Annotated in this window: 64 protein-coding genes (2 of these 64 running past the window's edge); 38 read left to right on the forward strand and 26 right to left on the reverse strand. The window is 31.3% G+C overall.

Annotation, left to right across the window (positions count from 1 at the left end):
• On the reverse strand, positions 1–109 hold the start of the coding sequence (gene fahA / locus Q0663_RS09755; protein WP_299010195.1) for a fumarylacetoacetase. Its footprint begins 1,169 nt before the window's first position; the window shows 109 of its 1,278 coding nt (coding positions 1–109); its start codon is at positions 107–109; its stop codon lies off the left edge, out of view.
• 168 nt (positions 110–277) lie between these two features.
• Here fahA and glyA point away from each other — a divergent pair, with 168 nt between their 5' ends.
• The gene (gene glyA / locus Q0663_RS09760; RefSeq protein WP_299010198.1) at positions 278–1,552 is read left to right on the forward strand and encodes a serine hydroxymethyltransferase; all 1,275 of its coding nucleotides are present in this window, start codon (positions 278–280) and stop codon (positions 1,550–1,552) included.
• A 65-nt stretch (positions 1,553–1,617) separates the two neighbouring features.
• On the opposite strand, the gene rmuC is transcribed toward glyA, so the two are convergent.
• Complete coding sequence (rmuC, locus tag Q0663_RS09765; RefSeq protein WP_299010200.1) at positions 1,618–2,997, reverse strand: DNA recombination protein RmuC; 1,380 nt, start codon at positions 2,995–2,997, stop codon at positions 1,618–1,620.
• A 105-nt stretch (positions 2,998–3,102) separates the two neighbouring features.
• Here rmuC and Q0663_RS09770 point away from each other — a divergent pair, with 105 nt between their 5' ends.
• The 7 genes from Q0663_RS09770 to Q0663_RS09800 all read left to right on the forward strand — a co-directional run bounded on the left by Q0663_RS09770 (position 3,103) and on the right by Q0663_RS09800 (position 7,596).
• The gene (locus Q0663_RS09770) at positions 3,103–3,654 is read left to right on the forward strand and encodes a 1-acyl-sn-glycerol-3-phosphate acyltransferase (RefSeq protein ID WP_299010203.1); all 552 of its coding nucleotides are present in this window, start codon (positions 3,103–3,105) and stop codon (positions 3,652–3,654) included.
• Positions 3,655–3,735: 81 nt separating this feature from the next.
• Positions 3,736–4,290, forward strand: coding sequence for a DUF4251 domain-containing protein (locus Q0663_RS09775; RefSeq protein WP_299010206.1), 555 nt, complete (start codon positions 3,736–3,738; stop codon positions 4,288–4,290).
• 47 nt (positions 4,291–4,337) lie between these two features.
• A complete protein-coding gene (locus Q0663_RS09780; RefSeq protein WP_299010208.1) occupies positions 4,338–4,937 on the forward strand; it encodes a Crp/Fnr family transcriptional regulator in 600 nt (199 codons plus the stop codon).
• A gap of 152 nt (positions 4,938–5,089) precedes the next feature.
• On the forward strand, positions 5,090–5,431 hold the full coding sequence (locus tag Q0663_RS09785; protein WP_299010210.1) for a hypothetical protein: 342 nt from the start codon (positions 5,090–5,092) through the stop codon (positions 5,429–5,431).
• Between the two features lie 23 nt (positions 5,432–5,454).
• On the forward strand, positions 5,455–6,327 hold the full coding sequence (locus tag Q0663_RS09790) for a pirin family protein (protein ID WP_299010213.1): 873 nt from the start codon (positions 5,455–5,457) through the stop codon (positions 6,325–6,327).
• Positions 6,328–6,397: 70 nt separating this feature from the next.
• Positions 6,398–7,285 (forward strand): pirin family protein, encoded by an 888-nt coding sequence (locus Q0663_RS09795; protein ID WP_299010216.1) that lies wholly within the window; start codon positions 6,398–6,400, stop codon positions 7,283–7,285.
• A gap of 122 nt (positions 7,286–7,407) precedes the next feature.
• Complete coding sequence (locus tag Q0663_RS09800) at positions 7,408–7,596, forward strand: hypothetical protein (protein ID WP_299010219.1); 189 nt, start codon at positions 7,408–7,410, stop codon at positions 7,594–7,596.
• Positions 7,597–7,657: 61 nt separating this feature from the next.
• Here Q0663_RS09800 and Q0663_RS09805 read toward each other — a convergent pair whose 3' ends face one another.
• A complete protein-coding gene (locus Q0663_RS09805; protein ID WP_299010222.1) occupies positions 7,658–8,077 on the reverse strand; it encodes an SPFH domain-containing protein in 420 nt (139 codons plus the stop codon).
• Entirely contained in the window at positions 8,077–8,361 is a 285-nt protein-coding gene (locus Q0663_RS12700; protein ID WP_367171452.1) for a WYL domain-containing protein, read from the reverse strand. The genes Q0663_RS09805 and Q0663_RS12700 overlap by 1 nt, the downstream gene beginning before the upstream one ends.
• Positions 8,362–9,612: 1,251 nt before the next feature.
• Here Q0663_RS12700 and Q0663_RS09810 point away from each other — a divergent pair.
• Together Q0663_RS09810 and Q0663_RS09815 are read left to right on the forward strand one after the other, a co-directional pair.
• Positions 9,613–10,815 (forward strand): multidrug effflux MFS transporter, encoded by a 1,203-nt coding sequence (locus Q0663_RS09810; RefSeq protein WP_299010224.1) that lies wholly within the window; start codon positions 9,613–9,615, stop codon positions 10,813–10,815.
• Positions 10,808–11,509, forward strand: coding sequence for a pseudouridine synthase (locus Q0663_RS09815; RefSeq protein WP_366140440.1), 702 nt, complete (start codon positions 10,808–10,810; stop codon positions 11,507–11,509). Before Q0663_RS09810 ends, Q0663_RS09815 begins: the two co-directional genes overlap by 8 nt.
• A 65-nt stretch (positions 11,510–11,574) precedes the next feature.
• On the opposite strand, the gene Q0663_RS09820 is transcribed toward Q0663_RS09815, so the two are convergent.
• The 11 genes from Q0663_RS09820 to Q0663_RS09870 all read right to left on the reverse strand — a co-directional run bounded on the left by Q0663_RS09820 (position 11,575) and on the right by Q0663_RS09870 (position 23,216).
• Positions 11,575–12,054, reverse strand: a complete 480-nt coding sequence (locus tag Q0663_RS09820) for a winged helix-turn-helix transcriptional regulator (RefSeq protein WP_299010226.1) — start codon at positions 12,052–12,054, stop codon at positions 11,575–11,577.
• 81 nt (positions 12,055–12,135) lie between these two features.
• Positions 12,136–13,191: a M14 family zinc carboxypeptidase gene (locus Q0663_RS09825; protein ID WP_299010229.1), complete on the reverse strand. Its 1,056-nt coding sequence runs from the start codon at positions 13,189–13,191 to the stop codon at positions 12,136–12,138.
• A 1-nt stretch (position 13,192) separates the two neighbouring features.
• Positions 13,193–14,659, reverse strand: coding sequence for an aminotransferase class V-fold PLP-dependent enzyme (locus tag Q0663_RS09830; protein WP_299010232.1), 1,467 nt, complete (start codon positions 14,657–14,659; stop codon positions 13,193–13,195).
• A gap of 123 nt (positions 14,660–14,782) precedes the next feature.
• Entirely contained in the window at positions 14,783–16,177 is a 1,395-nt protein-coding gene (glmM, locus tag Q0663_RS09835; RefSeq protein ID WP_299010235.1) for a phosphoglucosamine mutase, read from the reverse strand.
• Between the two features lie 135 nt (positions 16,178–16,312).
• Entirely contained in the window at positions 16,313–18,064 is a 1,752-nt protein-coding gene (rpsA, locus tag Q0663_RS09840; RefSeq protein ID WP_299010238.1) for a 30S ribosomal protein S1, read from the reverse strand.
• A gap of 182 nt (positions 18,065–18,246) precedes the next feature.
• Positions 18,247–19,587 (reverse strand): hypothetical protein, encoded by a 1,341-nt coding sequence (locus Q0663_RS09845; RefSeq protein ID WP_299010240.1) that lies wholly within the window; start codon positions 19,585–19,587, stop codon positions 18,247–18,249.
• Positions 19,588–19,619: 32 nt separating this feature from the next.
• Complete coding sequence (locus tag Q0663_RS09850) at positions 19,620–20,234, reverse strand: YigZ family protein (RefSeq protein ID WP_299010241.1); 615 nt, start codon at positions 20,232–20,234, stop codon at positions 19,620–19,622.
• The gene (locus Q0663_RS09855; RefSeq protein WP_366140441.1) at positions 20,234–21,040 is read right to left on the reverse strand and encodes an EamA family transporter; all 807 of its coding nucleotides are present in this window, start codon (positions 21,038–21,040) and stop codon (positions 20,234–20,236) included. The genes Q0663_RS09850 and Q0663_RS09855 overlap by 1 nt, the downstream gene beginning before the upstream one ends.
• A gap of 53 nt (positions 21,041–21,093) precedes the next feature.
• Complete coding sequence (locus tag Q0663_RS09860) at positions 21,094–21,705, reverse strand: HAD-IA family hydrolase (RefSeq protein WP_299010246.1); 612 nt, start codon at positions 21,703–21,705, stop codon at positions 21,094–21,096.
• Positions 21,698–22,747 carry a bifunctional diaminohydroxyphosphoribosylaminopyrimidine deaminase/5-amino-6-(5-phosphoribosylamino)uracil reductase RibD gene (ribD, locus tag Q0663_RS09865; protein ID WP_299010249.1) on the reverse strand — a complete coding sequence of 350 codons (1,050 nt, stop codon included), beginning with the start codon at positions 22,745–22,747 and terminating at the stop codon, positions 21,698–21,700. Before ribD ends, Q0663_RS09860 begins: the two co-directional genes overlap by 8 nt.
• Positions 22,748–22,751: 4 nt before the next feature.
• A complete protein-coding gene (locus Q0663_RS09870; protein ID WP_299010252.1) occupies positions 22,752–23,216 on the reverse strand; it encodes an LEA type 2 family protein in 465 nt (154 codons plus the stop codon).
• 52 nt (positions 23,217–23,268) lie between these two features.
• Here Q0663_RS09870 and Q0663_RS09875 point away from each other — a divergent pair, with 52 nt between their 5' ends.
• Positions 23,269–23,760 (forward strand): GNAT family N-acetyltransferase, encoded by a 492-nt coding sequence (locus tag Q0663_RS09875; RefSeq protein WP_299010255.1) that lies wholly within the window; start codon positions 23,269–23,271, stop codon positions 23,758–23,760.
• Positions 23,761–23,776: 16 nt separating this feature from the next.
• Positions 23,777–24,625, forward strand: a complete 849-nt coding sequence (gene prmC / locus Q0663_RS09880) for a peptide chain release factor N(5)-glutamine methyltransferase (protein WP_299010258.1) — start codon at positions 23,777–23,779, stop codon at positions 24,623–24,625.
• 36 nt (positions 24,626–24,661) lie between these two features.
• On the opposite strand, the gene Q0663_RS09885 is transcribed toward prmC, so the two are convergent.
• Positions 24,662–25,306, reverse strand: a complete 645-nt coding sequence (locus Q0663_RS09885; RefSeq protein WP_299010260.1) for a PAS domain-containing protein — start codon at positions 25,304–25,306, stop codon at positions 24,662–24,664.
• Between the two features lie 374 nt (positions 25,307–25,680).
• Between Q0663_RS09885 and Q0663_RS09890 the strand changes: the two genes are divergently transcribed.
• The 7 genes from Q0663_RS09890 to Q0663_RS09920 all read left to right on the forward strand — a co-directional run bounded on the left by Q0663_RS09890 (position 25,681) and on the right by Q0663_RS09920 (position 29,158).
• Positions 25,681–25,908 carry a hypothetical protein gene (locus tag Q0663_RS09890; protein WP_299010263.1) on the forward strand — a complete coding sequence of 76 codons (228 nt, stop codon included), beginning with the start codon at positions 25,681–25,683 and terminating at the stop codon, positions 25,906–25,908.
• On the forward strand, positions 25,895–26,155 hold the full coding sequence (locus Q0663_RS09895) for a hypothetical protein (RefSeq protein ID WP_299010265.1): 261 nt from the start codon (positions 25,895–25,897) through the stop codon (positions 26,153–26,155). Before Q0663_RS09890 ends, Q0663_RS09895 begins: the two co-directional genes overlap by 14 nt.
• A gap of 333 nt (positions 26,156–26,488) precedes the next feature.
• On the forward strand, positions 26,489–26,815 hold the full coding sequence (locus Q0663_RS09900) for a hypothetical protein (protein WP_299010269.1): 327 nt from the start codon (positions 26,489–26,491) through the stop codon (positions 26,813–26,815).
• Positions 26,816–26,857: 42 nt separating this feature from the next.
• Positions 26,858–27,232 (forward strand): hypothetical protein, encoded by a 375-nt coding sequence (locus Q0663_RS09905; RefSeq protein WP_299010271.1) that lies wholly within the window; start codon positions 26,858–26,860, stop codon positions 27,230–27,232.
• Between the two features lie 10 nt (positions 27,233–27,242).
• Entirely contained in the window at positions 27,243–27,434 is a 192-nt protein-coding gene (locus tag Q0663_RS09910; protein ID WP_299010274.1) for a hypothetical protein, read from the forward strand.
• A 136-nt stretch (positions 27,435–27,570) separates the two neighbouring features.
• Positions 27,571–28,488 carry a hypothetical protein gene (locus Q0663_RS09915; RefSeq protein ID WP_299010277.1) on the forward strand — a complete coding sequence of 306 codons (918 nt, stop codon included), beginning with the start codon at positions 27,571–27,573 and terminating at the stop codon, positions 28,486–28,488.
• Entirely contained in the window at positions 28,472–29,158 is a 687-nt protein-coding gene (locus Q0663_RS09920) for a hypothetical protein (protein ID WP_299010280.1), read from the forward strand. Before Q0663_RS09915 ends, Q0663_RS09920 begins: the two co-directional genes overlap by 17 nt.
• Positions 29,159–29,233: 75 nt before the next feature.
• Here the strand turns inward: Q0663_RS09920 and Q0663_RS09925 are convergent, their stop codons facing one another.
• Entirely contained in the window at positions 29,234–30,097 is an 864-nt protein-coding gene (locus tag Q0663_RS09925; RefSeq protein ID WP_299010286.1) for an outer membrane beta-barrel protein, read from the reverse strand.
• Between the two features lie 134 nt (positions 30,098–30,231).
• On the opposite strand from Q0663_RS09925, the gene Q0663_RS09930 reads away from it, so the two are divergent.
• The 5 genes from Q0663_RS09930 to nhaA all read left to right on the forward strand — a co-directional run bounded on the left by Q0663_RS09930 (position 30,232) and on the right by nhaA (position 36,101).
• On the forward strand, positions 30,232–31,419 hold the full coding sequence (locus Q0663_RS09930; RefSeq protein WP_299010288.1) for a class I SAM-dependent methyltransferase: 1,188 nt from the start codon (positions 30,232–30,234) through the stop codon (positions 31,417–31,419).
• Between the two features lie 149 nt (positions 31,420–31,568).
• Positions 31,569–32,378 (forward strand): formate dehydrogenase accessory sulfurtransferase FdhD, encoded by an 810-nt coding sequence (gene fdhD, locus Q0663_RS09935; protein WP_299010290.1) that lies wholly within the window; start codon positions 31,569–31,571, stop codon positions 32,376–32,378.
• Positions 32,379–32,478: 100 nt separating this feature from the next.
• Positions 32,479–33,120: a hypothetical protein gene (locus Q0663_RS09940; RefSeq protein ID WP_299010292.1), complete on the forward strand. Its 642-nt coding sequence runs from the start codon at positions 32,479–32,481 to the stop codon at positions 33,118–33,120.
• Between the two features lie 55 nt (positions 33,121–33,175).
• Entirely contained in the window at positions 33,176–34,648 is a 1,473-nt protein-coding gene (locus tag Q0663_RS09945; RefSeq protein ID WP_299010294.1) for a hypothetical protein, read from the forward strand.
• 115 nt (positions 34,649–34,763) lie between these two features.
• Positions 34,764–36,101, forward strand: coding sequence for a Na+/H+ antiporter NhaA (gene nhaA, locus Q0663_RS09950; RefSeq protein WP_299010296.1), 1,338 nt, complete (start codon positions 34,764–34,766; stop codon positions 36,099–36,101).
• Positions 36,102–36,110: 9 nt separating this feature from the next.
• On the opposite strand, the gene Q0663_RS09955 is transcribed toward nhaA, so the two are convergent.
• Positions 36,111–38,642, reverse strand: coding sequence for a DUF559 domain-containing protein (locus Q0663_RS09955; RefSeq protein WP_299010298.1), 2,532 nt, complete (start codon positions 38,640–38,642; stop codon positions 36,111–36,113).
• A 61-nt stretch (positions 38,643–38,703) separates the two neighbouring features.
• Between Q0663_RS09955 and Q0663_RS09960 the strand changes: the two genes are divergently transcribed.
• A complete protein-coding gene (locus tag Q0663_RS09960; RefSeq protein WP_047788847.1) occupies positions 38,704–39,915 on the forward strand; it encodes a methyltransferase domain-containing protein in 1,212 nt (403 codons plus the stop codon).
• 308 nt (positions 39,916–40,223) lie between these two features.
• Positions 40,224–40,655, forward strand: coding sequence for a hypothetical protein (locus Q0663_RS09965; protein WP_299010305.1), 432 nt, complete (start codon positions 40,224–40,226; stop codon positions 40,653–40,655).
• Between the two features lie 50 nt (positions 40,656–40,705).
• On the opposite strand, the gene Q0663_RS09970 is transcribed toward Q0663_RS09965, so the two are convergent.
• Genes Q0663_RS09970 through Q0663_RS09985 form a run of 4 tightly spaced genes read right to left on the reverse strand, consistent with a single transcriptional unit; the run spans position 40,706 to position 43,333 of the window.
• Positions 40,706–41,182 (reverse strand): MaoC family dehydratase, encoded by a 477-nt coding sequence (locus tag Q0663_RS09970; protein ID WP_299010308.1) that lies wholly within the window; start codon positions 41,180–41,182, stop codon positions 40,706–40,708.
• Positions 41,172–41,792: a trimeric intracellular cation channel family protein gene (locus Q0663_RS09975; RefSeq protein WP_299010310.1), complete on the reverse strand. Its 621-nt coding sequence runs from the start codon at positions 41,790–41,792 to the stop codon at positions 41,172–41,174. The genes Q0663_RS09970 and Q0663_RS09975 overlap by 11 nt, the downstream gene beginning before the upstream one ends.
• Positions 41,793–42,911 (reverse strand): DEAD/DEAH box helicase, encoded by a 1,119-nt coding sequence (locus Q0663_RS09980; protein WP_299010313.1) that lies wholly within the window; start codon positions 42,909–42,911, stop codon positions 41,793–41,795. It lies immediately after the preceding gene.
• A 35-nt stretch (positions 42,912–42,946) separates the two neighbouring features.
• The gene (locus tag Q0663_RS09985; RefSeq protein WP_299010316.1) at positions 42,947–43,333 is read right to left on the reverse strand and encodes a thioesterase family protein; all 387 of its coding nucleotides are present in this window, start codon (positions 43,331–43,333) and stop codon (positions 42,947–42,949) included.
• An 89-nt stretch (positions 43,334–43,422) separates the two neighbouring features.
• Here Q0663_RS09985 and Q0663_RS09990 point away from each other — a divergent pair, with 89 nt between their 5' ends.
• Entirely contained in the window at positions 43,423–44,760 is a 1,338-nt protein-coding gene (locus Q0663_RS09990; RefSeq protein WP_299010319.1) for an MATE family efflux transporter, read from the forward strand.
• Here Q0663_RS09990 and Q0663_RS09995 read toward each other — a convergent pair.
• From Q0663_RS09995 to Q0663_RS10005, 3 genes are all read right to left on the reverse strand, one after another.
• Positions 44,757–45,431, reverse strand: a complete 675-nt coding sequence (locus tag Q0663_RS09995) for a DUF2461 domain-containing protein (RefSeq protein ID WP_047788854.1) — start codon at positions 45,429–45,431, stop codon at positions 44,757–44,759. The genes Q0663_RS09990 and Q0663_RS09995 overlap by 4 nt on opposite strands.
• A gap of 84 nt (positions 45,432–45,515) precedes the next feature.
• Entirely contained in the window at positions 45,516–46,607 is a 1,092-nt protein-coding gene (ychF, locus tag Q0663_RS10000) for a redox-regulated ATPase YchF (protein WP_073184091.1), read from the reverse strand.
• Positions 46,608–46,710: 103 nt separating this feature from the next.
• Positions 46,711–47,061: a 4Fe-4S dicluster domain-containing protein gene (locus tag Q0663_RS10005; RefSeq protein WP_047788857.1), complete on the reverse strand. Its 351-nt coding sequence runs from the start codon at positions 47,059–47,061 to the stop codon at positions 46,711–46,713.
• A gap of 71 nt (positions 47,062–47,132) precedes the next feature.
• Between Q0663_RS10005 and Q0663_RS10010 the strand changes: the two genes are divergently transcribed.
• Genes Q0663_RS10010 through Q0663_RS10060 form a run of 11 tightly spaced genes read left to right on the forward strand, consistent with a single transcriptional unit; the run spans position 47,133 to position 56,973 of the window.
• Complete coding sequence (locus Q0663_RS10010) at positions 47,133–48,194, forward strand: acyl-CoA reductase (RefSeq protein WP_299010334.1); 1,062 nt, start codon at positions 47,133–47,135, stop codon at positions 48,192–48,194.
• Between the two features lie 52 nt (positions 48,195–48,246).
• Positions 48,247–49,311 carry a 3-phosphoserine/phosphohydroxythreonine transaminase gene (serC, locus tag Q0663_RS10015; protein WP_299010337.1) on the forward strand — a complete coding sequence of 355 codons (1,065 nt, stop codon included), beginning with the start codon at positions 48,247–48,249 and terminating at the stop codon, positions 49,309–49,311.
• Positions 49,312–49,354: 43 nt separating this feature from the next.
• Complete coding sequence (locus Q0663_RS10020; protein ID WP_299010340.1) at positions 49,355–50,308, forward strand: D-2-hydroxyacid dehydrogenase; 954 nt, start codon at positions 49,355–49,357, stop codon at positions 50,306–50,308.
• Positions 50,309–50,311: 3 nt separating this feature from the next.
• Positions 50,312–51,550, forward strand: coding sequence for a DUF1015 domain-containing protein (locus Q0663_RS10025; protein ID WP_299010343.1), 1,239 nt, complete (start codon positions 50,312–50,314; stop codon positions 51,548–51,550).
• Positions 51,551–51,574: 24 nt separating this feature from the next.
• The gene (locus tag Q0663_RS10030) at positions 51,575–52,243 is read left to right on the forward strand and encodes a YggS family pyridoxal phosphate-dependent enzyme (protein ID WP_299010346.1); all 669 of its coding nucleotides are present in this window, start codon (positions 51,575–51,577) and stop codon (positions 52,241–52,243) included.
• Between the two features lie 34 nt (positions 52,244–52,277).
• Entirely contained in the window at positions 52,278–53,375 is a 1,098-nt protein-coding gene (locus tag Q0663_RS10035) for an exonuclease domain-containing protein (RefSeq protein WP_299010349.1), read from the forward strand.
• 32 nt (positions 53,376–53,407) lie between these two features.
• Complete coding sequence (locus Q0663_RS10040) at positions 53,408–54,223, forward strand: ion transporter (protein ID WP_299010352.1); 816 nt, start codon at positions 53,408–53,410, stop codon at positions 54,221–54,223.
• A complete protein-coding gene (gene miaA / locus Q0663_RS10045; RefSeq protein ID WP_299010355.1) occupies positions 54,224–55,150 on the forward strand; it encodes a tRNA (adenosine(37)-N6)-dimethylallyltransferase MiaA in 927 nt (308 codons plus the stop codon).
• 50 nt (positions 55,151–55,200) lie between these two features.
• Positions 55,201–55,704 (forward strand): OmpH family outer membrane protein, encoded by a 504-nt coding sequence (locus Q0663_RS10050; RefSeq protein ID WP_299010358.1) that lies wholly within the window; start codon positions 55,201–55,203, stop codon positions 55,702–55,704.
• A gap of 6 nt (positions 55,705–55,710) precedes the next feature.
• Positions 55,711–56,532, forward strand: coding sequence for a DUF1853 family protein (locus Q0663_RS10055; RefSeq protein ID WP_299010361.1), 822 nt, complete (start codon positions 55,711–55,713; stop codon positions 56,530–56,532).
• Positions 56,533–56,574: 42 nt separating this feature from the next.
• The gene (locus tag Q0663_RS10060; RefSeq protein ID WP_299010364.1) at positions 56,575–56,973 is read left to right on the forward strand and encodes a hypothetical protein; all 399 of its coding nucleotides are present in this window, start codon (positions 56,575–56,577) and stop codon (positions 56,971–56,973) included.
• Positions 56,974–57,029: 56 nt separating this feature from the next.
• Here Q0663_RS10060 and Q0663_RS10065 read toward each other — a convergent pair whose 3' ends face one another.
• Positions 57,030–57,671 carry the 3' portion of a type 1 glutamine amidotransferase domain-containing protein gene (locus Q0663_RS10065; RefSeq protein WP_299010367.1) on the reverse strand. The gene runs 33 nt beyond the window's last position, so only the last 642 of its 675 coding nucleotides appear in the window; the start codon falls outside the window, past its right edge; it ends in the stop codon at positions 57,030–57,032.

Consider the following 57,671-nt stretch of genomic DNA (forward strand, 5'->3'; position numbering starts at 1 on the left):
CATCTTTTGTAAGAAAAACCCCAAAAGGTATGTTTTGAATAGGAAAATCTGAGTTTTCAGCTACAGTTAACCAAGACTTTCTATTCGGGTTATTAGCAGTTATTTCCATTTATCGTTTTTGTTATATTTTCATCAAACCTACATATTTTTTTCAATTTACCCCAAAAAGATGAGTAAAAAAAATGCTAAAGTATTTTTGTAGATACTTCTTGTAAAATCCATATAATTTGAACAATAAAATTAGTACTTTTGGCTACTTTATGTAACAACACACAACATGCAAAAAGATCATCAAATATTTGATTTAATTCAAGAAGAAAAAGAGCGTCAACTAAACGGTTTAGAGTTGATTGCTTCTGAAAATTTTGTAAGCGACCAAGTAATGGAAGCTCAAGGATCAGTTTTAACAAATAAATATGCTGAAGGATACCCAGGTAAACGTTATTACGGAGGGTGTGAAGTAGTAGATATCGTTGAGCAAATTGCGATTGATAGAGCTAAAGAATTATTTGGAGCTGAGTATGTAAACGTACAACCACACTCTGGAAGTCAGGCAAACACAGCAGTTTTTGCTGCTTGTTTACAACCAGGTGATACTATTTTAGGATTCGATTTATCTCACGGAGGTCATTTAACTCATGGTTCACCAGTAAACTTTTCAGGAAAACTATACAATCCTGTATTTTATGGTGTAGTTAAAGAAACTGGATATATTGATTATGACCATTTAGAAAAACAGGCTAAAGAACATAAACCTAAATTAATTATTGCGGGTGCTTCTGCGTATTCTCGTGATATTGACTTTAAGAAATTTAGAGAGGTTGCAGATAGCGTTGGCGCTATTTTAATGGCCGATATTTCACATCCAGCAGGATTAATTGCAAAAGGAATTTTATCTGATCCGCTACCTCATTGTCATATTGTTACTACAACAACTCACAAAACCTTACGTGGGCCTCGTGGTGGAATGATTATGATAGGAAAAGATTTTGAAAATCCATTCGGATTAAAATTAAAATCAGGAAAATTAAAAAAAATGTCTACGTTGATTAACTCTGCAGTATTCCCAGGAAATCAAGGTGGACCATTAGAGCACGTTATTGCAGCTAAAGCAGTTGCTTTTGGAGAGGCGTTAACAGATGAGTTCTTAGAATACCAAATTCAGGTTAAAGAAAATGCCCAAGCAATGGCAAAAGCTTTTGTAGCAAAAGGATATGAAATTATTTCTGGAGGTACAGATAACCATTGTATGTTAATTGATTTACGTAACAAAAAGATTACAGGTAAAGCTGCTGAAGATGCTTTAGGAAAAGCAGAAATTACAGTAAACAAAAACATGGTTCCTTTTGATACTGAATCACCATTTGTTACTTCTGGTATTCGTGTTGGTACTGCTGCAGTTACTACACGTGGTTTGAAAGAAGAAGATATGGAAGTAATTGTTGATTTAATTGATGAAGCATTAATGAATGCTGATAACGAAGAAGTATTAGAGACAATAGGAGAGAAGATATATGACTTAATGCATAACAGACGTTTGTTTATTATGTAGAAGAAGTCTCTTCAAATAAGTATAAATAAAAAGATCGCTCTAAAATGTTTTAGAGCGACCTTTTTTTATTCGTCATTATCTTGAGCTCGTTCGAGAATTTTTTCAGGTAGCGCTTTTTTAGCTTTAGCCCCCATTTTCTTTAATTTTTCTACACTCGTAATTAAGTTTCCACGACCTTCAACTAGCTTATTCATAGCCGCAGCATAATCAGCTTTAGTACCATCTATTTTCTTACCTATATTAACTAAATCAGCTAATAATCCGTTAAACTTATCGTATAAAGCACCTGCTTGTCGTGCTATTTCTAAAGCATTACGTTGCTGTTTTTCGTTATTCCACATGGTATCAATAGTACGTAATGTAGCTAATAAAGTAGTGGGGGTGACAATCACAATATTTCTTTCAAAAGCCTTGTTATAAAGGGTGTTATCTTCGTTTAAAGCAACTGCAAAAGCAGGTTCAATAGGTACAAATAATAGTACGAAATCTGGAGATTCTATCTTATAAATATCTTCATATTTTTTTTCTGAAAGCTGCTCAACATGTCGCTTTAATGAGTTTACATGTTCTTTTGCAAAACGTTCTTTTACAATATCGTCTTCACTATTTACATATTGTTCATAAGCAGTTAAAGACACTTTAGAATCGACTACCATTTTTTTGTTGTCAGGTAAGTGAATTACGACATCGGGCATAATTCGTTTACCCTCATCATTGGTAAAAGATTGTTGAACAAAGTACTCTCTGTCTTTTTCTAATCCAGATTTCTCTAAAACACGTTCTAATACTAATTCTCCCCAATTTCCTTGGGTTTTGCTATCACCTTTCAAAGCTTTGGTTAGATTTAATGTTTCCTTACTCATTTGAGCATTTAATTCTTTTAACCCTAACAATTGCTCTTTTAAAGCAGAATGCATTGAAATACTTTCTTTTTGAGTGTCTTCAACCTTCTTTTCAAAAGTTTGAATTTTTTCTTGAAGCGGATTTAAAATATCTTTAATGTTTTTCTTATTTTGCTCAGTAAACTTATTCGATTTTTCATCTAGAATTTTGTTCGCTAAATTTTCAAACTCTTTGGTAAACTTATCTTGTAGTTTTTCTACTTCTTCTTTATTTTCTTGAAGTTTTAACTGAACGTTTTTTAATTCTTCATTTTTTCTAGCTAATTCAAGAGCAGTAAACTCTTTTTCACGACGTAATTCACTATTTTCTTTGGTTCTTTCGTCTAATCTATTTAAAAAGTCTTCCTTTTGCTGAGAAAATGACTCTTCCTTTTCTTTTTTCTGAATTTCAAAATTAGCTTGATGGTTTTGTAGGGTTACAATCTCTTTTTCTAAATCAGAAGTTTGTTGCTTAAACTTCAATTTAGAGAGTAAGTTTCCAATAACAAACCCAATTAGTAAGGTACTAACAGCAATTAAAATAAGTAAAAGAGTGGTATTCATTAGAATAAATAAAAGTTAATTAAGTGAACAAATATAGGACAAGATAGGTTAAAATTATTTGATTTTTGTAAGGAAAACCGTATCATTGACCTTTATACCTAGTAAATGATATCTAAATTTATATTTCACAAAGTTTTAGGCTGGAAGGTAGTTGGAGATTTTCCAAGAAACTTAAAAAAATATGTTGTTATTGGAGCCCCACATACCAGTTGGAAAGACTTTCCAATTGCTATTTTGGCTAGAAACACTATAGGCGTAAAAATTAACTTTATAGGTAAGGCCTCGTTATTTAAACCCCCTTTTGGTTTTATTTTTAGAGCATTAGGGGGCGCTCCTGTTGATAGAAGTAAAAGTACGAATAAGGTGGATGCAATAGTATCGGTTTTTGATCAGCATGATGAATTCCGGTTGGCGCTGTCTCCAGAAGGGACTCGTGCTAAAGTAGCTTCATGGAAAACCGGATTTTATTACATTGCAAAAGGGGCCAATGTACCTTTGGTAATGTTTGCTTTCGATTTTAAAAATAAACAAATTATAATAGCACCTCCTTATTACTTAACAGATGACATGAATGCTGATATGAATCATTTTTATGATTTTTATAGAGGTATTAAAGGAGCAAAACCAGAAATGTTCTCTTTACCTGATAAAGAGTAAAACAAACGTTGAATACTCTTATTTACTTGAATTTTTTACGATATTTAAGTATCTTGTAGAGGGTTTTAAAAACAGTAAGATATGAAAAGGTTTGTTTTTTTTATTAGTATAGTTTTTGTACTGCTTAGTTGTGCCTCTTCCAAAAACGTAACTCAGGCAGAAATAGATAATTTAAAAGCTCTTATTGAAAGTAAAACTTTCGAGATAGAATCTGAATGGGCAGAACCTCAAGCTACGTTTGCGATGACACAAATAGCCAACGCAGGCATGCTACCTAGCGGAAGTAGTGCAGGAAATATAAATTTAATAGGAAACGCTAATTTCTTTAAAATGAAAAATGATACTGTTGCTGCCTATTTACCATATTTTGGTGAGCGACAAGCAGGTGGTTCTTATGGAGGTACAGATATTGGTATTGAGTTTGAAGGAGTTCCTAAAGATTTAGTTGTATCTGAGGATAAAGAGAATAGCTACAAAATAAGTTTTAAGATAAAAGACAAAAATACAACAACCGAAAGTTATAATGTTATAGTTAGAGTATATCCTAGCTTATCGAGTACCATTTATGTAAATAGTACGCAGAAAAATTCAATTAGATATAGAGGTAAACTACTTAAAAATTCAGAAGAAAAGTAAATTACTGTATATAAAAATGTATTTTTAGTAACTCATTACAACAATGTATGGAGCTACCTAACTTTAAAAAGTATCTTATTGAAAAAGGAGGATTATCAGAAGATGATTATCTTCAAATACAACCATTTATTACTATAAAAAACGTTTCTAAAAGTGGTTTTTTATTAAAAGAAGGAGATGTGTGTTCACATTTCTTTTTTGTAGAAAAAGGTTTGTTACGCTTATATGCCTTAAATGAAGAGGGAAAAGAAAATATTTTACAGTTTGCTACTGAAAATTGGATTGTAAGTGATAGAGGTAGTGTATATTTTCAAGAACCGTCTACTTATTATATTGATGCTGTTGAAAATACACACGTTGTAATGTTAGATGAAGGCTTTATTAATAAAGTATCAGAAATAAATACTGATTTTAGAAGAAAAAATGAGCATTTGTTACAAAAACATATTCGTCAATTATACAAACGTATTAGTCAACTACTTGGAGCTTCAGCAAAAAGACGTTATTTAGATTTTGTAAAGATGTATCCAGATATTATGTTACGAGTTCCGCAATGGATGATTGCTTCTTACTTAGGAATAACTCCAGAAAGCTTGAGTCGCGTTCGCAAAGCACTAGCTGAAGAAAACTTCAAACCAAATAATTGATTTTTGAATTAAGAATTATAAAGTATTTTTTTCAGACTTTAAAATTCAAAAAATGAAATATCAATTATCAATCGTGAATGGTTCTTACCATAGGTCAATGCATACCTTTTTTTGTTACCGTAATTTTACAGTGAAATAAAAAAGGATTTATTATGAGACATTTAAATGCATTAGTTGTAACCCAAAATACAACAATGGCCAAAATTTTGAATTGGCAAGTTTCAACTGTTACAAATGTCGAAACAGCCATTGAAAAATTACATCAACAAGCATACAAGGTTTTAGCTGTTTCAAAAGATACCAATGAAATAGATAAAAATAAATTACAAAAGATTATAACTGTGTTATTTCCTAGTACAATTTTAGTTGAGTTTAGCAATGAGTCTACACTTTCAGAAAGTGTTAAGAATGGATATTGGTCTAAAAACAAACCTCAATTACAACGTAGTTATTTAGACAACTCATTTGATATTGAATTAGCCTGTAGTTTATAGTCATTAAAAGAAAGGAGTTTAAAATGAAAACAAGAAGTATAGAAAAAATAGTAAAACCAGGAACTCCTCATTTTGTAGGTGATGGATTTAGAGTGCATAATTTTATTCCAGGAAGCTCAAGTATGCAGCGTATGGATCCGTTTATTATGTTAGATTATAATTCAAAATATAATTTTCCTCCAACAGATAAACCTAAAGGCGTAGGAGTACATCCGCACAGAGGTTTTGAAACCGTAACGATTGCTTATAAAGGACGTGTAGAGCATGGAGACAGTGCAGGAGGAGGTGGAATTATTGGTGAAGGTGATGTACAATGGATGACAGCAGCTTCTGGAGTTTTACACAAAGAGTTTCATGAAACTGAATGGAGCAAAACAGGAGGAGAGTTCCAAATGGTGCAACTATGGGTAAACCTTCCTGCTAAAGATAAAATGAGTTCGCCAAAATATCAAGCAATAACAAATGCCGAAATGGCTAAGATTCAATTACCAGATGGAGTAGGAGAAGTAGAGGTTATTGCGGGAGAATATAAAGGAAACAAAGGACCAGCATCTACTTTTTCACCCGTAAATATGTTTAATGTAAAGTTGAAAAAAGGAGCGAAAACACAGTTGACCTTTCCTGCACATTACACTACTGCTATTTTAGCAGTTGAAGGTAGTGTTAAAGTGAATGAATCAAATAATGTTTTAGAAAATCACTTTGCATTGTTCAAAAATGATGGAGATACAATTACTTTAGAAGCCTTAGAAGATGCGGTAATTTTAGTATTAAGTGGAGAGCCTTTAAACGAACCTATTGCAGCACATGGTCCTTTTGTAATGAATACTAAACAAGAGTTGATAGAAGCGTTTCAAGATTTCAACACTGGAAAGTTTGGATATTTAGAAGATTAACAATAACTTTAAAAGGAAACTCTTTGGTTTTAGAGTTGCTTTTTTTATTAAATCTTTAATAGCTATAAAAATGTCTAACACGAAACTAATAATTGAAGAGCGAGCAGCAAATATTGGGAATTTTCTAGTAGGTCGTTTGTTACCATTTCGACAAAAACGAATGGTAGGTCCTTTTATTTTTATTGATCATATGGGACCAGTAAATCTTACCGAAAATGATAACTTAGATGTTGCAATGCATCCTCATATAGGTATATCAACACTTACCTTTTTGTTTGAAGGTGCTATAGTACACCGAGATAGTATAGGAACCGAAATAGAAATAACTCCAGGAGCTGTAAATTGGATGACAGCAGGAAAAGGCGTAGTACATACAGAAAGAACTCCTGAACGATTAAGAAATTCAACTAAAAAACTTCATGGTTTACAAATATGGGGTGCTTTACCTTTAAGTGAAGAGCAATGTCAACCTTCTTTTGCACACGTTTCTGCAGATGAGATTCCTAGTTGGGAAGACGATGGAGTAAAGTTTAAGCTCATTGCAGGAAAAGCTTTCGGAAAAGAATCTCCTGTACCAGTTTATAGTCCGTTATTTTTTATTGAAATTACATCAAAAGAAACTAAAACAGTAAATATTGGTGAATATTTATTCGGAGAAAGTGCTTTGTATGTTTTAGAAGGAAGTATAACTAACGACGGACATACCTATGGAACAAAACAGCTATTAGTGGCGAAAGATAGTACCTTATGTTCTTTTGAAATTACTGCAAATTCTACCGTGTTTATTTTTGGAGGAGAACCTTTTAATGAAGAACGTTTAATTGAGTGGAATTTTGTAGCTTCTAATAAAGAATTGATAGAACAAGCGAAGGAAGACTGGAAGAATAATAAATTTCCTTCTGTGCCAAACGAGACAGAGCGAATTCCTTTACCAGAACAGCGACGTTATGGAGGGTAATAACGAATAATTAAAAGTAAGGTTTTACTATACTAAAATTATGGTTTTTCAACTGTTGAACTTTTTATGAAAAGTTAATTTAGGGACGTGAAATAAATATTTAACCCCCAAAAAACTTTATAATGAAAAAAGTAATTTCAAACGTAAAAGGATCACAAGAGTTAACAAAAACAACCTTAAAGAACATTAAAGGAGGAAATGCAGTACCTTTTCCTTTTCCTAAAGAATGTGGAGGAGATGGTTCTTTTATTTATCAAGATGGAGTAAAGGTATGTTGTTACAGACCTGCAACTAATGATAATATTTGTTAGAATATAAGTTTATAAAGCAGACACTTTAATGTCTGCTTTTTTTTATCAGAACATAGTAAATCTATTTAGACTTCTTTTTATTAGTTGGCAATACTTCCTCAGGAAAAGTGAATAGTATTATTGAGTTTTTCTCCGCTGCTATATTCGATAGTGTTTGATATAAACGTAGTTTAATGGCAGAAGGAGATTGATCTATTAGTTTACCCGCTTCTAAAAGTTTAGAAGCAGCCTGTTCTTCCGCTAAGGCAAGAATAATACGCGCTCTTCTAGAGCGTTCAGCTTCAGCTTGATTAGCCATCATACGACGCATATTTTCAGGTAGTTGAATATCCTTTATTTTAACATCGTTTATTTCAATACCCCATTCTTTAGTTTCCAACTCTACAATCTCTTTGATATTTTTTCCCATTTCTTCTCGTTTAGAAAGTATGGTATCCAGTTCCACTTTACCACAAACATCTCTAAGTGCTGCCTGTGCCATTATGTCTGCTTTTTAATAGCGTATCTGTTTAGAGAATTTTCTAGTTTCTGAATCATTCTTTTTCTAAGTTTTTCAGGTTTCAAAACTTCTATACTATTACCAAACCCCAAAATTAAACGCTCCAATTCATAATTAGGAATAACTAAAACATTAAAGATAGCCCCGTCATCTGTATATTTTATCAATCGTTGAGATTTATGAAAAGGTTTCGTGAGTACATAAGGAGTATTTGTTTTATCTACCCAAAAGCAATACGTTGTGGTCTCGTATTTGAAACTGTTTATTAAGCTCTTTTAATAATTGTGGATGTAATGTTATTGTACTGGCTTTTTCTGCTTTAAACGACTAATAATTTATCTTTAGTACCTTTTTTTGCTGTATAGCATTGTATAAAGGATCTATAAATGACAAACCTTTAAGTTGCTCATTTTTATCTAGATGAATGATTGCTCTATTATTTTTTTGAGAAGAAAATAGTTTTTAGACGGAGATATAAGAATTATATTTAACATAATATTTAAAAATATAATTCAAAAAGTTTAGACAAAATAAGCTATAGATTTCAACAAGTTTATAGTCGTAACAAATATTTTCTTAATTTTACGTATCTCATACAAACGAAATGTTTATATGTTTCAGAAACTTCAACGAATATTAAATATTTATAAAAAAGATTGTTACAGGTTATCTACATGTGGATATGAATAAAATTACAATGTCGTAAAAAGACTGTAGCAAATTTTTTGATACTATAAAACATATCTACAAATAAATAAAAAACACTTCGTCATTCTACTTACATAATTCAAAATGTACTATAATTAATATTATGTAAAATAGATGCTGAATTATTTAACCATTAATACCCTGAGAAATTTCTTCTTACAATAAATTGTTTTAACCAAAATGTGTATGTCTGATACCAAAATGTATAAGTATTGTAGGATAATACGGCTATAAATTTACATTGTAATTAATTCTATAGCTGTACAGTTGCTATAAGCATAATCAAGAGCAAAAAAGTATAACAAATAACACAATATCGACTAAAAAAGAAAAACGATGAACAATTTAAAAGCAGGATAAAATAGTGTGACATTCGCGTCATTTTGAGTAGAATTAGCAGGAGATCTTTACCTACCTAGGAGATTCTCCGGCATTACAAGGAGAACATAAAAAATCTAGATCTTAGTTTTTTTATAAACAAGGGTAAATATAATTCACCCTTGTTTACTCTTTATTTTTTTATTTAATTATTAATAATATCTATAATATTTTTTTAACAAAAAGTAGGGTTATTTTAATTATAACTGTTTCATATATTGTAAGATGTATATAGTATATGACGCTGTTCTGAATAAAAAGCCCCTTCACTTTATTACATTTTTTTGTTTCACTACATTTTATTCTTGGCAGCGTCTTTTTTATTAGACATATATAGTTTATAGTATTGTTTGTTTAAGGCTGTTAAAAAAGCAGCCTTTTTTAACTTTTATCCATACTTCTAACTAAAATAAAGGCAGTATTTTTGCCTAATGCAAAAAAATAATCAATCGAAATTAGAATTCATTGCTTTAATGGCTTCTCTAATGTCATTAGTAGCTTTATCAATAGATGCATTACTCCCAGCTTTAGAACAAATAGGTATTAGTATTCGAGTTCAACAAGGGTCGCACGATAGTCAATTATTAGTAACAATGATTTTTTTAGGACTAGGCTTTGGGCAATTAATTTCTGGGCCAATTTCTGATAGTTTAGGAAGAAAGCCTGTTATTTATGGTGGTTTTATACTTTTTGTTATTGCTAGCTTTATTTGTGTTAGTGCTACAAACATAGAAATGATGGTTTTAGGAAGAGTCTTACAAGGAATAGGACTCTCTGCTCCTAGAACAATTAGTATTGCCATGGTTAGAGATAGTTTTAGTGGAAACTACATGGCTAAAATTATGTCGTTTATTGTGGTGATTTTTATTTTAGTTCCTGTTGTAGCTCCTGCTATTGGTAAGTTAATGTTGGATGCTTATGGATGGAAATCTATATTTTATAGTCAATTAATATTTGGTGTCGTAGTTATGTTTTGGCTATGGAAGCGTCAGCCAGAAACTCTTCAAGAAGAAAACAGAATTAAGTTTGCATTTCGTTTATTTTTAGATGGTTTTAAAGAATTTATAAAATATAAACAAGCTGTAATTTTCACACTTATATCTGGTTTTATTACAGGGTCGTTTATGGTATATTTAAGTGCTTCACAGCAAATTTTTCAAGAGCAATATTTATTGGTAGACGAATTTCCATATATTTTTGCTGGTTTAGCCATTTCTGTTGGTTTTGCTACCTTTTTAAACGGTTCATTTGTTATGAAGTTTGGAATGCATAAACTCGTTTCATTCTTTTTAATTATGTTTTCAATTGTTCCCATCATTTATATAACATTATTTTATCAAAAGGAAAATCCAAGTATTGCAGTATTATTAATCTTCTTTGCACTACAGTTTTTCTCTATCGGATTTTTATTTGGAAATCTTCGAGCATTAGCAATGCAACCTGTTGGACATATTGCTGGAATTGGAGCTGCAATTAACGGATTTGTATCTACCATTATGGCAGTACCAATTGCTACATTTATAGGAAAATATGTTGAAACCACTACTCTCCCACTTTTTATAGGTTTTTTTATATGTGGTGCGTTATCTTTACTCCTTTTAAACTTCACCAAATTAAAACCAGTAAATGAATAGTATAATGAAGCTAGATGTTATTTATGAAGATGAATATGTGTTGTGCGTATCAAAACCTAATAATGTAGTTGTACATCATGCGCATCATTCTAGAAATGTTGCTGATGAAGATTCTTTGTTACAAATAATTCAACAGCAATTCAATCAAAAAATGTATCCAATTCATCGTCTTGATAGAAAAACATCTGGAATTATATTACTTTCTAAGGAAACAAAGTTTGTAGCTAAGTTTCAAGAACTGTTTACTAATAATGAAATACAAAAAACGTATTATGGAGTTGTTAGAGGTCATGCTCCTGAAACTAAAATTATAGACTCTCCAGTAAAAGGAAGAGACGCCAACGTGCATAAAGATGCAGAAACACATTTAAGTACTATAAAAACGGTTACAGTAAATATTCCTGTAAAACCTTATGATACTTCAAGATATAGTTTGGTGAAATTAATGCCTAAAACAGGTAGATTACATCAGTTGCGTATTCACATGAATAAAATTAGTCACCCTTTGATTGGTGATCCTAAATACGGAGATAAGAATCATAATATGATGTTTCTTGAAAATTTCAATTGTGAAAACCTCTTTTTACATGCTCGATCTTTAGAGTTTATTCATCCTTACTCGAATAAAAAACTGGAAATTATAGCTGAATTTCCTAAAGACTGGAATACTGTTTTTGAAAAATTTGATTGGTAATAGATAAAATAAAAAAGGGTAACGAATTTCGTTACCCTTTGCTTCAGTAAAAACTGTTGATAAAATTAAATATCTTGGAAAATAGCGTGCATTAAACGCTTTTTATCGTTAATACTTTCCTCAAGAGCAATCATAGTTTCAGTTCTATTAACTCCATGAATTTCATCTATTTTATAAATAATATCTTTTGCATCTGCAGTATTTTTGGCACGAACTTTACAGAAAATATTGTACTTTCCTGCTGTTACATAAGCAACTGTAACATTTGGTATTAAACGTAAATTGTCTAGTACATGTTGGGTCATAGATGTTTTATCTAAAAATATTCCTACATGAGCAATGAACGAATATCCCATTTTTTCATAGTTCAAGGTTAATGTTGATCCTTGAATAATACCTTCGTCTTCCATTTTTTTAACACGGACGTGGATAGTACCAGCAGATACTAATAGCTTTTTTGCAATGTCTGTAAAAGGTGTACGGGCGTTTTCAATTAAAATGTCTAAAATTTGATGATCTATTTCATCTAGTATGAACTTCTTCATTTTTGTTTTCTTCAAGTAATATTGCTAAAATATAGTTTTTTTATAAAAAAATATAATTTTTCCTTAAGGAAATGTAAATTTTTAACTCTTTTTTATGAATTCTTTATGGGCTAAATATGAAGATAAATTTCCTTCTTTTTCTTTTGTTAAAACTAGTGCAAATTTACCATTTTCTATAGTTTCTACATACTGAAAAGCAACATCTTTTTCATTATTTTTTGAGCGATAAATAACGTCATAGAAATTCTTGATATTGTTAGGAATAGCTAAATATTCTTGATAAGAAGTAAAGTCAATATTTATTGAAATATGATAAATTCCTTGTAATAATGCATAGAAATTATACTTTCTTACCTCTTCCCTATCATAATCATCAGGAAAATGTCCTGCTTCAATTAGTATTGTATTGTGTCCTAACTTTTGAAAATTGTCTCCTGTAGCGGTTGGATAAAATTCGTCCGTATAACGACCAATATGATTAGGTATGATTTCCTGTAACAATTTATTCATTGCTACAATGACATTCATAGTTTCTTTTCTTCCTTCTGTAATTTTACGTGTTTCTTCTTCTGATGGAGCCAAAAACGATATTGTTGCTGGGTTTTTAGTTCCTTCAACACCAAAAATGGTTCTTTGATCGTGTAAGTTGAAGCAAAACTGCGGATTAACTTCTTCTAAAATTTTACGTAATAACTTACTTTCTTTCGCTTGTAACTCAACAGCGTCTCTATTTAAATCAACATTATTAGCATTGACACGTGTATAGGCTTGTGCTCCATCAGGATTTAGCATAGGAACGATAGTAATACTACAATTGTTTACAATTGCCTGCGTAATTTCATGGTCTGGAAAACGTTGAATAAAGTTTAAAAAATCGAAAACAGCTTTGGTTCCAGTACTTTCATTACCGTGCATCTGGCTCCAAACAAGAATTTTCTTTTCTCCTGTTCCAAATTTCAACTGATAAATAGCTCTCTGCTGCTCTGATTCACCAATTATTTTCGTTTCAATTTTAGAATTTTGTAAGTCAAAATACAAAGGCTCTATATCTGTTAGGGTAATCCACCTTCCAGATATAGAGTCTTCTTTAATTTTTAAATAGTTTTCTTCTAAAAAAGAGCTACTAATGTGTGACATATTATAATGAAAACCAATCAGCTACTAGCTGTTTTTCAATAGGTTCAACAGTTTTATGTACATAATCGTTTTTACCCATATCGTACTCATAGTCTTTTGACCATTCTTCAATATTTTCAGCTAACGATTTTAACGAATCACAAACAAATTGTACTTCTTCGTTTGTAATAGTTGGGTGTACAGATAAACGTACCCAACCTGGTTTTTCAGTATTACAACCTTCTAAAATTTGTCCTTTAATTTCATTAGATTTAGTTTGATCTACATTTAATAAAAAGTGTCCGTAGGTTCCAGCACATGAGCAACCTCCTCTGGTTTGAATACCGAAACGATCGTTTAATAATTTAACGACTAAGTTAAAATGGTATTTTTCAAAGTAAAAAGAAAAAATACTTAAGCGATCTTTATGGTTTGGAGCCAAAATTTGAACTCCCTCTAGATTTTCTAAACAATTAAAAATGATCGGATTTATTTCATCTTCACGTTCTTTAATTTTGTCGGTACCCATTTGGTCTTTTACTTGAATACACAATGCTATTTTTATCGTTTGTAAAAAAGCAGGTGTACCTCCATCCTCACGAGTTTCAACATCATCAAAATAATCATGTTGCCCCCAAGGGTTTGTATAACTAACAGTTCCTCCACCTGGATTATCAGGTACCATATTTTTGTATAGCTTCTTGTTAAAAATTAACACACCTGAAGTACCTGGTCCTCCTAAAAATTTGTGTGGAGAAAAGAAAATAGCATCTAAGTATTCATCTTCTTTTTCTGGATGCATGTCAATATCAACATACGGTGCAGAGCAAGCAAAGTCTACAAAGCATAAACCTCCATACTTATGAATTAAAGAAGCTACTTTATGATAATCGGTTTTAATACCTGTAACGTTAGAACCTGCTACAATCGAAGCTATTTTAATAGGTCTATCTAAGTACTTTTTTATAGTTTCTTCAAACTTATCTAAACACACTAAACCTTCATTATTACATGGTACAACTTCTACATCGGCAATAGTTTCAATCCAAGAAGTTTGGTTTGAGTGATGTTCCATATGACTAACAAAAACAATAGGTCTTTTTTCATCAGGAACTTGGGTGTTTTCTTTAAGGTTTTCAGATACTTTAAGTCCTAAAATACGTTGAAATTTATTTACAACCCCCGTCATACCAGAGCCTTCAGTTATCAAAACATCATCAGCAGAAGCATTTACATGGCGTTTTATAATATTACGGGCTTCATGATATGCAAGTGTCATAGCAGCTCCTGAAGTAGAAGTTTCTGTATGTGTGTTTGCTACAAAAGGGCCGAATTTATGTAAAAGTTGCTCTTCGATAGGCCTGTATAACCTTCCACTAGCAGTCCAATCGGTATATACCATTTTTTTTTCACCATAAGGTGTTTGAAAATTTTGGTCTATTCCTACAATATTTTTTCTGAACTTATCAAAATACTGTTCTAAATCCATAGTTTAAAATCTGAGTTGTTTGTTTGGTGATAAAATTACTAGTATGCTATTAGGTAGTCTAAAATAATTATAATATTAACGTATTTATAACATTTTGTTAGAAGCTCACAATTTTTAAGTTCTTTACGCTATTATTTCTTTTATTTCAGAAATAACTCTTTCAGCTAAAGCATCTGCATTTTCCTGACTAGTACTTTCTGTATAAATTCTGATGATAGGCTCAGTGTTTGACTTACGTAGGTGCACCCACTCTTCAGCAAAATCAATTTTTACACCATCAATCGTGTTTACGTCTTCGTTTTTATAGTTGGTAGCCATAGTTTCTAAAATCTTATCAACATCAATTTGTGGTGTTAACTGGATTTTATTTTTACTCATAAAATAACTAGGATATGAATCTCTTAGCTCTTTACAAGACATTTTTTTATGTGCTAAGTGTGATAAAAATAACGCTACACCAACTAATGAATCACGTCCGTAGTGAGATGCTGGATAAATAATACCTCCATTTCCTTCTCCTCCAATAACGGTGTTGGTGTCTTTCATCATTTGTACTACGTTTACCTCTCCTACTGCACTTGCAGTGTAAGTTCCTCCATGTTTTTCGGTAACATCACGTAATGCTCTTGAAGATGATAAATTAGAAACGGTATTTCCACCATTTAATTGACCTAAAACATAATCGGCACAAGCAACTAAGGTATATTCTTCACCGAACATAGAACCATCCTCAGAAATTAAGGCTAAACGATCTACATCAGGATCAACCACAATACCAAAATCGGCTTTTTTCTTTACAACCAATTCAGAAATATCTGTTAAATGTTCTTTTAAAGGCTCTGGATTGTGTGGAAAGTGTCCGTTAGGCTCACAGTACAACTCGATACACTTTACACCTAATTCTTTTAATAAAGCAGGAATTGCGATTCCTCCTGTAGAATTCACACCATCTACAACAACTTTAAATTTCGCTTTTTTAATGGCTTTTGTATCAACTAAATCAAGTTTTAAAACTTCTTTAATGTGTTTTTTAATATAGTTTTTCTTTTTTCTGTATGATCCTAAATCGTCTACTTCAGCGAACTCAATGGTTGCATCGTTTTCAGCAATTTTTAAAATCTCTGCTCCGTCTTCACCATTTAAAAACTCTCCTTTTTCATTCAACAATTTTAAGGCATTCCATTGTTTTGGATTGTGTGAGGCAGTTAAAATAATACCACCGTCAGCTTTTTCTAAAGGAACGGCAACTTCCACCGTTGGTGTAGTTGACAATCCTAAATCGATAACATCTATTCCTAAACCAACTAAGGTATTGGCTACTAAATTACTTATCATTTTGCCCGAAATACGAGCATCTCTACCAACAACAATGGTTATTTTTTCTTTTTCTGCGTTTTTCTTTTTAATAAATGTTCCGTATGCTGCCGCAAATTTTACCGCATCAATTGGAGTTAAATTATCACCTGTATTTCCGCCTATGGTACCTCTAATACCTGATATAGATTTTATAAGTGTCATATTAATTTTTTAATTGATGAGCAAATATATTGATTTACGAGTTAAGAATTATGAATTACGAATTTTATAATGGAAACAAAAAAACCGCTAAGCTTTACAGCTTAACGGTTTATAATTTTTAAGAAGTTGTTAGGATTATTTTCCTTCCATTTTCTTCTTTAACTCAGCTAATCCACCGATGTCTCCTAAAGTAGTTTTTTCTACTTCTTGAGCCTTAGCAGCAGCAGCTTTAATGTTCTTTTGCTCTTCTTCTCTAAAGATAGAAGTGTGAGAAACAACAATTCTACGGTATTCTTTACTAAACTCAGTTACTTGGAATTTAGCTTCGTCACCTTTAGCTAATTTACCACCGTCTTCTTTTTCTAAGAAACGAGTTGGAGCGAAAGCTTCAATTCCGTCAGCAAATACTACAGTTGCACCTTTATCATTTTTCTCTTTAATAGTACCTTCGTGCATAGACCCGATAGCATACGTAGCTTCATGAGCATCCCAAGGGTTATCTTGAGTTTGCTTGTGACCTAAGTTTAACTTACGGTTTTCTACGTCTAATTCTAATACTTGTACTTCTAATTGATCACCAACAGTTACGAAATCTGATGGGTGCTTAATTTTCTTAGTCCAAGATAAATCAGAGATATATACTAATCCATCGATACCTTCTTCTAACTCTACGAATACACCAAAGTTAGTGTAGTTACGTACCGTACCAGTGTGTTTAGAACCTACTGGGTATTTAGTAGTGATATCAGTCCATGGATCTGGGTGTAATTGCTTCATACCTAAAGACATTTTACGCTCTTCGCGATCTAATGTTAAGATTTGAGCTTCTACTTCATCACCAACTTTTACGAAATCTTGCGCAGAACGTAAGTGAGTTGACCATGACATTTCAGAAACGTGGATTAATCCTTCTACTCCTTCTTCAACCTCTACAAATGCACCATAATCAGCTAAAACAACTACTTTACCTTTTACTTTATCACCAACTTTTAAATCAGAGTTTAAAGCTTCCCATGGGTGAGCAGATAATTGTTTTAAACCTAATTGAATTCTAGACTTGTTATCATCAAAGTCTAAGATTACAACGTTTAATTTTTGATCTAATTCAACAACTTCGTTCGGGTGGTTGATACGAGACCAAGATAAATCAGTAATGTGAATTAATCCGTCAACACCTCCTAAGTCAACAAATACACCGTAAGAAGTTACGTTTTTAACAACTCCTTCTAATACTTGTCCTTTTTCTAATTGACCGATAATTTCACGTTTTTGATCTTCTAAATCAGCTTCGATTAACGCTTTGTGAGATACTACTACGTTCTTAAATTCGTGGTTGATTTTAACAACTTTGAATTCCATAGTTTTCTCTACGTATTGATCGTAGTCACGGATAGGCTTCACATCGATTTGAGAACCTGGTAAGAAAGCTTCAATACCAAATACATCAACGATCATACCTCCACGAGTTCTACACTTAACAAAACCGTTAACGATTTCACCAGTTTCGTGTGCGTTGTTAACACGATCCCAAGCTTTGATTACACGTGCTTTTTTGTGAGATAATACTAATTGACCAGATGAATCTTCTCTTTTGTCAACTAATACTTCTACTTTGTCACCCACTGCTAAATTTGGGTTATAACGGAACTCGTTTAACGAAATTACTCCTTCTGATTTAGAGTTGATGTCGATAATAGCATCACGATCAGTAATACGTACTACTTCACCTTCAATTACGTCACGCTCGTTAACGAAACCTACAGTTCCTTCTAACGCAGTTTCAAATTCTTTTAATTTAGCCTCATCTACAGCTTCAATACCTTGTTCGTACTTGTGCCAATCAAAGTCAGCTAAAAAATCTTGTGGGTTTACTTTTGTTTCAGACATTCTGAAAATAATTTGTATCTTTTTGTTAACCAGATTTTTAACGATGCTAACGCCAAGAGAAATTAAACTTTATAAAAAAAATTAAACCTTTTTTAAATCTGTACTCGTAAAAAGGCGTGCAAATTTACGAATAATTATTGAAGTAACCTAAAATGTTTTGAGCTTAAGTAAGTTAAGATATGTTATAGCTTTATTAGTTCATCTATAATAAACCTATATGTTAATAGAATAGTTATATTTTGTTTGGTGAGCCCATTCAAATTTGGAGATAATTCAGCAATATCTTGTAAATATTCAAAGCTAGTTTTGTTTGGAGTATCATAAATAACACCCCAGTCTAACCCTAAAAGCACGTCGTGTCTTTTGAATTTAAATTTAGTTCCAATTACAAAGTGTATCTGATTTCCATCTAAAATAGTGTTTCTCAATTTTGTTAATGAAACCTTTTTGTTTTCGTAGGCTAAATTATTTGTTCTAAAACCTCCTGATAATTCTAATGTTGGACTTATTTGATGTGAATACCCTACTCCAAAGTTAATAACCGATTTATTACCATTGACCCAGGAAAAAGCTGAGTTTCCGGATTTTATATTTGCGACTTTATAATCAGATATTCCAGTGTGATAACTGGTACTTAACCATAATTTACTATTTTTATTTACTAGAAAACTATATCCGATAGAAAACTCCCAAGGAGTTCGTATCTCTGGAGATATATCATTATCTACAATTTGCCTGCCTAAACTATGGTCACTATCTATTCTGGTTAATTCTCCTGTATAGTATCCATCTTTTAAAATTCTCAAATACTTTGGAGTAGTTATTGTAAAACCAAAGTCGTGTTTATTAGTATCGTATAAAAAACCTATTTTTGTTATAAAACCTGTGTTATCATAACTGCTAGTTTGTTCAGAGTTAAAGTAGCTATTAGAAGTGTTATTAGCTGTATTTAGTTCTTCTAAAAATACTTTTTTTCTATATTCAAAGTTAGAAATACTTAGAAACTGACTAATACCTAGGTAAATATTTGGTGTTAATTTAAAACTTGTTCCAACTCCAAACCAATCATCTTCGCCTTTGTATTCATATTCAAAGTACTGTGTATTTAAAAGGTTACTGTTTGTGGTTTCTCTTTTTGCATTAAAAAAATCTGTTAACTCGCTTTTAGTTATTTTAATAAATGCTAATTCAATATTTTTTAAATTAAATTTAAAAGATATAAGAGAAGGTTTTAGTCCATAATTAGTATTTATTTCGCTGCTTTCCCTTGCTCCCCAAAAGCTATTAAAACCAAAGCTACGAATTACAGGCTGAAATAGAGATATACTTACTTGAGAAGGAACTTTGTGTATTCCTGCAGGGTTATAAAAAGTCATACTTTCATCATCTGCTCCAGCAGCTATAGCACCTCCTAACATAGATCCTCGTATACCAAACTGTTCAGTATTGTACAAAAAGTTTTGAGCTTTTATGCACTTAATGGGTAAAACCATTAAAAAGAGGATGATAATATTTTTTTTCATTAACTTCATTTTTTCAAAGCCTCTGTTAGTGTTTAATCTACTAATTTAACCTCCACCTTAAAGAAATTGTCAAAAATTTCAAAAATATTTTCGGCTTCTTTTTTTCGTACTGAAATAGTGTATTCGCAGTCTAACTCTAGTTTTTGATTGATGATGTCTAAGTTTCGTTCTTTAATGATACGTTGTACTTTGTTCATCATATCGTAACCAAATTTCAGCTTATAATGAATATCAATAGTTTTTTCTACAATTTCTGAAGCTTCTAAAGCCAATTGCGCAGAAGTACGATAGGCATTAATCAATCCTCCTACTCCCAATTTAGTTCCGCCAAAATAACGTACTGAAACAATTAAAATATTAGTTACATCAAAAGATTGTATTTGTCCGTAAATTGGTTGGCCTGCAGAGTTGCTAGGTTCACCGTCGTCATTGGCACGAAAACGGATGTTTTCAGTTCCTAACTGCCATGCATAACAATGATGACGCGCTGTATGGTGCTGTTTGCGAAGTTCTTCTAATCGTTCTTTAATATCCTCTTCAGAAAAAACAGGAAACGCATAGCCGAAAAACTTACTGTTTCGGTCTTTAAACAAGGTTTCCTCAGAAGGTTTTGTAATGGTTTTATAAGTGTCTTTTATCTCATTCATCACGCCGAAACTACTAATAAAATACTAATTATGGCAAGTCCAATACCAATCCAATTCTTTTTAACGAGCTTTTCTTTAAAAAACAACAGGGCAAATACCGTTGTTAAAACGACTACCGAAACATTGTTAATAGTAAAAATAGTAGCGCTTTCAAGTCCTTTTGTTTGTAATGCTTTTAGTAAAAATTCCATCGAATAATAATTAGGAACTCCCAGTGCAATTCCTCCAACAAGTGTTTTCCATTCTAACTTAACCTTCTTGTTGACAAATTGTAGTAAACTAAAGAAGATTCCAAAAAGTAAGGCACAACCAAAAATGGTAGATAAAAACATGGGTACGGCTCCTTTAGAAACATAGGTATCCTCTGTGTACTTCAACAAAGTATCGATGCTTCCAGACCCTAAAAAGAGTAACATAGGAAACAATAAGTTTTTAAATTTTACAGGAGCAGTATCACTTTTTGCTGAAGATAAATACACTGCTACCAGCGCAAGTATAATCCCGATAAATTTTACAAAATCAATACTTTCATTGTAGAGGAAAATTCCTAAAACAACAGGAATTACGACCGACATTTTTCCTGCTATAGAAGCAACAGAAAGCCCATTTTTTTGAGCTGTGATTCCCATTACAAGAAATACGGTAATAAATAAGAAACCTAAGAGGGTAGCTCCTAAAAACCAAGGTTGTTGTGGAATTTCTGTTACAGAAAGTGAAATTTCTGAATGCACAAAGCCGAAGCATAATGCTACCGCATAGTTTAAAACAATGGCTTGAAATGTATTTACTTTGTAAACATCAAACAATTTAAAGATTACAAAGAGTAAACTTGTTATAAAAACACTGAAAATTAAAAATATCACGCTATAAACTCCTTTCTTTTTAGTAAATCTACCACATCTTCTGTTTTCGGACAATTATTCCACACATGAATACCTAACTGTTGTGCAGCATTGGTGTTTTCTTGGGTATCGTCTATAAAAATAGTTTCAGAAGCTTGTAAATTATTTTCGTTTAAAACAAACTCAAAAATGTTAGTATTTGGTTTTCTTAGATTGATTTCGTGCGATAAGTAAAACTGTTCAAAACAACTTTTAAATTCATTATAAAGCTCTTCTCCCCAATCGTTTTGAATCCAAGAAATATGCATATCGTTTGTGTTACTTAATAAAAACAATCGGTAATCATTCGTTGCAGCAAGTTTCTTCAAAAAATCTAAGCGATGTTTCGGGAAATCTAACAAAATAGCATTCCAAGAGTAGATTAATTTTTCTTTAGGAATATTGAATTTATTGTAGAAAAAATCAATAAAATCATCCGTAGAAATTAATCCCATTTCATACTGATAGTATTGTTGCATCATTTCTTCACTAATCTCAGTAACTCCAAGATTTGCCAGTTCTTTGTATGTTGCTTCTTTATCTAAATTGATGAATACATCACCAAAATCAAAAATGATGTTTTTAATCATTCTTATATATTCTTAATAGGTCGTTAGTTATTTTTTCTTCGGAAGAAAGTTTCGCATTGAAAACAGGGTGCTTCACTCCTGCTCCAAAGTTTACATCGCCTATGAAAACTCTGGCTTCATCCCATAAATTAGCTTCGATAAATGTTTGCAAGGTGTGCGCACCTCCTTCAATAATTACCGATTGTAGTTGATGTTTATGCAATACATCGCAAATTTGCTCCGCTACTTTAGAAGAAAAGTCTATTTCTTCGTAAAAAACTTCTTGTTTCTCTTTTCTCGTTTCTCTTCTCTCTTTTCTATCAACAAGAACAATCGTTTTAACGTTTCCATCTAGAACAGTCGTTTCTGAAGGAATTCGTAAGTTTTTATCAATAACAATTCTCACAGGGTTATTTCCAAACCAACTACGAACAGTTAATGATGGATTATCAGCTATCACCGTATTGGTTCCTACTAAAATGGCATGCTCTTCACTTCGCCATTTATGAACTAACTGTTGAGAATAAGCGTTTGAAATCCACACAGGTTTTTGCTCATCTTTGGTCAAAGGAGCTATAAATCCATCCTTGGTTTCTGCCCATTTTAAGATAATATACGGGCGCTTTTTGTTTTGAACTGTAAAAAAACGTTTATGATGTTCTTTACAAGCTTCTTCACAAACACCAACTATTACATTTCTTCCTGCTTTTTTAAGACGTTCAATACCTTTACCTGCTACTAAACTATTGGTGTCTACACTACCTATTACTATATTAGGAATTCTTTTTTTTATGATCAAATCAGCACACGGTGGTGTTTTTCCGTGATGAGAGCAAGGTTCTAGTGTAACATAAATAGTAGCTTCTTTTAATAATTCTTGATTTTGCACAGAATTGATAGCGTTGACTTCTGCATGAGGACCGCCATAAGGTGATGTAAATCCTTCACCAATAATTTTATTATCATGAACAATTACAGCGCCAACAGATGGATTGGGACGTGTTGTACCAATGCCGTTTTTAGCTAATTGTAAGCAACGTTGTATGTATTTTTTGTGGTTCAAATTGTTATAATTTTATTTTTAAATCTTCAATTTGATCAATTGGGTACACATGCGAAAAACCTAACACTTTATATTTTAAACCTCCTTTAAATTGAACTTTTATACTTTGATTTAGTAAAGAAGAAAGAAGCCCGCCTAAAACACCGTTTTTATTATTCTCAAAAACTCTTTTAGAAGGAATCACTACTTTTAAAGGAATAGAAAATTCTTTACGAGCAGGAACTTTAAATTCTTCTGAAGATACCTGAGCAACTTGAACCTGATTTACTAAAACTTTAATTTCATCTGTAGCAATTTTACCACCAATATCATTAGGATTTTTAAAATATGCATTTACCCCTACTCTAATAGTATCGGTAGTAGCCGATAGTAGTTTTATATCATCAATTTTTAAGAAGATAGGTTTTTGTTTTACAGAACAACTTATTACAAAAAGTATAAAAGGTAAAAAATATATGATTTTCTTCATGAAAACTCGTGTTTTTTTGGGTACTTTGCTTTAGCAAAAGTACTATATTCTTATGATACCTTCTGATTTTATTATTAGAGAAGTAAAACCGCAAGATAATGCGGAGTTAGCATCAGTTATACGCGGTGTGTTAATCGAATTTGGAGTACCTAAAGTAGGAACTGCTTATGAAGATAAAGCTACCGATGAGATGTACGAAACTTACCAAAAAGATAAGGCTGGTTATTTTGTAGTAGAGCATCAAGGAAAAGTTGTAGGAGGCGCTGGTTTTGCTCCTTTAGACAAGTTTGAAGGTAACGTATGTGAGTTTCAAAAAATGTACTTCTTGCCTATAGCTAGAGGAAAAGGTTTAGGAAGTAAATTAATTGATTATTGCTTGGATAGGGCTAAACAACAAGGTTATGAGCAATGTTATTTAGAAACCATGCCATACATGGAAGCTGCGAGAGCTTTATATATGAAAAACGGATTTGTAAATCTTGATAAGCCTATGGGAAACACAGGCCATTATTCGTGTAATGTTTGGATGCTAAAAGATTTATAAAATAAACTAAAAGTCAATGCAGTTAAAAGATTTTAGATTACAATTTACTAAAGAATTAAAAAGTATATTTCCTAAAACAGAAATAGATACTTTCTTTTTTTTGTTGATAGAAGAATATTTAGGATTACAACGAATAGACTTTACTTTACAACCAACTTTAGAGATCCCTTCAAAAAAGTGTGATCTTTTAGATACAGCTCTTGCTAGATTACAAAAAGAAGAGCCTATTCAGTACATATTAGGAAAAACAGAGTTTTACGGATATCCCTTTAAGATAAATGAAAACACACTAATTCCGAGACCAGAAACCGAAGAACTAGTTGAATGGATTCTTAATGAGGTAAAAGATAATAAACAACAGTTATCTATTTTAGATATAGGAACAGGTACCGGTTGTATTCCTATTAGCCTAAAGAAGAATATACCAAGTGCTAACGTAAGCGCTATTGATGTATCTGAGGAAGCTTTAAAAGTAGCTAAGGAGAATGCTTCGTTAAACAAAGCTGAAATTACTTTTATACTTCAAGATATATTACAAACTGAGAACTTATCTAGACAATACGATGTGATAGTATCTAATCCACCTTATGTGCGCGAATTAGAAAAAGTAGAAATCAAAAACAATGTTTTAGAAAACGAACCACATTTAGCGTTATTTGTTGATGATGATAATCCCTTGATTTTTTATAAAAAAATAGCCGATTTAGCCATTAAGTCGTTAACTAAAAATGGATTGCTTTTTTTTGAGATTAATCAGTATTTAGGCCCTGAAACTATAGAAATGTTAAAGCGTAAAGGTTTTACTAAAGTTGAACTTCGAAAAGATTTGTTTGGCAACAATCGAATGATTAAAGCAACTTATTAAACATAAAACCTTTACAGGGGAAATTGATATTAAGTATTATTCTATTCTAAAGAATCTTTTAAAGAAAGATCCTTTTTTCTTTTCAGCAGCTCCAGAAGTTTCTGAAAGATTACCTAAGTTATCTGTAATCAACCTTTCTATGTAAGTATCATAATCAGTGTTTTTAGAATCTAAAAAACCTTTTAAAAACTTTTCAGAAGCTTCAATTCCATTAAGATCTTCAATTTCTCTTAATCTCTTATACAAAGGAATGATTTCTTGTATAGCTTTCCTCGGTGCTGGTTTTCGTAATGCTTTGTAGTTTACAACCTGTCCTTTATCATTTTCTTTTACAACAAAATCAGTCATTACCCAGTAATATCTACCTGTTTTAGCCATGTTTTTAACGAAAGCAATTATGTTTTGTTTCTTTTGAATTCGCTCCCACATTAATTTGAAAATTACTCTTGGCATATCTGGATGTCTTACAACATTATGACCAGATCCTACTAATTCGTATTCTTCATAACCAGAAGACTCAACAAAGTCTTCGTTACAGTATTCAATTACACCTCTAGTGTCTGTAATACTTAAAAGAATGGCGTTTTCATCTAGTGTAATTTCTCGGTCTACAGGGGTTGGGGTTGGTAGTTTTGGATTTCTTTTTAAGGTTTCCCACTTTTTCTCAGAGTTAGTTGTCATATAATTAAATTGATTTATGTTTTCATAATTTATAAAATGTGTTTTGTTTACGTTTAGATTATCGGGTGATAAAACAACTGAGAAAAAAAATCATTTTGATGAAGTATTCTTAACACAGCTGCTACAAACCTAAAGATCAATTTATTTTTAAAACATGACAAAAATCATACTCTATTAATAAAAATAGTTTATAAAATTAAGTTAGAGTTAATTTAAAGTTAAATACAGGTCTTTGGATTATATAATATATTCTTAATTAGTTTTTTAGTTTTGTTTATTGCTTTTTTTTAACAAAAAACTTACATTATTCATTTTAAAATAATTTTTTTTCTTTTTTTTAAAAAAACTTTTTTTAGTGGAAAGTTATATATAAATTGGATTTACAAAAACTACTTTTAGAAACAAAAGCAATTGATATTTTAGGTTTGAAAGAAAACATTAACGACATTCACTTCAAGTTAGATAACCACATACATATTGTTAATATATCTCCTAGTGGAGAGTATTTTATTTATCTGGCTGTTGATTCTAACAAGGCTAATTTAACCCTTACTAGGACTATGCTAAGAAAATACAAACAAGAATTAAATGAAGTCTTATAAAACTATTGATATTCAAAAAACAACAAATGATATTGAATTCCAGGATTTTATATTTTTTTTTCAAAATGAATACAAAACTAAAGTTCTGCTAGATAATTCAACAATCGATGAAAAAGAAACAGCTAAATCTATTAATAATACAAATAATTTAAAAGAAGCTGTTTACGATTTCTTTTTCCAACCTAGGTTTGAAAACATTCTTGACTTAGTAAAGTTTAAAAACAAACAAAAACCACAAGGTGATTAATACTCACAAAAAAAGACTAGATTAAAAAAATCTAGTCTTTTTTTCACCCTCTTTTAAAAAAGTTTTCTGTTAAAGATATCACAAAAAGATAAAACAAAATTAATTCACTAAAATAAAGACTTATTTTTGTGTCCCTATAAAATCTAGTCTTTTTTTTTACCCTCTTTTAATAAAGTTTTCTGATAAAGATATCACAAAAAAAGATAAAACAAAATTAATTAACTAAAATAAAGACTTACTTTTGTGACTCTATTTAAAATAGGTGTGTCTAAATCAGTGCATAGGAAACAAAATTTAGTATTAACTACACGTTAATGCTTACAGTTGAACATAATGGAGGAAATAAACTTACAAATGTTAGTCGAAGAATCGGAGGCTAACAAAGGACTTGTATTCGATTCTGAAGGTCATATTATAGATTCTTACAATGTTACTAACGAACATAATGTAGCAGCAATGTTAGCTGTTATGGTTACAATGTCTCATGAATTTTTCGAAGACGTTTTAGAATCTGATAAGCTTAATCAGCTAGTATTAAACTCAAATAATGAACTAGTGGTAATAAATAAATATAGCAACAAACATATTGTTTGTTTAATGGCTGATGACATATCTAAGGTAGCTATAATGAAACTAACCTTAAAAAAACTAGCTCTATAATTTTATATAGAAATATATTAATACAATTAATTATATATCAAAATGAAGGAAATTTTAAATGATTTTATCGAAAACTTAAGAACTAATGTTCCAGGGTTTATTGCAGTGTCTGTTACAGATGTAGGTTCAGGGGAAGCTTACGAATCTTTTACAGTAGATCCTAATTTCGATCCTACTCTTGCTTCTGCATACAACTTAGGGGTAGTAAAAGCTAAATTAAAAGCAATTGAAGCTTTAAAATTAAACGAAGAAATACAGGATATTACAATTACATTATCTAGTCAAGTACACGTTATAAACATTGCGCCAAGTGGTACTTACTTTATTTATTTAGCTGTAGATTCTAAAGAAGCTAACTTAGGTATTACTAAAGCTTTATTAAACAAATATAAAGTAGATTTAAATAACGCGTTATAAAAATATACTTGTGAAAAATACAGATCATTTACCTATAAAAAAAGGCTTAAAGAAAGACTTAAATAACAAGTTAAGAACCTTTAGAGAGTATAGGTTTTCTGAAGGAATAATAGAGGCTCAAGAAAAAAAGAGCAAAGATTTCTTTGGCTTTTTATTTAAAGAATACGATAGTATGAATGATTTAGTAAAAGATATATTTTAAAAGTGCTTAGGTAAGCACTTTTTTTATTTAATACTAGTTTTGTTTTTTTAGTGTTTTTTTTTAAAAAAAACATGCTAAATTGTAACTAATATTTTTATATCAGTAAAGACTTATTTAACAAAAAGTAAAATAGCTCATGAAAAAATACGATGTAATTATCTTAACAGATAAGAGGTATGTAAATCCGATTGAAATTAACGCATACACTAAAAACGTACTTGATGAAGATAATTATGTGAAAATAGCTCTTGAAAACCAAGGTTTAAAAGCAACTCGTCTCTCATGGGATGACACTACTTTTGATTGGTCTACAACAAAATATGTTTTATTTAGAACCACTTGGGACTATTTTGATCGATTTTCTGAATTTTCTGAATGGTTAAACAATGTGAGTCAGCAAACTATTCTATTAAATTCAGAAAAAATTATTCGTTGGAATATTGACAAGCATTACTTACAAGATTTACAACAAAACGGAGTGCATATTTGTGAATCATATTTTATAGAACAAAGCACTACTAAAACCCTTAAAGAACTTTCAATTCAGTTTGGTTTAAAAGAGTTTGTTTTAAAACCGTGTATTTCAGGAGCAGCAAGACATACCTATAAAATCAATTCAGAAAACATAAACAAGTATGAAGAGACTTTTTCTTCGTTAATTACAGAAGAAGCTATGATTATTCAGCCTTTTCAGTATAACATAGTTGAAAAAGGAGAAATTTCGTTAATGGTTATGAATGGTAAGTTTACACATGCTGTTTTAAAAATAGCAAAATCAGGAGACTTTAGAGTACAAGACGATTTTGGAGGCTCGGTTCACACCTACGCACCTACTAAAGAAGAAATCACGTTTGCTGAAAATGCCGTTAAAGCTTGTATAGAAACTCCTATTTATGCACGAGTTGATGTTTATACTGATAATAATGGTAAATTAGCTATCGCTGAATTAGAGCTAATTGAACCAGAACTTTGGTTTAGAAATCACCCTGCAGCAGCAGACGAATTAGCCAAAGGAATAAAACAATTAATGAGTAAAAATGAAGAAGTTATTTAAAATATTAGGAGTATTATTACTTGTTGGAGCTATTCTATTAGCCGTTTTTTACTTTAAAAACAACGAAAGCCTTCCTACAGGCAAACAAGGACCTGAAGCAGATGCTTTAGCTACTAAAATGCTTGAAGCATTGAATTATGAAGCTTATAAAGATACTCGTTTTATTGAGTGGAGTTTTAGAGGAAAGCATTTTTATAAATGGGACAAACAAAAAAATATTGTTGAAGTATCGTGGGATACCAATAAAGTAATCTTGCATACAAAAAGCCCCGAAAAAAGTGTTGTTTTAGTAAACGAAAAAGAAGTTAAAGACAACAAAATACTTCAAAAAGCAATAGACTACTTTAACAATGATAGTTTTTGGTTAGTAGCTCCTTATAAAGTATTTGAAAACGGAATTGAGCGAAGAATTGTACAATATGAAGGTAAAGACGCTTTATTGATTACTTATACCACGGGAGGATCAACTCCGGGAGATTCTTATTTATGGATTTTAGACGAAAACGGCAGACCTACCAGTTACAAAATGTGGGTTTCTATAATCCCAACAGGCGGAATGGAAGCCACATGGAGTGATTGGGTCACAACTGAATCTGGAGCAATATTACCAACAAAACATGAAATGGCTGTAGGAGTATTAGATATGGGAGATGTTAAAGGGTACAATTAACCTAGTGAAAAATTATTATAATAAAAAAGAGCAGCTACATAGCTGCTCTTTTAGTTTTTATATAACTCAAAAATATTATTTACCGAAAGTATAAGTTATACCAAAATTAATTCCAAAAGAAGAATAAGGAACTTTTTGAGATAATTGCTTAGAAGTATCTGTGTTTCCTAAAGGTAACTCATCAACATACTCTATATTATCATGAAATAATGCAGCTGCAGAATTTCCTCCTGCTGTTAAAATATCTCTTACCTGATCGATATTTAATGTTGCTCCATTTTCTCTAATAGAAGCTGAAAACTCAGACATTTTAGAAGTATCTCTAGTAACACTAATTCCCATATACTCAAATTCACCAAAAATAGCTACATTTTTAGATAAATCATGCTTATAACCAATTGCTGCAATAGCACCTAAAGGAAAACGTCCTTTAAAATCATGAACAAAATCAACATCTAAAGTTGTTTCTACTGGCACACCTGGTAATGTTCCTGCAGGTAATTTAATTCCATGCATTTTTCCAACAGCTTCAGTTTTACCTCCTATTTTTGTTAAAAAACCTACTCTACCATAGATGTTATTAGTAAACTTATAAATTAAAGAAGCAGATGCACCGTAAGCTCTACCTCTTGAGTAAATATCAATTTCAGGTTGACCTGCTAGATTTACTTTGTTTATAGTTTGATCTGCTCCATGTAAGTATCCAACACCAACTTCAACACCAAAAGTGTCGTTAAAAAAATACCCTCCTCTTAATTGAGTATGTAGTCCTTCACCATAACTACCGTAAGTGTTCTCTACTCCAGATGCAGTAGTTTCAGTACCAAAACGTACACCAGCACTAGATATTGAATAACCTCCACTAGCAGAAACATAAAATTGAGCACTTGCACTCATTGTTGCTAAAATCATAGCAAGCATTAAAATACTTTTTTTCATAATAAATTATTTGTTAACTTTAAATTGATAATTAAGTAAACAAACCTAATGAAAATATAGGATTAACAAAACTTTATAACTGTTAAATTATTAGTATTATTGTAGTAAAAAGCATTTAAAAAAACACTTCTTTTTTGAATAAAAACATTTTAAATACTGAGGTTCAGGATTATATTAACCATAACCTAACATCCAATATAGAGCAATTAATTTTTAAGGGAAGTCCCTTTAAAGATGTTTCTATACAAGAATTAGCCAATCAAATTATAGCAAAACAAAAATCAGAGAAAAAATTACCCACCTGGTTTCAAACAAAAAATATTTATTACCCCTCAAAAATTAATATTGAACAAACTTCTTCTGAAATAACAGCTGAGTACAAGTCTAAATTAATTAACGGAGAGTCAATAATAGATATTACTGGAGGCTTTGGTGTTGATTGTTATGCTTTTTCAAAACATTTTAAAAATGTTGTGCATTGTGAAATTAACAGTGATTTATCTGAAATTGTTGCTCATAATTACAAACAATTAGGTGTTTCAAATGTAGAAACAATAGCTGGTGACGGATTAGAACACTTAAAAAATACACCTCAAAAATTTGATTGTATTTATATAGATCCATCTCGTAGAAATGACATAAAAGGAAAAGTCTTTTTGTTAAAAGATTGTTTACCAAATGTACCTGAAAATTTAGATTTCTTATTTGATAAATCAGATACTATTTTAATTAAGAACTCTCCTATTCTAGATATAACTTCAACAATAAATGAATTAAAATTTGTTAAAGAAATTCACGTTATAGCTGTTAATAACGAGGTGAAAGAACTACTTTTTTTACTAAAAAAAGAGTTTAAAGATTTGGTTAAAATAAAAACGGTTAACTTTCTGAAAAACAAAATTCAAGAATTTAATTTTAATTCAGATAATGAAGTTAATTTTGGTTATTGTTTACCTCAGAAGTACTTATATGAACCTAATGCAGCTATTATGAAATCTGGAGGTTTTAATCAGGTTGCAAGTCAGTTAAAAGTACACAAGATTCATCAGCATTCTCATTTGTATACTTCTAAAAAATTAATCAAAAGTTTTCCTGGAAGGGTTTTTGAAATTATTTCTGTTTTTCCATACAATAAAAAGAAACTAAAAAAGGAAATAAAGGTAGATAAAGCCAATATTACGACACGTAATTTCCCTAAAAATGTAGCACAAATAAGAAAAGAAACTAAATTAAAAGATGGAGGGGATACATTTCTTTTTTTCTCAACAAATTTAAACAATGATTTAGTCGTTATTAATTGTATAAAAACCAATATTCTATAGTGTTACAAAAAAATAAAATTGTAAAACTGATAAAACTTTCTTATATTTAAGAAATGTTTTGTTTATTAGGGGATTCAAAGCATGTTAAAAGTCTTGATATTTAAATCAAGGCTTTTTTCTTTACCTTCCTTTTGTCTAAATTTGTTTTTATGACAAAACAATCAAGCGCATATCATTCTGTTAAGTTATCTAAATACTCATCTATTAAACTAGAGGATAACCTAGTTATTGAAGCACCTTTACAAATTAATATAAATAATGAACCTTATACCGTTGTTATGCGTACTCCTGGAAGTGATGAAGCCTTGATAAAAGGCTTATTATTTGCAGAAGATATTTGTAAGAAAAATGAAGACTTCAAACTAAGTGTTGTAAAAACAGAAGAAGATTTTTCTACCATAATGAATGTAACTATTGCGAAAGAAAAATTAGGAAAGGGCTATTTAAACAAACGTACTCTTTTATCTATTTCTTCTTGTGGTATTTGCGGAAAAAAAGAATTAAAAGATTTAAAAGTATCAGGAAATTCTCTGGAAAATGAAGATTCTGAAAATATTAAATCTTTTATTTATGTTGTAGATGATATGTTTTTAAAAATGAAAGAATTACAAAAAGTATTTGAAACAACTGGAGGAAGTCATGCCTGCGCAATTTTCAATAAAAAAAATGTACTTTTAACCATACAAGAAGATATTGGTCGCCACAATGCAGTTGATAAATGTGTAGGTGATTTGATAAGTAATTCGAAACTTAAAGAAGCTAAATACATGTTGGTAAGCGGTAGGGTTTCTTACGAAATCGTATCGAAAGCTTTTTTAGCAAAAATCCCATTCATAATTGCTGTTTCTGCTTGTTCATCGTTAGCAGTAGATTTTGCTAAGGAATTCGGAATCTGTCTCATTGGTTTTAGCAGAGATGATAAAATGACTATTTATGCCAACCCACATTTTTTATCCTAGCTTTAGGGATCAAGAATAACTTTTTTATCAATATCTAACGATAAAAAAAAGATTTGTATTTTAGTGCACCAAAAACATTAACTAATCAACCCACATACTTATGCCTTTTATAGAAGAAGAAAAGTTTAAGTTAATACAAGAAGACTTAGATAGTTCAAAATTAGAAAGAGAAAATGCTGAAAATAAATTAGCTAGCACTCAAGAAGAATTTTCAGCATTTAAAAGAAGCTCAAGAGGATTATCAATCTTTTTAGGGCTTTTATTAGGAGTAGCTTCAGGAGCAGCATATTACTTTTATGCTTATGGTGGTAGCAGCGCTATCAACAACATAGATGTTGAAGCGGTAAAAAAACAAGAAGCATATAGAGTACTCGATAGTATTAGTAGAGCTGAAGCAAGAGCTTCTAGAAATAACAATGACATTGATGAAGCCTCTAATGGAGTTGATGCATCTAGTATAGATATTGAAAAAGCTACAAACGAAGTAGCAGAAGGAACTAGAGATGAAACTATATACTCTGTTCAAATTGGTGTATTGTCTGACAAGCAATACCCTTTATTGTCTTCAAAGGTCATCCCTTCAATAGTTGCTAATGCCGAAGGTTACTTTAAGTACTCTTTAGGGTTATTCTTAACATTAGATGAAGCAAGAGAATTGAAAAAAGAACTGATTAAATTAGGGTTTGAAGATGCTTTTATAGCTTCATATATAAACGGAGAACGTCAACAAATACATAACTAAATAAACTAAAATGTTAAACATTTTTTTTAAAAGAGCACTCATAGTAGTTTTACTAATGAGTGTTCATTTTTTTTACGCTCAAACGAGCAGTATTCCAGAACAAAAAACACAAGTAGGTTTCGGACAAATAGACTTCCTGTCAATTAAAATGCCTGAAGGAGAACAAAATATGGACTACACAGGACTCCATTACAACCTAAAACTGAATAATTGGAGCTATGCAGGAGTTGGTTTATATGGAGCTGTTGGAGGTATTCGTGGCGGTTTCTTTACTTTGGGAATTAATGCCGGAATTCAAAAAAAAATAACTAATAAACTTTTTATAGATGCTGGTCTTCACTTTGGTGGCGGAGGTGGCGCATCTGCCCCTGATGGTGGAGGTGCATTCATTTTACCTCACCTTAATTTGGGGTATGACTTTAAACACTTTTCAGCAACAGCAGGATATAGTTATGTAGACTTTTTTGATGGAGGAACAATTAATAGTAGCCAAATTAATGTTGCTGTACAAGTACCTTTATCATTTAAAACAGCAAGATTTGAAGATAGAGAAAATACTTTTTCTGTTGAAAATCTAAAAAATTCTTCATGGAATACTTTAAGTAATCGAATTTCATTATTGGTTCACTTAAATAATGCCAAAGTAACCAAAGGTTCTTATGAAGGAAACACAATACGTTTAGCCGGTTTTGAGCTAAATTCTTATATCACAGATAACTTTTTCTTTTTCGTAAAAGCTGATGGTGCATACCATGGAATTAAAGCAGGTTATATGGATATTTTCTTAGGTAGTGGATATCATTTGTCAATGAATAAAAATCGTACGAATATTTTAACTAAATTTGGGGTAGGCGCCGGAGGCGGTGGCGGAGTGGATACCAAAGGAGGTTTTTTAATTTATCCTGATATTTCTTTAGAGCAAAAATTATTTGATAATGTTTACGCCTCAATTAATAAGGGATATATGATGAGTCCTAACTCACACTTCGTTTCATCTACTTTCGGTTTAGGGCTAAAATATTATGTAGACAGAGATGGTATTTTACCTGAGGAAAGAAAATTTACAGAAGGTAAGTTTAAAGGTTTTGAAACTATTATTAAGCAAGACTTATACATAGATGCAGCAAGAGATGGCGGATTTAATCAAAACATGCATCAAATTTCATTACAGCTAAATTTCTTCTTAAATAAGTATTTGTACGCAGCAGGTCAAACCTCATTTGCTGATTTTGGTGATGCAGGAGCTTATGCTGAAGGAGTTGTAGGATTAGGAGCTCAAACCAATGAGTTTTTTAAGGGTAAAACCTCTCTTTTCGCGCAAGTATTAGGTGGTGCAGCCGGTGGTGGTGGCATTAGTACAGGACAAGGATTAATAATTAAACCTAGTATTGGAGTTAATCAAAAACTTACCAATAAGTTAAATTTAAGATTAGGAGCAGGTTATGTAAAAGCAAGAGGAGGAAGCTTAAGTAGCACTCAATTAAATTTAGGAATTTCGTATCGTTTTTCCTTTTTAAGTGTTAAGTAATTTAAAAATTTAACCTTTCGTTAAACTTTGATAAATTATCTTCGCTTTCCAAAACAAAAAGAATTAATATCTTTACTTTTTTCAAAAATTAGTAAGTCACAATTTATATATGCATATGATTAAAAAGAGAATAATATCTCCACTGCAAAAGTTTATTAAAACAGAAAGTGCTAGTGGTATTTTGCTATTAGCAGCTACTTTATTAGCCCTTATTTGGGCAAACTCTCCTTTTAAAGACAGTTATCAAGCTCTTTGGGAATACAAAATAGGGTTCAAGTCTGAGCATTTTGAATTATACAAACCGCTTATACTTTGGATAAATGATGGCTTAATGGCAGTATTCTTCTTTTTAATTGGATTAGAAATTAAAAGAGAATTTTTAATAGGTGAATTAAACACTACAAAGAAACTAGCATTCCCACTTTTTGGAGCTGTAGGTGGAATGTTGTTTCCTGTTTTGTTTTTTGTTATTTTAAATGAAGATCCAGAAACAGCTCATGGTTGGGGTGTTCCTATGGCTACAGATATTGCTTTTTCGTTAGCTGTTTTAAATACTTTAGGTAGCAGGGTTCCTCTGAGTTTAAAAGTATTTTTAACTGCATTTGCAATTGTTGATGATATAGGTGCTGTATTAGTAATTGCTCTTTTTTATAGCAGTAGTATTGATGTTACCTTAATTTCTATTTCGATAGGGTTGTTAGCTTTCCTTTATTTTATTGCTTATAGAGGTTTTTATTCTCATTATATAACCTTTATGTTTGGTACAGTTATTTGGGTATTATTCCTTAAAGCAGGAATACATCCAACTGTTGCGGGAATTTTAATGGCTTTTGCAGTTCCTATTAGACAAAAGGTAGACACACCTAAATTCATAGATAACTTATCGCAAATAATAAAAAACATTAAAAGTGCTAAGGATACCTCTATGCCAATACTTTCTAAGGAACAAATTTCTGAAATAGATAATTTAGATCATTGGATAGAAGATTATCAATCACCTCTTCAGCTTTTAGAGCACAAATTGCACGACATTGTTGCCTATGTAATTATTCCAATTTTTGCTTTAGCTAATGCCGGAGTTTTAATATTTGATAGCAATGCGCATTTAGATTCAGCATTAATAATACATATAGCTTTATGCTTAATTTTAGGAAACAGTATTGGTATTACTACAATTATTACCATAGTTAAAAAGCTTAAAATAATAGAGATTCCTAAAGATATTAATATGCAACATATTGTAGGTGTATCGTTTTTAGCAGGAATCGGGTTTACCATGGCAATTTTTATTGCTAGTTTGGCCTTTGCAAAAAGCCCAGAGTTTTTAGGATCAGCTAAAATCGGTGTTTTACTAGGGTCTCTTGTTTCAGCTATAATTGGATATCTGATATTAAGGTATAATAAAACTGATAACACTATGAATGATGAAGAGTTAAGTACTAGCTCCAGCTAGCACTTAATTCTAACTAATATTACTCCATATGCCACTTGTTTTGCGTAGTTTTTCATACGTTTTTAGCAAGTTGGCATTTTCTTTTTTAGATAAACTAGGATCTTCTTGAAGTAAATTTATGGCAGCTTTACGTGCTACATGTAATATTGGACTATCCTTAACAACATCCGCTATTTTAAGGTTTAACACTCCACTTTGTTGTGTTCCCATAATATTTCCGGGACCACGAAGTTTTAAATCCACTTCGGCTATTTTAAAACCGTCTGTAGTTTCTACCATAGTTTGTAATCGAGTTTTTCCATCAGAAGATAATTTATAACTCGATAATAAGATACAGTAGCTTTGCTCAGCTCCACGCCCTACTCTACCTCGCAATTGATGCAATTGACTTAACCCAAAACGTTCAGCACTTTCTATAACCATTACAGAGGCATTAGGCACATTTACTCCCACTTCAATAACTGTAGTAGCTACCATAATTTGAGTATCTCCTTTGGCAAATCGTTCCATTTCATAATCTTTATCAGCTGGTTTCATTTGACCATGAACAATACTTATTTGGTATTTTGGAGAAGGAAATTCTCGAGAAATACTCTCATAACCATCCATTAAGTCTTTGTAATCCATCGCTTCAGATTCTTGGATTAAAGGATATACCACATAAGCTTGTCTCCCTTTAGCTATTTCATCTTTCAAAAACTTAAAAACTCCTAAACGATTACTATCATAACGATGTACCGTTTTTATTTCTTTACGACCAGGAGGCAGTTCATCAATCACAGAAATGTCTAAATCACCATATACCGACATTGCTAATGTTCTTGGTATAGGTGTTGCTGTCATCACTAAAATATGTGGAGGAACAATAGCCCCTCCAACCTCCCCTAAGGGGAGGCTTTTTAAAGTTTCTTTTATATTTTCTAGAACATTATCGGTGTTTCCAATAACTTCTTCATTGGTAAATCTAATTACCCTATATCCAAAATCAGTTAAAATTTCAGTACGTAAATTGTCGGCTTCTTGTTGCTCAGGGTTTTCATGATATTTCCCATCTACTTCAACGATAAGTTTTTTCTCTAAACAAACAAAATCAACTATAAATTCATCTATTATATGTTGTCTCCTAAACTTATATCCTAGTTGTTTTGTTTTTAAACTTTCCCATAAAGCTCGCTCAGCAGGTGTTGTTTGCTTTTTACGTTGCTCTTGTAGTTCTTTTAAAAGTTTATATGTTGAAGGACGAGCTGTCATATACTTCTTACGAACTTCTTCTCCCTTCCCTTTGGGAAGGGCTGGGGTTGGGCTCTTCTCCCATAACTTTCTTCGTTGTGCTACTCCAAAACGATGTTGCTCATCAATAATAGCAATCCCTAGATTTTTAAATTGTACTTTATCTTCTAAAATAGCATGAGTTCCTATCAAGATATGTAGCGAACCATCTTCCAAACTTTCATGAATTTCTCTACGCTTTTTTGTTTTGGTAGACCCTGTTAATAATTCAACTCTAATATTGGTTTTCTCTAATAATTCTATAATCCCATTATAGTGCTGTGTTGCAAGTATCTCAGTCGGTGCCATAATTGTGGCTTGGTAGCCATTATCAATGGCTAACAACATAGTTAATAACGCTACAATCGTTTTTCCAGAACCAACATCACCTTGTAATAATCGATTCATGTGCGCTCCAGAACCAACATCTTTACGAATCTCTTTTAATACTCGTTTTTGAGCTCCTGTTAAGTCAAAAGGCAAATGATTATTATAAAAATTGGTAAACTCCTCTCCTACCTGTTCAAAAACGAATCCTTTTAGTTTTGATTTTCGTATGAGTTTTTTCTGTAGTAATTGTAACTGAATAAAGAATAATTCTTCAAACTTCAATCGATATTGCGCTTTGGCTAATAATTCTTGATTCTTAGGAAAGTGAATATTTAATAACGATTCTTTTTTACCTAAGAACTGATGTTCTTCAATAAAATAAGCCGGAAAAGTTTCTTCTATTTCATTATACGCTTGTTGAAACAAGTTTTGAATCATCGTACGCATAACCTTGTTACTTATTCCTTTCGTGCTTAATTTTTCAGTAGAAGGATATACCGGTTGCATAGCCATTTGTAGCTTGCTTTTGTATTCTTTTACTGTCTCCATTTCTGGGTGTGGCATATTAGGAATACCATTATACCAGTTTAATTTCCCATAAATAACATATGGAGTATTTACTTTTAAACTATCTTTAATCCACTTTACACCTTTAAACCAAACCAATTCCATAGTACCTGTAGCATCTGAAAAAGTAGCCACTAACCTACTTCCTCTTTTTTGCTTTACGGTTTTTACGCCCGTAATCTTACCTACTATTTGTACTTCAGCAGAGTTTTGCTGCAACTGATTAATCGTATAAAACTGTGTTTTATCAATATATCTAAACGGAAAAAGATGTAATAAATCATTACAAGTCTTAATACCTAACTCGGTAAATAGTAACTCTGCTCTGGCAACACTAATTCCTTTTATATATGTTACGGGGTGGTTTAAATTCATTAAGAACGAAAATACAAAAAGCCATTAAAATCAACTATCTTTGCACTCTTAAATTCATCAAATGAGATTACATAGAAATTTAGTTTTCGCGGTTATTGATAGCTTACGCGATATTTTTAATGAAGATGTGTATGCAGACAAAGCTGTTGAAAAAGCTTTAAAGAGAGATAAACGCTGGGGAGCACGTGATAGAAAGTTTGTTGCTGAAACTATTTATGATGTGGTTCGTTGGAAACGATTATATGCAGAAATAGCAAATGTAAAAGCACCGTATTCTCGTCCTGATTTATGGCGATTATTCGCTGTTTGGTGTGTACTAAAAGGAATTCAGTTACCAGATTGGAATCAAATTGAACCTACTCCTACTAGACGTATTAAAGGAAAATTTGATGAATTATTGAAAATAAGAAAGTTTAGAGAGTCTATTCCTGACTGGATTGATGAAATTGGTGTACAAGAATTAGGTGAAGAGGTTTGGACCAAAGAAATAGCTGCTTTAAACAAACAAGCAGAGGTTATTTTACGTACAAACACTTTAAATACAACCAAAGCTCATTTACAAAAACAGTTAGCTTCTGAAGGAATTGACACTGAATTTATTAAAGGATATGATGATGCTTTAAAATTAGTAGAAAGAGCTAATGTTTTTAAAACAGAGGCCTTTAAAAAAGGCTTTTTTGAAGTGCAAGACGCTTCTTCACAATTAGTAGCTGCTTATTTAGATGTAGAACCTGGCATGAAGGTTGTTGACACTTGTGCTGGTGCTGGTGGAAAGACATTGCACTTAGCTTCTTTAATGAAAAATAAAGGACAAGTTATAGCAATGGATATTTACGAAAGTAAATTGAAAAAACTAAAGGTGCGCGCTCGTAGAAATGGAGTTCATAATATTGATACTCGTGTAATTGATTCAACAAAAGTAATTAAGAAGTTACAAGGGAAAGCTGATAGAGTATTAATTGACGCTCCATGTTCAGGTTTAGGAGTAATTAGAAGAAACCCTGACAGTAAGTGGAAATTACAACCTGAATTCTTAGATAAAATTCGTGGTACACAACAAGAAGTTTTACAACAATACTCTAAAATGGTAAAACCAGGCGGAAAAATGGTGTATGCTACTTGCTCGGTATTGCCATCTGAAAATCAACAACAAGTTGAATTCTTTTTAGCTTCTGATGCGGGGAAAGATTTTAAATTTGTAAAAGACGAAAAAGTACTATCACATAAATCTGGTTACGACGGATTTTATATGGCTTTATTGGAAAGAAAGTAAGCTATAAAAAATAAAATATATTAAAAAAGGCTCGAGATATTATCTCGAGCCTTTCCTTTCAATCAACTATTAAAAACTAACTAATCACTAAACATTACCTGTTAAGTAACTATATGTTTATATGACGATTACTCTCTACTGTCGTTACATTAATTATTAGTCTTTAACATTATTTTAAGAAGACCTAATTATTTATTAGTTAATTACTTTCTTTTCTACTCCTACACTACTCTCTGATTTACAGTCTATTTTGGATTTTGAGTTATTTATAACTACATTTAACAGTAACTAACTAAAAACTATATTTTATGAAAGATTCAAACAAACCCACTACACTTTTTTGGATTATTGGTGTTGTAGCCTTAGTTTGGAATGCTCTCGGAGTTATGCAATATTTAGGGCTGGCTTATATGACAGATGAAGTCAGAGCCGCTTTACCTGAGGCGGAAAGGGCTTTATACGAAAATATTCCTACTTGGGTTACTGCTGCTTTTGCAATTGCCGTTTTTGGTGGATTAATTGGTAGTGCTTTTTTATTAATGAGAAAAAAGTTAGCAAGACCTATGTTTTTAATTTCGCTAATAGCTATTATAGTTCAAATGCCGTATAACTTATTTATGAGCAAAGCAGCCGAAGTATACGAACCTGGAAGCATCATAATGCCTATAATGGTGATTCTTATTGGTGTGTTTTTATTAATGTATTCAAAAAAGACAATAGCGAAAGGCTGGTTGTCATAATACTAAGAAATATAAAACTTTAAATGCTGTCTTTCTTAAGGTAGCTTTTTTTATTCAAATAGAACAAAAACAAATTCGGCAACACAGGCTGGTTTTTCTTGTCCCTTTATTTCTATCGTACAATCAAAAGTTAGCTTTTTACCATTCTGAAAATCTTCTATTAGTTTAACAGCACTAATTAAACGTAATTCACTATTTACAGGCACAGGGTTTGGAAAACGAACTTTATTTAATCCGTAGTTTAACCCCATAATTACACTTTTTACTTCAAATTGTTTAGAAATTAGTTCCGATAACATAGAAACAGACATGAATCCGTGCGCTATTGTTGTTTTTGTTGGAGAATATTTAGCAGCTTTTTCTTCATCGATGTGAATCCACTGTTTATCTAATGTAGCATTGGCAAAATCATTAATCATTTGTTGAGTTACAGTATACCACTCTCCTACCGGTAACTGTTTTCCTTCTATATTAGAAAGTTCTTTTAAATTTTCAACAACTAATTTTTCATATCCTTTATTTACCAAATATATCTTTTTTTATTCGAGGAAGCTCCAATTTATACTGTACAGCAATTGTTCTTACAAGAATAATTATTCCTGCAGAAATAACAAAAAGCACATCTTCATTGATGTTTAAAGGATATAAAAGTAGGTATACAATTCCTCCTGCTAAACAGGCTGACGCATATATTTCTCTATGAAAAATTAACGGAATTTCATTTGTTAGCACATCCCTAATTACACCTCCCATTACTGCGGAAGACATCCCCATAACTAAGGCTACAAATGGATGTAAATTAAAGTTTATTCCTTTTTGAACACCTAATAACGTAAACACACTTATACCAATAGTATCAAACAAAAACATTGTTCTTCTTAACGGTGCTATTTTACTTCGAAATAAAAAAGTTGCTGCAACAGCTATTAATATTGTCCAGATATAGTTAATATCTCCAATCCAGTTTATAGGATGTGCATTAATAAGTACATCTCTAGTCATTCCACCTCCAACGGCAGTAACAAAAGCTATGATAATGACTCCAAAAACATCAAACTTTTTTCTAATAGCAACTAATGCTCCACTAATAGCAAAGGCAAAAGTTCCAGCAATGTCTATGGCGTATATTACATCCATTTATATTGATATTTCAGAGAATTGTATTTGTAATGTTCTTTCTACTTCAGCTAAACGACTTCTTTCATTTTGAAGAATTAAAGCTAAAGAAACTCCTCTTTTCCCTGCTCTAGCAGTTCTACCACTTCGGTGTGTATAGTACTCTAGTTGTTCTGGTAATTGATGATGAATAACAAAAGCTAAGTTTTGAACATCAATTCCTCTGGCTGAAACATCTGTTGACACCAATACTTGTAGGTTTCCGTTTTTAAAAGCACGCATTACCTTATCACGTTCTTTTTGTTGCATGTCCCCTTCAAGAGCTTCTACCGAAAACCCATCTTCTTGTAATTCTTTCGTTAGTTTTTGAGCTCCTGCTTTGGTTCTTGAGAAAATGATTCCTCTTTCAGTATGTCTTTTTTCCAAAAACTTAATAATAACATCGGTTTTTTCAGGGATCGTAGTTGTTACAAACTGATGTGTAATGTTGGCATTCACCAATACATTTTTGTTTACTTCAACTTGTTTTGCTGAAGCATTCATGTATTTTTTTACAATGCTTCGAATTTCATCTGGCATTGTTGCCGAAAACAACCATGTTTTACGAGTACCAGAAGTATATTTTAAAATACGATTTAATTCTAATTTAAACCCCATACTAAGCATTTCATCTGCCTCATCAAGTACTAAGGTTTTAATATTTTTTAAATCTACATCACCCCTTTCTATTAAATCAATCAAACGTCCTGGAGTTGCTACAATAATATGCGTGGTTCTTTTTAAATTGTTGATTTGGCGCTCTATTTTTTCTCCACCATACACAGCTTCTACAAAAATTTTATCATCTACATATTTCGTAAATTTAAATAGTTGTTTCTTTATCTGTTGTACCAATTCTCTTGTAGGTGATAAAATTAACGCTTGTATATTGTCTTTTGAAGCATCTATTTTATGTAAAATAGGTAAGCCATAAGCAGCAGTTTTCCCTGTACCTGTTTGTGCTAATCCTATAAAATCTGAATTATTTTCAAGTAAATAAGGTATAGTTTCTTGTTGTACTTCAGTAGGAGTTGTTATTCCTAACTCTTTCAATCCCTTAACATATTCTTTTCGTACTCCTAATGCGGTAAATGTTGTCATTCTATAAATTTATAAGTGCAAAGATATTGTTTCTTTTACGGTAACAATAAGTTTGTTACCTCTTTCGTAATTCTTTTAGGCTTTTTTGTGTTAGCATCTAACAAACAAAATGTAGTTTGAGATTTTACTAACAAAGTTTCTCCTCTATACATTTCAAAATGACGTACAGATCTTATCCCTTCTGTTTTTCCAACCCAAGTCCTAAGCGTAACTTCATCTCCTAATACGGCTTGATTTTTATAATCAACTTCATGTCTAATAACAAACCACACATAATCGAAATTTTCAACATTTTTAGAAAGCTCTTTCCAATGAGCATCTGAAATGTTTTGCATCCATTGTACATATACCACATTGTTTACATGGTTATATTCGTCTATTTCTTCTGAAGTTACGATATGCTTTTGTTCAAATAAATTCATAAGACAAACTTACAGGATTGATGTTAATTATTACTTAAATCTAACTTTGTTTTTATTTTCGATGAATAATTCGTGTTAATTTAGTCAGCATGAATACAATCGCCAACGACCTAGGTACAAAAAGTATTAGTCAACTTATTTTAAAACAAGCTATCCCTGCTTCTATTGGAATTTTAGTAATGTCGATTAATATGATTGTTGACACCATTTTTGTGGGAAGATGGATTGGCGTACTCGCTATTGCTGCAATCACTGTGGTATTACCTATTGCTTTTTTAATTTCTTCTATTGGTATGGGAGTTGGAATTGGAGGTAGCTCTATAATTTCTAGAGCCTTAGGAGCAAACAAAGATAATAAAGCATTTGAAGTTTTTGGGAATCAAATTTCATTAACCATAGCATTATCTGTTTTATTCGTACTCTTAGGAACATTTTTTAGCACTCCTATTTTACAGCTTTTTGGGGCTAATGGTGATATTATAATACCTGCAACTGAGTATTTTAATGTAATTGTTTGGGGCGTTCCTTTTTTGGCTTTTGCTATGATGGGGAATCCTGTTGTTAGAGCAGTTGGGAAACCTAATTATGCTATGTTAACCATGTTGTTTCCTGCCATAGCCAATATTTTTTTAGATATAGTTTTTATAAAGTTTATGAATTTAGGGATGTACGGTGCTGGTTTAGCAACCTCTATTTCATATGCTGTAAGCGGATTATTCATTTTATGGTTTTTTATTTCAAAAAAGACTGAATTAAAAATTATTCCGAAGTATTTTAAGCTTAACTTTTCTATTGTAAAAGAGATTGTTTCTTTAGGAGGTGTAACAATAGTAAGACAAGGAACAATAAGTGTATTAACTATAGTCTTAAACTATTCTCTTTTTAAGTATGGAGGCGAAATTTCAATTGCGATTTATGGTATTATTAACAGAGTTATGTTATTTGCTTTATTTCCTGTTTTAGGAGTTACGCAAGGTTTTTTACCTATTGCAGGATATAATTATGGAGCCAATAATACAGAAAGAGTAAAGGAAACTATAAATAAATCTATCCTTTTTGGTACAGGTATCGCTGTTTTAATTTTTATTCTGATAATGCTATTTCCATCTGAATTAGTTGGTGTTTTTACAGAAGACGAAAAACTATTAAAACTTACTCCAGATGCATTAATAGTAGCTTTCTTGGCAACACCAGTAATAACCACCCAATTAATCGGATCTGCCTACTTTCAAGCAGCAGGTAAAGCGTTGCCTGCACTATTATTAACACTTTTAAAACAAGGGTTCTTTTTAATTCCTTTAGTGTATATACTTCCTAAATTTTATGGCACAAATGGTGTATGGATGTCTTTTCCTATTGCAGATGTTTTATCCACTGCGCTTACCTATGCTTATTTGAAAAGAGAAGTGAAATTACACCTAAATTAATCTAAAATACTCTCTCCATTTAAATTTGTAGTTAGCACATCACTCATATAATTAAAAAAAGGACGAAGTGCTTTAAAAGAGTCATCTACTTTTGTTAGAAAATCGGGAGCTAATACTTCTTTGTCTGTAAAACGTTGAATAGCTATATATCCTTTTTTGCGAATCAAATCGATATCTGGATGTTGCTTATCAAATCCTTTAGGAGCTGTTTTAAGCTCATCTCCTTCTAATTTACCTCCAAAATGTTGTACGTAGTTCTTTTCTTTTAAAATTTCTCTAATTTCAGAAGCATCTACTTCAAATTCCTTTCGAATACGTAAAAGATCTTCTTTATTAGGCTCCCAGAATCCGCCAGCAACAAAACTATCGCCTGGGGAAATATGTAAATAATACCCTCCCCTTAATGCTGGTTTCTTTCTATGAAAAGAACCTCCAAAATGTGTTTTATACGGTGTTTTATCTTTTGAAAAACGTACATCTCTGTAAATTCTAAATAGCTTAAACTTATCTATCTCATCATGCTTGTTTAAATTATCTTGAATGGTTTTGTATACAGCTTTTGCGTTATTTTGAGCTTCTGTGAATCGAGGTTTATGCTCTGTAAACCATTCTCGATTGTTATTTTCTTTTAAGTCTTTTAAAAACTGAAATGTTTGTTTTTCTATTTGCATAGTAAGTAAGCGAATTTGAACATCTAAGATACAAAAAAACTCCACTAAAATTTAGTGGAGTTTATGCTTTATTAATGAAGAAAATTATACGTTAAATCTAAAGTGCATAATATCACCATCTTTAACGATATACTCCTTTCCTTCTACTCTCATTTTACCTGCTTCTTTCACTTTAGCTTCACTACCAAATGATACATAATCATCATAACTAATAGTCTCAGCGCGGATAAACCCTTTTTCAAAATCAGTGTGAATAACTCCTGCCGCTTGAGGTGCAGTAGCACCTACAGGAATTGTCCAAGCTCTTACTTCTTTTACACCTGCAGTGAAATAAGTTTGTAAGTTTAATAACTTATAAGCCGAACGAACTAAACGAGAAACTCCTGCTTCTTCTAATCCGATATCAGCTAAGAACATCTGACGCTCTTCATAATCATCTAATTCTGTAATATCTGCTTCTGTACCTACTGCTAATACAATAACTTCAGCATTTTCATGTGCTACCGCTTCTTTTACTTTATCAACATAAGCATTTCCTGAAACTGCTGAACCTTCATCAACGTTGCACACGTATAAAACTGGTTTTGCAGTAATAAACTGTAAAGGCTTTACAAATTCCTCTTCTTTTTCTGTAAACTCTATAGAACGAACAGATTTTCCTTCTAATAATGTTTCTTCAACCTTTAATAGAATTTCTAATTCAACTTGTGCTTCCTTATTACCTGTTTTAGCTGTTCTTTTCACACGCTCTAAACGCTTTTGAACAGTTTCTAAATCTTTTAACTGAAGTTCAATATCAATAGTTTCTTTATCACGAATAGGATCTACTGAACCATCAACATGTACTATATTATCGTTATCAAAGCAACGTAACACATGTAAAATAGCGTCTGTCTCGCGAATATTAGCTAAGAATTGGTTACCTAAACCTTCTCCTTTACTAGCTCCTTTTACTAAACCAGCAATATCTACAATTTCTACAGTTGCTGGTAAAACTCTTTCAGGGTTTACTAGTTCTTCTAGCTTTTCTAAACGAGTATCAGGTACATTTACTACTCCTAAATTAGGTTCAATGGTACAAAACGGAAAGTTTGCACTTTGCGCTTTTGCGTTAGATAAACAGTTAAATAAGGTTGATTTCCCTACGTTTGGTAATCCTACAATTCCAGCTTTCATTCTATTGTTTTATTGAAATTTTGCGAGTGCAAATATAGATTATTATTCATAAAAAAAAACCTCGAAATCTATCGAGGTTCTAATATTTCTTAAGCTTTATTTATTAATCGTTATGCATAAAACGTTGTTTTGCTAATAACTCTTCTTCTGTTTCTACATTATCTTCATCAGGAACACAACAATCAACAGGACAAACAGCAGCACATTGTGGCTCTTCATGAAAACCTTTACATTCTGTACACTTGTCTACAACGATGTAATAAATTTCATCTGAAATTGGCTCTTGATCTTCATCCGCATTAGCAGATTTACCGTTTGGTAAAACGATATTCCCTGTTAAATCAGTTCCATCAGCATATTTCCAGTCATCTGCACCTTCGTAAATTGCTGTATTAGGACATTCAGGTTCGCAAGCCCCACAGTTTATACATTCATCAGTTATTATAATTGCCATAATTAATCTCTTTCAGTTTTGTAACTTTGCATTTGCAAAAATAGTTCCAATTTAATTTAGAACCAAAATAAATGGATAGTATAAAAAGTAGAATTAACGCTTTTCATAAACTAGGAGAATTTTTAAGTCAATTTTCTCAAGAAAAAATAGAGAAAAAAGAACATATAGAACATAACGAATTGTTTTTTGATGGATTTAAGCATCAATTAAAAATAGCAGGAGAAAATAACACCTGGTTTACCAGAGAAAACATATTATTCTCTATAGAAAATTGGGCAAAAGCACTCACTTCTGAAAACTTAACTCAGTGGATTGCTAACGAAAACTTAGGTAACAACGAACCTAAATTAGTCGCTGTTATCATGGCTGGAAACATTCCGCTAGTAGGCTTTCATGACTTTTTATCAGTTCTAATTTCTGGGCACTCGGTATTAGTTAAACAATCGTCTAACGATAAACATTTATTGCCTTTTTTAGCAAAATATTTAGAATATGTTGAACCTGAATTAAAAAGAAAAATCATGTTTACTGAAGAAAAGCTAACAGGGTTTGATGCGGTAATAGCTACTGGTAGTAACAATACAGCACGTTATTTTGAATACTACTTTAAAGATAAACCTAGTATTATAAGAAAGAATAGAAATTCTGTTGCTGTTTTAACAGGAAATGAATCTGAAGAACAATTACAAAACTTAAGTGAAGATGTTTTTCGCTATTTCGGGTTAGGCTGCCGCTCAGTTTCTAAAATTTTCATTCCTAAAGGTTACAATTTTGATGCTTTTTTCAATGGAATGTATCAACAACATGAAATCATTAACAATATTAAATACGCTAATAATTACGATTACAACAAAGCAGTGTATTTAATGAGTGAGTTTGATATTTTAGAGAATGGTTTTTTAATGATTAAAGAAGATGAAAGCTACGCCTCTCCTATCGCTTCTGTTTTTTATGAGTACTATGATAATGCAGATGATTTAAAGATTAAACTGTGGGAAGACAGAGAGCAAATTCAATGTGTTGTAGCTAATAATTTTATTGAAAATGAAATTGAATTCGGACAGACACAACATCCTAAGTTATGGGACTATGCCGATGGTGTAAACACACTAGATTTTTTAGCTAAAATTTAAAAGAGTCTCTACATAAATTTGCACCTTTGTGTAGCAAAACACAACAACACAAATGAAAAAACATAACTTTAGTGCAGGGCCTTGTATTTTACCTGAAGAAGTGCTCAAAAAAGCATCAGAAGCTGTTATTGACTTTAATAATGATAATCTATCTTTAATCGAAATTTCACACAGAAGTCAACCTTTTGTAGATGTAATTGAAAAAGCAAGAAGCTTAGCATTAGAATTATTAGGTCTTGAAAATAAAGGCTACAAAGCATTGTTTTTGCAAGGAGGAGCCAGTATGCAGTTTTTAATGGTTGCTTATAACTTACTAAATAAAAAAGCAGCTTACCTAAATACAGGAACTTGGAGTAATAAAGCAATTAAAGAAGCTAAATTATTCGGCGAATTAGTAGAAGTAGCTTCTTCAAAAGATAAGAACTTTAGTTATATTCCCAAAACATATGAAATCCCTACAGATGTAGACTATTTTCATTGCACAAGTAATAATACCATTTATGGAACACAAATGAAGAGTTTTCCTGAAACTTCAGTTCCAATGGTATGCGATATGAGTTCTGATATTTTTTCTCGTCAACTGGATTTTTCAAAGTTTGATTTAATTTACGCAGGAGCTCAAAAAAATATGGGACCAGCTGGTACTACCCTTGTTGTAATAAAAGAAGACATTTTAGGAAAAGTTGAACGCCAAATTCCTTCAATGTTAAATTACCAAGTATTTCTTGACAAAGAAAGTATGTTTAATACACCACCTGTATTTGCAGTATATACTTCTATGTTAACCTTAGAGTGGTTAAAAGATTTAGGAGGTATCGAATTCATTGAAAAAGTGAATGAGAAGAAATCAGCTCTTTTATATAGTGAAATAGATAGAAATCCTTTATTTAAAGGAGTCGCTGCTATAGAAGACCGAAGTCATATGAATGCTACTTTTACCTTAGCTGATAAAAACTTGCAAGCTAAGTTTGATAAAATGTGGCAAGAAGCCAATATTAATGGATTAAGCGGCCATAGAAGTGTTGGTGGTTATCGTGCAAGCATGTACAACGCTTTACCTTTATACAGTGTACAGGCTTTAGTAGATGTAATGCAAGAACTAGAAAGAATAAGTTAGATACAACGTCATTTTTATAATGGCATTTTTAATATAAAGAACGATGAAGATATTAGTGACCGATGGAATTTCCGTTAGCGGAATACAAGCTTTAGAAAACAAAGGTTTTGAAGTAATAAACACTAAAGTTGCACAAGAGCAATTAGAAAATTACATAAACGATCATGCTATTGATGCTATTACAGTAGGTAATACTACACAAGTACGACAAGAGTTGATTGATGCTTGCCCAAGTATTAAACTTATTGCTTGCTTAGGAACCGAAATGGACAACATTGATGTTGATTATGCTATTGATAATGGAGTTCATGTTGTGAATAGTGAAGATGCTTCTGCTACTTCAATTGCAGAACTAGTATTTGCGCATTTATTTGGAATGGTTCGTTTTTTACACCAGTCAAACCGTGAAATGCCTTTAGAAGGAGATATGCGCTTTAACGCCTTAAAAAAGCAATACTCGCAAGGAACTGAGCTAAGAGGTAAAACATTAGGTATTATTGGGTTTGATACTGTAGGACAAGAAGTTGCAAAAACTGCACTAGCTTTAGGTATGGAAGTGATAGCTACTGACGTAGAAATAGACAATGCAACTATCACTATTCCTTTTTTCGATGGTCAATCAGTAGATTTCTTTATTGAAACAGAAACTATAGATAATTTATTATCTAAATCAGACTTTATTACGCTACACCTTCCTGCTCAAGAAGGATATGTTATAGAAACATCTTTGTTTGACAAAATGAAAAATGGTGTAGGAATTATAAACACTTCTCATGGAGGTATTCTAAATGAAGTTGATTTAGTTAATGCTATTGATAGTGGAAAGGTTAAATATGCAGGATTGGACGTTTTTGAAAACCAACCAAGACCTGAAATTCAACTATTAATGAATCCTGAAATATCGATGACACCTCATATTGGTGCTTCAACTGTTGAAGCACAAGATAGAGCTGGAATTGAACTTGCTAACAAAATTATCGAATTACTAAGCGAATAATCTATGGCAACTGTAAAACCGTTTAAAGCTGTTAGAGCCACCAGAGATAAAGTCGCTTTAGTATCTTCTAAATCGTATGAAATTTATACTCCTGCAGAAATCGGTGCAAAACTCGATTTTAATCCATACACTTTTTTGCATGTAATTAATCCTGGATATAAATACCATAAACAAGATGTAACAGGAGAACAACGTTTTAAGTTGGTACACAATCGTTACTTAGAATTCAAAGAAAATGAAGTTTTTAAGCAAGATGAAACTCCTGCTTATTACATATATCAAAAAATAACTCCAAATGATAATTTCTGTGGAATAATCGCAGCAACCTCTGTAGAAGATTATCATAATGAAGTAATAAAAAAGCACGAAGACACGTTAAAAGAACGTGAGTTACTATTTGAAAACTACTTAAAAAACACAGGTTTTAATGCAGAACCTGTACTACTCACCTACCCTGATAACAATGTGATTAATTCTATTGTAAAGAAGTATCAAAAGAAAAGGGCTGAGTATGAGTTTTCTACATCTGATAAGGATTTACATTTTTTATGGGTGATAAGTGATGAGAAAGATGTTAAAGAAATAGCAATGGCCTTCAAAGATGTTAGTACCCTATATATTGCTGATGGGCATCATCGTTCAACATCTTCATGTTTATTGGCACAAAATTTGGCAGAGAACAATCCTGAACATACAGGAAAAGAAGACTATAACTTTTTCATGAGTTATCTATTACCTGAAAGTCAGGTAAAAATTTATGAATTCAATAGATTTATAAGAGACTTAAACGGATTAACTCCTGAAGAACTTTTAATGGAACTTGACACGCACTTTAGAATTGAGAATCGTGGACAAGAACTATACAGACCTAAAGAAAAGCATCATTTTAGTATGTATTTAAATGGTGAGTTTTATGCTTTATATTTACGTAAATCAGCTTATGAATTTACTGACTGTTTAAGTGAATTAGATGCTTATATTTTATATACAACCGTATTAGAACCTATTTTAGGAATTGAGGATATTAGAAACGCTTCTAAAATTGTATATTCTCAAGACAAATCTGACGGGTTAGAATTAAAAACAAAGGTTGATAGTGGTGAATTTAAAGTTTCTTTTGGAATGTTACCTACTAATATTCAAGAGCTAAAAACTATTGTTGATGCTGGCTTAATGATGCCACCGAAAACAACCTACATAGAACCTAAGTTAAGAAGTGCTTTAACTATTTATGAGTTTTAGTGTAAAGTCTGATAAACAATTATTATGATTACAGGAATTAAAGAAAATCTTCAAAAAATAAAGTCAACACTACCAGAAAATGTAACGTTAGTTGCAGTATCTAAAACTAAACCTATTGCTGATTTACAAGAAGCTTACGATGCTGGGCAGCGTATATTTGGTGAGAATAAAATACAAGAAATGGTAGCTAAATATGATGAATTACCTAAAGACATAAAGTGGCATATGATTGGTCATTTACAACGTAATAAGGTTAAGTATATGGCACATTTTGTTGATTTAATTCATGGTGTTGACAGCTTTAAAACATTAAAAGAAATAGACAAACAAGCTAAAAAGCATAATAGAGTTATCAACTGTTTGTTACAAGCTAGGATAGCAAAGGAAGACACTAAGTTTGGGTTACCTTTTGAAGACATTGAAACTATTTTAGCTTCAGAAAAATTAAAAGAACTTAAAAATATAAAAATTGTTGGTTTAATGGGGATGGCTACTTTTACAGATAACCAAGAGCAATTACAAGAGGAATTTTCATCGTTAGCTATTTTTTTTAATAAGAATCAAGAAAGCTATCCTAATTTACAAACATTATCTATGGGAATGAGTGGTGATTATGAATTAGCCATAAAAAATGGCAGTACTATGGTACGAATAGGGAGCTCTATTTTTGGAGTTAGAAATTATATTGCTTAGATTTACATAGATTAGCTTAAAAAAGGGGAGAGATTTGTACGCTATTTTAGACATTGAAACTACTGGAGGAAAATATAACGAAGAAGGAATTACAGAAATTGCCATCTATAAATATGACGGACATCAAATTATAGATCAATTCATTAGCTTAGTAAATCCAGAAAGAGAAATTCAGGAATTTGTTGTAAAACTTACTGGTATTAATAATAAAATGCTACGAAATGCGCCCAAGTTTTATGAAATAGCGAAAAGAATTGTTGAAATAACTCAAGATTGCATTATTGTAGCTCACAATGCTAATTTTGATTATCGTATTCTTCGTACCGAATTTGACAGGTTAGGTTATAAATACAAACGAAATACACTATGTACAGTTAGTTTAAGCAAAAAACTAATTCCAGAGTCACCATCTCATAGTCTAGGAAAACTCTGTAAGTTTTTAGGAATTCCTATGTCTGATCGTCATAGAGCAACAGGTGACGCATTAGCTACGGTACAATTATTTAAACTATTAATAGATAAAGATGTTGAGAAAGGTATCATTCAACAATCTATAAAGTATTTTGACAACAGACATGAAAAGTTTCGTATTCAAAGAATATTAGATAGTTTGCCTGAAAAAGAAGGTCTTTTTTATGTTCATAACCACGAAGGAACAATCATTTTTGTAGGGAGAGGTAAAAATATAAGGCAAGAAACTAACAAACTCTTTTTAAAAGAAACTAGAAAAGCATTAAAAGTAATAAAAAGAGTTAGTAAAGTTTCTTATGAAGAAACTGGGAATATGCTTTTTACCCGTTTAAAATATCATTTAGAACTTGAAAAGCTAAAACCTAAGTACAATATCATTAGAAAAAGAAAAATTACAGATAAAAACTTTAATCATGATAACATGCTTATTATTGATAAAGGTAGAACTCCGGGAGAGCATGCTGTAATTTTAATTGAGAAAAATGAAGTTGTAGGATATACCTATACCAATCTTGCATTTCAAGAAAATCAATTGTCTATTCTAAAATCAATGCTAACTTCTATTGAACACAAAGAGCTAGCAAAAACAATAATCAAAAATTATTTACTAAAAAATAAAGTGTCTAAAATAGTACGATTACAAGTTGAAAATAATTTGTAATATTGCTATAAAGCATTCAAAAACCTGACCTTTTGGATAATAAAACACTTAATTGGAGAGAAAAATTACACGAAGTAATCTATGAAGCAGATACAACTGCTGGTAGGTTATTTGATATTGCTTTATTATTTGTAATTTTAGCAAGTATTATATTAGTAATGCTTGAAAGTGTTGAAAGCTTTGACAATAAGCATCATAATTTCTTATACGTATCTGAGTGGGTTATTACCATCTTTTTTTCAATTGAATACATCCTTCGAATAATTTCAATAAAAAAACCAACAAAATACATTTTTAGCTTTTATGGTATTATAGATTTACTTTCTACTATTCCTATGTACCTAACGTTCTTTTTTGTGGGTACACATAGTAGTTTAATAGCATTAAGAGCATTACGTTTATTAAGAGTCTTCAGAATTTTAAAAGTCTCTAGATATATTGGGGAATCCAATCAATTAATAAAAGCTTTAAACGCTAGTAAAGCTAAAATTGGAGTATTTCTTTATTTTGTGTTGATTATCTGTATCATTTTAGGTTCCGTAATGTATTTTATTGAAGGGGCTGAAAACGGCTTTACAAGTATTCCTAGAAGCATTTATTGGTCAATAGTAACACTTACAACCGTTGGTTATGGAGATATTGCTCCGCAAACCGCTTTAGGGCAATTTATTGCAAGTATTACAGTAATTATTGGTTATGCTATTATTGCGATACCTACAGGAATTGTAAGTTCCGAAATGACTAAAAAAAAGGTACACCTAAACACTCAATCTTGCCCAAATTGCTCCTTTGAAGGACATAAAGATGATGCAAAATTTTGTTATCATTGCGGTACAAAACTGAACTAAATGTCTCAAAAAAACACATTAATTACGATTGTTGGTGCAACTGCTATTGGTAAAACAGCACTAAGCATTAAACTAGCTCAGCACTTTAATTGTGAAATTATTTCGTGTGACTCTCGTCAGTTTTATAAAGAAATGACTATAGGAACAGCAGTTCCAGATGCTGATGAACTTGCTTCTGCTCCACATCATTTTATTCAAAACAGAAGTGTTTTTGAAAATTATTCAGTAGGACAGTTTGAAAAAGATGCATTAAAAACTCTAAACGAACTATTTACTAAAAACCCTATTCAAATAATGGTAGGCGGAAGTGGTTTGTATGTAGATGCTGTTTTAAAAGGATTAGATTATTTTCCTGATGTAGACTCACAAATAAGAGTAGATTTAACTACTGAGTTAGAAAACAAAGGTATAGAACACCTTCAAAACCAATTAAAAAACCTTGATTTAGAAGCTTACAACACAATTGCTATAGATAATCCACATCGATTAATCCGTTCTTTAGAGATTTGTATAGGAACTGGAGAAACATACAGTTCTTTTAAAAATAAACCTAAAGCACCTCGTAATTTTCAATCTATAAAAATTGGATTGACAGCCGATAGAGAAATTATGTATGATCGTATTAATCGTCGTGTAGCTATTATGATTGAAAACGGTTTGATAGAAGAAGCTAAAAAACTACATCCTCATAAAAACCTAAACGCATTACAAACAGTAGGATATAGAGAGTTATTTGAATATTTTGAAGGTAACTTTGCTAAAGAATTTGCAATTGAAGAAATAAAGAAAAATTCTCGAAGATTTGCCAAACGCCAAGGAACTTGGTTTCGTAAAGACCCTGAAATTATTTGGTTCGATTTTCAAGAAGATGTAAATAACATTATCGCAACCATTGAGAGTAAAAAAATAAAATTTAACGAATTTTAAGGGTCGTACATTAACCACTTTTTTATATTTGTCACAAAACACAGAAATTTATGAAATTAAAAATCACATTTATACTCGCTTTATTTTTTATCGGATTTACAAATGCACAAACGAAAGTAGGTACAGTAGACAGTGAATTAATAATTAGTAAAATGCCACAAATGAAAGGTGTTTTACAACGTGTAGAAAACTATGGTAAACAATTAGATTCTAGTTTTCAAATTAAAGCAACAGAGTATAAAACAAAGGTAGATTCTTTTAAAGCGGAAGAAAAAATAATGACGGATGATGATAAAAAAACACGTTTTCAAGAAATACAGGTGCTTGAACAAGAAATGGCTAAATTTCGTCAAAACGGAACAGCAATGATGCAAATTCAAAGAGAACAAAGTTTACGCCCGTTATATAAAAAAGTAAGTGAAGTAATTGCTGAAGTAGCCAAAGAAAATGGTTATACCCAAATTTTAACAACTACAGGAAATGAATTTGGATATCTTGATGAGCGTTTTGATATTACAAAACTGGTATTAGACAAACTAGGAATTAAAGAGTAATTCTTTATGTACCAAAAACAAAAAGACTTACAATTACAATACGAAGGATTTTTACAAACACCTTTTCTATGGCATGGAAAAGGTGTTTTTGATTTAGAACAATTTCCTACTTCAACAACTCGAACAACTTCGTTTAACCAAGAAATCACACAAAAATTACGTTTAGGAAAATTGGTAGAACGTTTTGTTTCATTTCAATTAAACCAAGATACTTCTGTATCAATCCTTGCTGAAAACATTCAAATTCAAAAAGAAAAAATTACCGTAGGTGAATTGGATTGTTTGCTATTAAAAAATGAGAAACCAATTCATTTAGAAGTTATATATAAATTCTATTTGTATGATGCTACTGTTGGTAACTCTGAAGTTGAACATTGGATTGGACCAAATCGACGAGATTCTCTTATTCAAAAGCTAACAAAGCTTCAAGAAAAACAATTACCACTACTCTACTCCAATCATACTAAAACTTATTTAGATGAATTAAAGTTGAATGTAGATAAAATAATACAACAAGTATACTTTAAAGCACAATTATTTGTTCCTTTAAAAGACTTCGGAAAAAACTTTAAACAACTAAATAATGAGTGTATTTATGGATTTTATATTTACCCGAAAGAGTTACCACAATTTTCCGATTGTAAATTCTATATTCCAACTAAACACAACTGGTTAGTAAATCCATATTCAAATATTAACTGGTTAACTTTTGAAACTTTTCAAAATAAACTTCAACAATTTTTAAATGAAGAAAATGCTCCTCTTTGCTGGCTAAAGAAATCAAACGGTGAACTTTTTAAATTTTTTGTGGTCTGGTGGAATAATTAGTGTATTTCAAATTACTTATTAAATTTGCCTACAAAAAAATCTATGAAATATTTCAAACTCTCTTTTTTACTTCTATTCACTTTAACCACATTAACATCTTGTTTTGAAGTCGAAGAAGACATACTTTCTTGTATTGATGTCGACATAGCTTTTGAAAATGATTATTCTAAATTAGAAGCTGAAGTTTATTCGAGTAAGTATATAGAAGTTAACCTAATAAATGAATGTGACTTAGATACAAGAGTCACTGGAATAAAAGTTGAAGGCCAACACCGTGAAGACTTTCAGGTTAAAGGTCTATCAATAGGTACAAATATAACAACAGCTACTTACTTTGATGTTGTTTTTACTCCTACACATATAGGTACTAGAAATGTAATTATTGTAATAAAGCACGAGCTAGGAGAATTGGTAATTAACTTATCAGGTGAAGGAATATAACTTTTAGTAGTAAAAAACGCTTAGAAATGATTTTCTAAGCGTTTTAGTTTTTCTAATTATAATTTTGCGAATAATTTTTCTGCAACTAATTCTGATGATGCTGGATTTTGTCCCGTAATTAAATTACTGTCTTCAATCACATATTCTTGCCAATCTCCTGCTTTACTATAGATTCCTCCATTATTTTTTAACTCATCTTCCACTAAAAATGGTACAATTGAAGTTAATTGCACTGCATCTTCTTCTGTATTAGAAAAACCAGTTACTTTTTTATCTTTAACTAAAGGTTCTCCATTTACTTTAGCATCTTTTAATACTATAGGTGCATGACAAACAGCTCCTACTGGTTTATTGTTTGTATAAAAAGTTTCTATTAAAGCTACAGAATCTTTATTTTCAGCTAAATCCCATAAAGGTCCATGTCCTCCAGGGTAAAAAATAGCATCATAATCACCTTCTTTAACTTCACTCAATTTCATTGTGTTTGCCAATACAGCTTGAAGTTCTTCATCTTTATTAAAACGATGTGTAGCTGGTGTTTGAAAATCTGGTTCGTTACTTTTTGGATCAATTGGAGGTTGTCCTCCTTTTGGAGATGCTAAAGTTACTTCTACTCCTTTATCTTTTAATAAATAATAAGGTGCTGCAAATTCTTCAATCCAAAATCCTGTTTTTTCCCCTGTATCTCCTAGTTCTTC

The organism is uncultured Tenacibaculum sp. (assembly GCF_947504135.1).
Classification (GTDB): Bacteria; Bacteroidota; Bacteroidia; order Flavobacteriales; family Flavobacteriaceae; genus Polaribacter.

Excerpts from the sequence above, each read along its gene's own strand:
- glyA (WP_299010198.1), top strand. The coding sequence starts at position 278 with ATGCAAAAAGATCATCAAATATTTGATTTAATTCAAGAAGAAAAAGAG.
- rmuC (WP_299010200.1), bottom strand. The coding sequence starts at position 2,997 with ATGAATACCACTCTTTTACTTATTTTAATTGCTGTTAGTACCTTACTA.
- Q0663_RS09770 (WP_299010203.1), top strand. The coding sequence starts at position 3,103 with ATGATATCTAAATTTATATTTCACAAAGTTTTAGGCTGGAAGGTAGTT.
- Q0663_RS09775 (WP_299010206.1), top strand. The coding sequence starts at position 3,736 with ATGAAAAGGTTTGTTTTTTTTATTAGTATAGTTTTTGTACTGCTTAGT.
- Q0663_RS09780 (WP_299010208.1), top strand. The coding sequence starts at position 4,338 with ATGGAGCTACCTAACTTTAAAAAGTATCTTATTGAAAAAGGAGGATTA.
- Q0663_RS09785 (WP_299010210.1), top strand. The coding sequence starts at position 5,090 with ATGAGACATTTAAATGCATTAGTTGTAACCCAAAATACAACAATGGCC.
- Q0663_RS09790 (WP_299010213.1), top strand. The coding sequence starts at position 5,455 with ATGAAAACAAGAAGTATAGAAAAAATAGTAAAACCAGGAACTCCTCAT.
- Q0663_RS09795 (WP_299010216.1), top strand. The coding sequence starts at position 6,398 with ATGTCTAACACGAAACTAATAATTGAAGAGCGAGCAGCAAATATTGGG.
- Q0663_RS09800 (WP_299010219.1), top strand. The coding sequence starts at position 7,408 with ATGAAAAAAGTAATTTCAAACGTAAAAGGATCACAAGAGTTAACAAAA.
- Q0663_RS09805 (WP_299010222.1), bottom strand. The coding sequence starts at position 8,077 with ATGGCACAGGCAGCACTTAGAGATGTTTGTGGTAAAGTGGAACTGGAT.
- Q0663_RS09810 (WP_299010224.1), top strand. The coding sequence starts at position 9,613 with ATGCAAAAAAATAATCAATCGAAATTAGAATTCATTGCTTTAATGGCT.
- Q0663_RS09815 (WP_366140440.1), top strand. The coding sequence starts at position 10,808 with ATGAATAGTATAATGAAGCTAGATGTTATTTATGAAGATGAATATGTG.
- Q0663_RS09820 (WP_299010226.1), bottom strand. The coding sequence starts at position 12,054 with ATGAAGAAGTTCATACTAGATGAAATAGATCATCAAATTTTAGACATT.
- Q0663_RS09825 (WP_299010229.1), bottom strand. The coding sequence starts at position 13,191 with ATGTCACACATTAGTAGCTCTTTTTTAGAAGAAAACTATTTAAAAATT.
- Q0663_RS09830 (WP_299010232.1), bottom strand. The coding sequence starts at position 14,659 with ATGGATTTAGAACAGTATTTTGATAAGTTCAGAAAAAATATTGTAGGA.
- glmM (WP_299010235.1), bottom strand. The coding sequence starts at position 16,177 with ATGACACTTATAAAATCTATATCAGGTATTAGAGGTACCATAGGCGGA.
- rpsA (WP_299010238.1), bottom strand. The coding sequence starts at position 18,064 with ATGTCTGAAACAAAAGTAAACCCACAAGATTTTTTAGCTGACTTTGAT.
- Q0663_RS09845 (WP_299010240.1), bottom strand. The coding sequence starts at position 19,587 with ATGAAAAAAAATATTATCATCCTCTTTTTAATGGTTTTACCCATTAAG.
- Q0663_RS09850 (WP_299010241.1), bottom strand. The coding sequence starts at position 20,234 with ATGAATGAGATAAAAGACACTTATAAAACCATTACAAAACCTTCTGAG.
- Q0663_RS09860 (WP_299010246.1), bottom strand. The coding sequence starts at position 21,705 with ATGATTAAAAACATCATTTTTGATTTTGGTGATGTATTCATCAATTTA.
- Q0663_RS09870 (WP_299010252.1), bottom strand. The coding sequence starts at position 23,216 with ATGAAGAAAATCATATATTTTTTACCTTTTATACTTTTTGTAATAAGT.
- Q0663_RS09875 (WP_299010255.1), top strand. The coding sequence starts at position 23,269 with ATGATACCTTCTGATTTTATTATTAGAGAAGTAAAACCGCAAGATAAT.
- prmC (WP_299010258.1), top strand. The coding sequence starts at position 23,777 with ATGCAGTTAAAAGATTTTAGATTACAATTTACTAAAGAATTAAAAAGT.
- Q0663_RS09885 (WP_299010260.1), bottom strand. The coding sequence starts at position 25,306 with ATGACAACTAACTCTGAGAAAAAGTGGGAAACCTTAAAAAGAAATCCA.
- Q0663_RS09895 (WP_299010265.1), top strand. The coding sequence starts at position 25,895 with ATGAAGTCTTATAAAACTATTGATATTCAAAAAACAACAAATGATATT.
- Q0663_RS09900 (WP_299010269.1), top strand. The coding sequence starts at position 26,489 with ATGGAGGAAATAAACTTACAAATGTTAGTCGAAGAATCGGAGGCTAAC.
- Q0663_RS09905 (WP_299010271.1), top strand. The coding sequence starts at position 26,858 with ATGAAGGAAATTTTAAATGATTTTATCGAAAACTTAAGAACTAATGTT.
- Q0663_RS09915 (WP_299010277.1), top strand. The coding sequence starts at position 27,571 with ATGAAAAAATACGATGTAATTATCTTAACAGATAAGAGGTATGTAAAT.
- Q0663_RS09920 (WP_299010280.1), top strand. The coding sequence starts at position 28,472 with ATGAAGAAGTTATTTAAAATATTAGGAGTATTATTACTTGTTGGAGCT.
- Q0663_RS09925 (WP_299010286.1), bottom strand. The coding sequence starts at position 30,097 with ATGAAAAAAAGTATTTTAATGCTTGCTATGATTTTAGCAACAATGAGT.
- fdhD (WP_299010290.1), top strand. The coding sequence starts at position 31,569 with ATGACAAAACAATCAAGCGCATATCATTCTGTTAAGTTATCTAAATAC.
- Q0663_RS09940 (WP_299010292.1), top strand. The coding sequence starts at position 32,479 with ATGCCTTTTATAGAAGAAGAAAAGTTTAAGTTAATACAAGAAGACTTA.
- Q0663_RS09945 (WP_299010294.1), top strand. The coding sequence starts at position 33,176 with ATGAGTGTTCATTTTTTTTACGCTCAAACGAGCAGTATTCCAGAACAA.
- nhaA (WP_299010296.1), top strand. The coding sequence starts at position 34,764 with ATGATTAAAAAGAGAATAATATCTCCACTGCAAAAGTTTATTAAAACA.
- Q0663_RS09955 (WP_299010298.1), bottom strand. The coding sequence starts at position 38,642 with ATGAATTTAAACCACCCCGTAACATATATAAAAGGAATTAGTGTTGCC.
- Q0663_RS09960 (WP_047788847.1), top strand. The coding sequence starts at position 38,704 with ATGAGATTACATAGAAATTTAGTTTTCGCGGTTATTGATAGCTTACGC.
- Q0663_RS09965 (WP_299010305.1), top strand. The coding sequence starts at position 40,224 with ATGAAAGATTCAAACAAACCCACTACACTTTTTTGGATTATTGGTGTT.
- Q0663_RS09975 (WP_299010310.1), bottom strand. The coding sequence starts at position 41,792 with ATGGATGTAATATACGCCATAGACATTGCTGGAACTTTTGCCTTTGCT.
- Q0663_RS09980 (WP_299010313.1), bottom strand. The coding sequence starts at position 42,911 with ATGACAACATTTACCGCATTAGGAGTACGAAAAGAATATGTTAAGGGA.
- Q0663_RS09985 (WP_299010316.1), bottom strand. The coding sequence starts at position 43,333 with ATGAATTTATTTGAACAAAAGCATATCGTAACTTCAGAAGAAATAGAC.
- Q0663_RS09990 (WP_299010319.1), top strand. The coding sequence starts at position 43,423 with ATGAATACAATCGCCAACGACCTAGGTACAAAAAGTATTAGTCAACTT.
- Q0663_RS09995 (WP_047788854.1), bottom strand. The coding sequence starts at position 45,431 with ATGCAAATAGAAAAACAAACATTTCAGTTTTTAAAAGACTTAAAAGAA.
- ychF (WP_073184091.1), bottom strand. The coding sequence starts at position 46,607 with ATGAAAGCTGGAATTGTAGGATTACCAAACGTAGGGAAATCAACCTTA.
- Q0663_RS10005 (WP_047788857.1), bottom strand. The coding sequence starts at position 47,061 with ATGGCAATTATAATAACTGATGAATGTATAAACTGTGGGGCTTGCGAA.
- Q0663_RS10010 (WP_299010334.1), top strand. The coding sequence starts at position 47,133 with ATGGATAGTATAAAAAGTAGAATTAACGCTTTTCATAAACTAGGAGAA.
- serC (WP_299010337.1), top strand. The coding sequence starts at position 48,247 with ATGAAAAAACATAACTTTAGTGCAGGGCCTTGTATTTTACCTGAAGAA.
- Q0663_RS10020 (WP_299010340.1), top strand. The coding sequence starts at position 49,355 with ATGAAGATATTAGTGACCGATGGAATTTCCGTTAGCGGAATACAAGCT.
- Q0663_RS10025 (WP_299010343.1), top strand. The coding sequence starts at position 50,312 with ATGGCAACTGTAAAACCGTTTAAAGCTGTTAGAGCCACCAGAGATAAA.
- Q0663_RS10030 (WP_299010346.1), top strand. The coding sequence starts at position 51,575 with ATGATTACAGGAATTAAAGAAAATCTTCAAAAAATAAAGTCAACACTA.
- miaA (WP_299010355.1), top strand. The coding sequence starts at position 54,224 with ATGTCTCAAAAAAACACATTAATTACGATTGTTGGTGCAACTGCTATT.
- Q0663_RS10050 (WP_299010358.1), top strand. The coding sequence starts at position 55,201 with ATGAAATTAAAAATCACATTTATACTCGCTTTATTTTTTATCGGATTT.
- Q0663_RS10055 (WP_299010361.1), top strand. The coding sequence starts at position 55,711 with ATGTACCAAAAACAAAAAGACTTACAATTACAATACGAAGGATTTTTA.
- Q0663_RS10060 (WP_299010364.1), top strand. The coding sequence starts at position 56,575 with ATGAAATATTTCAAACTCTCTTTTTTACTTCTATTCACTTTAACCACA.